51 protein-coding genes and 1 pseudogene (1 of these 52 only partly in view) are annotated in these 56,058 nt (G+C 70.3%); 22 read left to right on the top strand and 30 right to left on the bottom strand.

The annotated features are described in order from the left end of the window. On the bottom strand, positions 1 to 904 hold the 5' portion of the coding sequence (locus CIW48_RS06860) for an FAD-dependent oxidoreductase (protein ID WP_149310146.1). 338 nt of this gene lie to the left of the window's left edge; the window shows 904 of its 1,242 coding nt (coding positions 1-904); its start codon is at positions 902 to 904; its stop codon lies off the left edge, out of view. Beyond that, entirely contained in the window at positions 901 to 1,848 is a 948-nt protein-coding gene (locus tag CIW48_RS06855) for a LysR family transcriptional regulator (protein ID WP_091778472.1), read from the bottom strand. The genes CIW48_RS06860 and CIW48_RS06855 overlap by 4 nt, the downstream gene beginning before the upstream one ends. Positions 1,849 to 2,042: 194 nt before the next feature. On the opposite strand from CIW48_RS06855, the gene CIW48_RS06850 reads away from it, so the two are divergent. From CIW48_RS06850 to CIW48_RS06835, 4 genes are read left to right on the top strand one after another with little or no spacing between them, the layout of a single operon-like run. After that, a complete protein-coding gene (locus tag CIW48_RS06850; protein WP_149310145.1) occupies positions 2,043 to 3,098 on the top strand; it encodes a class 1 fructose-bisphosphatase in 1,056 nt (351 codons plus the stop codon). A gap of 24 nt (positions 3,099 to 3,122) precedes the next feature. Next, on the top strand, positions 3,123 to 3,983 hold the full coding sequence (locus tag CIW48_RS06845; protein ID WP_149310144.1) for a phosphoribulokinase: 861 nt from the start codon (positions 3,123 to 3,125) through the stop codon (positions 3,981 to 3,983). A 20-nt stretch (positions 3,984 to 4,003) separates the two neighbouring features. Further along, positions 4,004 to 4,690, top strand: a complete 687-nt coding sequence (rpe, locus tag CIW48_RS06840) for a ribulose-phosphate 3-epimerase (RefSeq protein WP_149310143.1) — start codon at positions 4,004 to 4,006, stop codon at positions 4,688 to 4,690. Next, entirely contained in the window at positions 4,684 to 5,481 is a 798-nt protein-coding gene (locus CIW48_RS06835) for an HAD-IA family hydrolase (RefSeq protein WP_149310142.1), read from the top strand. The genes rpe and CIW48_RS06835 overlap by 7 nt, the downstream gene beginning before the upstream one ends. A 295-nt stretch (positions 5,482 to 5,776) precedes the next feature. On the opposite strand, the gene CIW48_RS06830 is transcribed toward CIW48_RS06835, so the two are convergent. After that, positions 5,777 to 6,823, bottom strand: coding sequence for an SDR family oxidoreductase (locus CIW48_RS06830; RefSeq protein WP_149310141.1), 1,047 nt, complete (start codon positions 6,821 to 6,823; stop codon positions 5,777 to 5,779). Between the two features lie 228 nt (positions 6,824 to 7,051). On the opposite strand from CIW48_RS06830, the gene CIW48_RS06825 reads away from it, so the two are divergent. Next, entirely contained in the window at positions 7,052 to 7,798 is a 747-nt protein-coding gene (locus CIW48_RS06825) for a YebC/PmpR family DNA-binding transcriptional regulator (protein ID WP_091778484.1), read from the top strand. A gap of 223 nt (positions 7,799 to 8,021) precedes the next feature. Here CIW48_RS06825 and CIW48_RS06820 read toward each other — a convergent pair whose 3' ends face one another. Then, the gene (locus tag CIW48_RS06820) at positions 8,022 to 9,008 is read right to left on the bottom strand and encodes a hypothetical protein (protein WP_149310140.1); all 987 of its coding nucleotides are present in this window, start codon (positions 9,006 to 9,008) and stop codon (positions 8,022 to 8,024) included. Positions 9,009 to 9,186: 178 nt separating this feature from the next. On the opposite strand from CIW48_RS06820, the gene ada reads away from it, so the two are divergent. Next, positions 9,187 to 10,251 (top strand): bifunctional DNA-binding transcriptional regulator/O6-methylguanine-DNA methyltransferase Ada, encoded by a 1,065-nt coding sequence (gene ada / locus CIW48_RS06815; protein WP_173009207.1) that lies wholly within the window; start codon positions 9,187 to 9,189, stop codon positions 10,249 to 10,251. A 47-nt stretch (positions 10,252 to 10,298) separates the two neighbouring features. Here ada and CIW48_RS06810 read toward each other — a convergent pair whose 3' ends face one another. Together CIW48_RS06810 and CIW48_RS06805 are read right to left on the bottom strand one after the other, a co-directional pair. Next, positions 10,299 to 11,663 (bottom strand): DUF5666 domain-containing protein, encoded by a 1,365-nt coding sequence (locus CIW48_RS06810; protein ID WP_149310138.1) that lies wholly within the window; start codon positions 11,661 to 11,663, stop codon positions 10,299 to 10,301. A gap of 11 nt (positions 11,664 to 11,674) precedes the next feature. Beyond that, positions 11,675 to 12,520, bottom strand: a complete 846-nt coding sequence (locus CIW48_RS06805) for a DUF6502 family protein (RefSeq protein WP_149310137.1) — start codon at positions 12,518 to 12,520, stop codon at positions 11,675 to 11,677. A gap of 477 nt (positions 12,521 to 12,997) precedes the next feature. Here CIW48_RS06805 and CIW48_RS34470 point away from each other — a divergent pair, with 477 nt between their 5' ends. From CIW48_RS34470 to CIW48_RS06790, 3 genes are all read left to right on the top strand, one after another. Then, positions 12,998 to 13,126, top strand: coding sequence for a hypothetical protein (locus CIW48_RS34470; RefSeq protein WP_280141039.1), 129 nt, complete (start codon positions 12,998 to 13,000; stop codon positions 13,124 to 13,126). A gap of 37 nt (positions 13,127 to 13,163) precedes the next feature. Beyond that, positions 13,164 to 13,901, top strand: coding sequence for an outer membrane beta-barrel protein (locus CIW48_RS06795; RefSeq protein WP_149310136.1), 738 nt, complete (start codon positions 13,164 to 13,166; stop codon positions 13,899 to 13,901). A gap of 179 nt (positions 13,902 to 14,080) precedes the next feature. Then, the gene (locus CIW48_RS06790) at positions 14,081 to 14,458 is read left to right on the top strand and encodes a hypothetical protein (protein WP_149310135.1); all 378 of its coding nucleotides are present in this window, start codon (positions 14,081 to 14,083) and stop codon (positions 14,456 to 14,458) included. A gap of 18 nt (positions 14,459 to 14,476) precedes the next feature. On the opposite strand, the gene grpE is transcribed toward CIW48_RS06790, so the two are convergent. The 3 genes from grpE to CIW48_RS06775 form a co-directional block, all read right to left on the bottom strand. After that, positions 14,477 to 15,091, bottom strand: a complete 615-nt coding sequence (grpE, locus tag CIW48_RS06785; protein WP_091778554.1) for a nucleotide exchange factor GrpE — start codon at positions 15,089 to 15,091, stop codon at positions 14,477 to 14,479. A gap of 104 nt (positions 15,092 to 15,195) precedes the next feature. Then, on the bottom strand, positions 15,196 to 17,988 hold the full coding sequence (locus tag CIW48_RS06780; RefSeq protein ID WP_091778498.1) for a [protein-PII] uridylyltransferase: 2,793 nt from the start codon (positions 17,986 to 17,988) through the stop codon (positions 15,196 to 15,198). A 51-nt stretch (positions 17,989 to 18,039) separates the two neighbouring features. After that, entirely contained in the window at positions 18,040 to 19,458 is a 1,419-nt protein-coding gene (locus CIW48_RS06775) for a TAXI family TRAP transporter solute-binding subunit (protein WP_149310134.1), read from the bottom strand. Between the two features lie 224 nt (positions 19,459 to 19,682). Between CIW48_RS06775 and CIW48_RS06770 the strand changes: the two genes are divergently transcribed. The 7 genes from CIW48_RS06770 to CIW48_RS06730 all read left to right on the top strand — a co-directional run bounded on the left by CIW48_RS06770 (position 19,683) and on the right by CIW48_RS06730 (position 31,564). Then, positions 19,683 to 20,222: a RecX family transcriptional regulator gene (locus CIW48_RS06770; protein ID WP_149310300.1), complete on the top strand. Its 540-nt coding sequence runs from the start codon at positions 19,683 to 19,685 to the stop codon at positions 20,220 to 20,222. Positions 20,223 to 20,298: 76 nt separating this feature from the next. Beyond that, positions 20,299 to 21,510, top strand: a complete 1,212-nt coding sequence (locus CIW48_RS06765; protein ID WP_149310133.1) for a putative DNA modification/repair radical SAM protein — start codon at positions 20,299 to 20,301, stop codon at positions 21,508 to 21,510. Next, a complete protein-coding gene (locus CIW48_RS06760; protein ID WP_173009202.1) occupies positions 21,510 to 22,991 on the top strand; it encodes a UdgX family uracil-DNA binding protein in 1,482 nt (493 codons plus the stop codon). Before CIW48_RS06765 ends, CIW48_RS06760 begins: the two co-directional genes overlap by 1 nt. 212 nt (positions 22,992 to 23,203) lie before the next feature. Further along, a complete protein-coding gene (gene polA, locus CIW48_RS06750) occupies positions 23,204 to 26,350 on the top strand; it encodes a DNA polymerase I (protein WP_149310132.1) in 3,147 nt (1,048 codons plus the stop codon). 287 nt (positions 26,351 to 26,637) lie between these two features. Further along, positions 26,638 to 28,677, top strand: a complete 2,040-nt coding sequence (locus CIW48_RS06740) for a hybrid sensor histidine kinase/response regulator (RefSeq protein ID WP_246695159.1) — start codon at positions 26,638 to 26,640, stop codon at positions 28,675 to 28,677. Between the two features lie 55 nt (positions 28,678 to 28,732). Further along, positions 28,733 to 29,704 (top strand): NADPH:quinone oxidoreductase family protein, encoded by a 972-nt coding sequence (locus CIW48_RS06735; RefSeq protein ID WP_149310130.1) that lies wholly within the window; start codon positions 28,733 to 28,735, stop codon positions 29,702 to 29,704. Positions 29,705 to 29,884: 180 nt separating this feature from the next. Beyond that, on the top strand, positions 29,885 to 31,564 hold the full coding sequence (locus CIW48_RS06730) for a methyl-accepting chemotaxis protein (RefSeq protein WP_149310129.1): 1,680 nt from the start codon (positions 29,885 to 29,887) through the stop codon (positions 31,562 to 31,564). Between the two features lie 48 nt (positions 31,565 to 31,612). On the opposite strand, the gene CIW48_RS06725 is transcribed toward CIW48_RS06730, so the two are convergent. The 6 genes from CIW48_RS06725 to CIW48_RS06700 form a co-directional block, all read right to left on the bottom strand. After that, a complete protein-coding gene (locus CIW48_RS06725) occupies positions 31,613 to 32,626 on the bottom strand; it encodes an adenosine kinase (RefSeq protein ID WP_149310128.1) in 1,014 nt (337 codons plus the stop codon). 202 nt (positions 32,627 to 32,828) lie between these two features. Beyond that, positions 32,829 to 34,238: an MFS transporter gene (locus CIW48_RS06720; protein WP_149310127.1), complete on the bottom strand. Its 1,410-nt coding sequence runs from the start codon at positions 34,236 to 34,238 to the stop codon at positions 32,829 to 32,831. Between the two features lie 89 nt (positions 34,239 to 34,327). Beyond that, the gene (locus CIW48_RS06715) at positions 34,328 to 35,257 is read right to left on the bottom strand and encodes a glutaminase (protein ID WP_149310298.1); all 930 of its coding nucleotides are present in this window, start codon (positions 35,255 to 35,257) and stop codon (positions 34,328 to 34,330) included. A 293-nt stretch (positions 35,258 to 35,550) separates the two neighbouring features. Continuing rightward, positions 35,551 to 37,320 (bottom strand): ABC transporter ATP-binding protein, encoded by a 1,770-nt coding sequence (locus CIW48_RS06710; RefSeq protein WP_149310126.1) that lies wholly within the window; start codon positions 37,318 to 37,320, stop codon positions 35,551 to 35,553. Positions 37,321 to 37,526: 206 nt separating this feature from the next. Beyond that, positions 37,527 to 38,888 (bottom strand): MFS transporter, encoded by a 1,362-nt coding sequence (locus CIW48_RS06705; RefSeq protein ID WP_149310125.1) that lies wholly within the window; start codon positions 38,886 to 38,888, stop codon positions 37,527 to 37,529. Beyond that, entirely contained in the window at positions 38,885 to 39,604 is a 720-nt protein-coding gene (locus CIW48_RS06700) for a PRC-barrel domain-containing protein (RefSeq protein ID WP_149310297.1), read from the bottom strand. The genes CIW48_RS06705 and CIW48_RS06700 overlap by 4 nt, the downstream gene beginning before the upstream one ends. A 341-nt stretch (positions 39,605 to 39,945) precedes the next feature. On the opposite strand from CIW48_RS06700, the gene CIW48_RS06695 reads away from it, so the two are divergent. Beyond that, complete coding sequence (locus CIW48_RS06695; protein ID WP_091778558.1) at positions 39,946 to 40,353, top strand: hypothetical protein; 408 nt, start codon at positions 39,946 to 39,948, stop codon at positions 40,351 to 40,353. A gap of 28 nt (positions 40,354 to 40,381) precedes the next feature. On the opposite strand, the gene CIW48_RS06690 is transcribed toward CIW48_RS06695, so the two are convergent. The 3 genes from CIW48_RS06690 to CIW48_RS34465 all read right to left on the bottom strand — a co-directional run bounded on the left by CIW48_RS06690 (position 40,382) and on the right by CIW48_RS34465 (position 41,589). Continuing rightward, a complete protein-coding gene (locus CIW48_RS06690) occupies positions 40,382 to 40,816 on the bottom strand; it encodes a PRC-barrel domain-containing protein (protein WP_149310124.1) in 435 nt (144 codons plus the stop codon). A 115-nt stretch (positions 40,817 to 40,931) separates the two neighbouring features. Further along, complete coding sequence (locus CIW48_RS06685) at positions 40,932 to 41,417, bottom strand: DUF2721 domain-containing protein (protein WP_149310123.1); 486 nt, start codon at positions 41,415 to 41,417, stop codon at positions 40,932 to 40,934. A gap of 49 nt (positions 41,418 to 41,466) precedes the next feature. Beyond that, positions 41,467 to 41,589, bottom strand: coding sequence for a hypothetical protein (locus tag CIW48_RS34465; RefSeq protein WP_281407330.1), 123 nt, complete (start codon positions 41,587 to 41,589; stop codon positions 41,467 to 41,469). Positions 41,590 to 41,832: 243 nt separating this feature from the next. Here CIW48_RS34465 and CIW48_RS06680 point away from each other — a divergent pair, with 243 nt between their 5' ends. Beyond that, positions 41,833 to 42,192, top strand: coding sequence for an SWIB/MDM2 domain-containing protein (locus CIW48_RS06680; RefSeq protein ID WP_149310122.1), 360 nt, complete (start codon positions 41,833 to 41,835; stop codon positions 42,190 to 42,192). Between the two features lie 319 nt (positions 42,193 to 42,511). Here the strand turns inward: CIW48_RS06680 and CIW48_RS06675 are convergent, their stop codons facing one another. The 5 genes from CIW48_RS06675 to CIW48_RS06655 form a co-directional block, all read right to left on the bottom strand. Continuing rightward, positions 42,512 to 43,309 carry an SDR family NAD(P)-dependent oxidoreductase gene (locus CIW48_RS06675; protein WP_149310121.1) on the bottom strand — a complete coding sequence of 266 codons (798 nt, stop codon included), beginning with the start codon at positions 43,307 to 43,309 and terminating at the stop codon, positions 42,512 to 42,514. 68 nt (positions 43,310 to 43,377) lie between these two features. Then, positions 43,378 to 44,697 (bottom strand): MFS transporter, encoded by a 1,320-nt coding sequence (locus CIW48_RS06670; protein ID WP_246695154.1) that lies wholly within the window; start codon positions 44,695 to 44,697, stop codon positions 43,378 to 43,380. Between the two features lie 450 nt (positions 44,698 to 45,147). Beyond that, entirely contained in the window at positions 45,148 to 46,494 is a 1,347-nt protein-coding gene (locus CIW48_RS06665; protein WP_149310119.1) for a hybrid sensor histidine kinase/response regulator, read from the bottom strand. Beyond that, entirely contained in the window at positions 46,491 to 47,693 is a 1,203-nt protein-coding gene (locus CIW48_RS06660; protein WP_246695153.1) for an FIST N-terminal domain-containing protein, read from the bottom strand. The genes CIW48_RS06665 and CIW48_RS06660 overlap by 4 nt, the downstream gene beginning before the upstream one ends. A gap of 162 nt (positions 47,694 to 47,855) precedes the next feature. Next, positions 47,856 to 48,425 (bottom strand): c-type cytochrome, methanol metabolism-related, encoded by a 570-nt coding sequence (locus tag CIW48_RS06655; protein ID WP_149310117.1) that lies wholly within the window; start codon positions 48,423 to 48,425, stop codon positions 47,856 to 47,858. Positions 48,426 to 48,675: 250 nt separating this feature from the next. Between CIW48_RS06655 and CIW48_RS06650 the strand changes: the two genes are divergently transcribed. Next, entirely contained in the window at positions 48,676 to 49,359 is a 684-nt protein-coding gene (locus tag CIW48_RS06650; protein WP_173009201.1) for a transglutaminase-like cysteine peptidase, read from the top strand. 123 nt (positions 49,360 to 49,482) lie between these two features. After that, positions 49,483 to 49,809 (top strand): hypothetical protein, encoded by a 327-nt coding sequence (locus CIW48_RS06645; protein ID WP_149310116.1) that lies wholly within the window; start codon positions 49,483 to 49,485, stop codon positions 49,807 to 49,809. Between the two features lie 85 nt (positions 49,810 to 49,894). On the opposite strand, the gene CIW48_RS06640 is transcribed toward CIW48_RS06645, so the two are convergent. From CIW48_RS06640 to CIW48_RS06620, 5 genes are all read right to left on the bottom strand, one after another. Beyond that, positions 49,895 to 50,338, bottom strand: coding sequence for a hypothetical protein (locus CIW48_RS06640; RefSeq protein WP_149310115.1), 444 nt, complete (start codon positions 50,336 to 50,338; stop codon positions 49,895 to 49,897). 163 nt (positions 50,339 to 50,501) lie between these two features. Then, positions 50,502 to 50,984: a low molecular weight phosphatase family protein gene (locus tag CIW48_RS06635; RefSeq protein WP_149310114.1), complete on the bottom strand. Its 483-nt coding sequence runs from the start codon at positions 50,982 to 50,984 to the stop codon at positions 50,502 to 50,504. Positions 50,985 to 51,007: 23 nt separating this feature from the next. Continuing rightward, entirely contained in the window at positions 51,008 to 51,490 is a 483-nt protein-coding gene (locus CIW48_RS06630; protein WP_149310113.1) for a UPF0262 family protein, read from the bottom strand. Positions 51,491 to 51,500: 10 nt separating this feature from the next. Further along, positions 51,501 to 52,796, bottom strand: coding sequence for a histidinol dehydrogenase (gene hisD, locus CIW48_RS06625; protein WP_149310112.1), 1,296 nt, complete (start codon positions 52,794 to 52,796; stop codon positions 51,501 to 51,503). A 21-nt stretch (positions 52,797 to 52,817) separates the two neighbouring features. Continuing rightward, the gene (locus tag CIW48_RS06620; RefSeq protein WP_091789891.1) at positions 52,818 to 53,264 is read right to left on the bottom strand and encodes a DUF2948 family protein; all 447 of its coding nucleotides are present in this window, start codon (positions 53,262 to 53,264) and stop codon (positions 52,818 to 52,820) included. A gap of 187 nt (positions 53,265 to 53,451) precedes the next feature. Here CIW48_RS06620 and CIW48_RS06615 point away from each other — a divergent pair, with 187 nt between their 5' ends. Further along, positions 53,452 to 53,841 (top strand): hypothetical protein, encoded by a 390-nt coding sequence (locus CIW48_RS06615; RefSeq protein WP_149310111.1) that lies wholly within the window; start codon positions 53,452 to 53,454, stop codon positions 53,839 to 53,841. Positions 53,842 to 53,980: 139 nt separating this feature from the next. On the opposite strand, the gene murA is transcribed toward CIW48_RS06615, so the two are convergent. Both murA and CIW48_RS33835 read right to left on the bottom strand, forming a co-directional pair. Continuing rightward, complete coding sequence (gene murA / locus CIW48_RS06610) at positions 53,981 to 55,270, bottom strand: UDP-N-acetylglucosamine 1-carboxyvinyltransferase (protein WP_149310110.1); 1,290 nt, start codon at positions 55,268 to 55,270, stop codon at positions 53,981 to 53,983. 86 nt (positions 55,271 to 55,356) lie between these two features. Then, positions 55,357 to 55,536, bottom strand: a complete 180-nt coding sequence (locus tag CIW48_RS33835; RefSeq protein WP_149310109.1) for a hypothetical protein — start codon at positions 55,534 to 55,536, stop codon at positions 55,357 to 55,359. A gap of 315 nt (positions 55,537 to 55,851) precedes the next feature. Here CIW48_RS33835 and CIW48_RS06600 point away from each other — a divergent pair. After that, a pseudogene (locus CIW48_RS06600) lies at positions 55,852 to 56,058 on the top strand (5-aminolevulinate synthase); the annotation flags it as partial.

The following is a 56,058-nucleotide window of genomic DNA, read 5'->3' as shown; positions in this document are numbered from 1 at the left end:
GCACGGATTCGATCCGCACCGTTCCGTCCGGCGTCAGCCCGTGAGCGAACGGGGTGGGGAAGCGGGCACAATCGCCGATCGCCGAAATGGCGGCGTCCGGCGTGGACAGGAACGCGTCGACCTCCACGCCGCCCTCGGACGGCAGACCCGCCTCCGCGGCGAGCTCTCGGTTCGGCAGCACGCCGATCCCGACCAGGACGAGATCGGCGGCGAGTTCCCGGCCGTCCGCCAGGGCGACGCCGGCGGCATGGCCGTCGCGCCCGAGGATCGCCGTTACGGTCGCCTCGAAGGCGAAGCGCACGCCCATCGCCTCGTGGGCGCTGCGGAAAAACCGTCCCATTTCGGATGAGATGGCCCGAGCCATCGGCCGCTCGGCTGCCTCGATCACCGTCACCGGGAGGCCGCGCGCCGCCGCCACGGCGGCGAATTCCAGCCCGATGAATCCGGCACCCACGACCACGATCACCCGGGCCGTACCGATCGTCGCCTTCAGCGCATCGGCATCCGCGAGCCCGCGCAACTGCCGCACGCCCTTGAGAGCGGCGCCCGGAACGGGCAGGGGCCGGTTGCGCGCGCCGGTGGCGAGCACGAGGTGGTCGTAGGGAAGACTTGCGCCGTCTGAGAGCTGCAGGCGGCGCGCCGCCCGATCGATCGCGACGGCGCGGAGCCCCGGCCGGTGCGTGATGGCATGCTCGGCGAAGAAGCCGTGCGGGCGCAGGAACAGGCCTTCTTGGTCGGTCTTGCCGGCGAGATAGGCCTTCGACAGAGGAGGACGCTGGTAGGGCAGGACGGTCTCGTCACCGACCAGGGTGATCGGGTCCTTGAAGCCGCCCTCGCGCAGGGAGGCGGCGAGCTGGAAGCCCGCCTGGCCTGCGCCCGCGACGACGATGCCCGCGGCGCTCACGCCTTGGCTCCCGCAAGTGCCAGACCGCTCTGCGCGACTCCTGGCAGGCTGCGGGCGCCCTCCGACATCAGGTAGGACCAGACCGCGGAGGCGGCCGGACCCAGCACTTTGTCGGCGCGCCGGACCGCGTACCAGTCGCGCCGGATCGGCAGACCCTTGACGTTGAGGAGGACGAGGCGGCCGGTTTCCAACTCGGCCGCCACCGAATGCACCGAGAGAAGCGCGATGCCGAGCCCGGCCATCACCGCCTGCTTGATGGTCTCGTTCGAGCCCGTATCGATGTCGAGCGGTGCCCGCTTCACCAGCACCCCGCTCATGAACTCCTCGAACACCATGCGGGTGCCCGAGCCCTCTTCCCGCAGGAAGAACGGCTGATCGGCAAGATCCTCGCGGTTCAGCCCGGTCTTGCCCGCCAGAGGATGGGTCGGCGGGGCGATCAGTACGATCGGGTGCGGCCCGAAGGTCGCGGCCTCGATGGGAAAATCCCGGGGCGGACGGCCCATCAGCGCGAAATCGATCTCGTAGCCGCGGAGCGCCTCCACGGTCTGGCCGCGGTTGCGCACCGAAAGGCTGATCTCGACGCCTGGGTGCTTCTTGACGAAGCCCGCGATCACCTGCGGCGCGAAATATTTCGCGGTCGAGACGACGCCCAGCGCCACGCGCCCGCCCTCAGCGCCGCGCAGGGTGCGCAGGCGGTCGGTGCAGGTCTCAAGCACGGTGTTAATGCTGTCGATCGCCCAGAGCATCTCGCGTCCGGCGTCGGTCGGCTTAAGGCCACCGGGCGTCCGGTCGAACAGCAGCAGCCCGGCCTCCTCCTCCAGCTGACGGATCCGCGCGTAGAGGGCCGCCGAGGTGACGTTCAGTTCCTGCGCCGCCCGGGTCATGGTGCCGAGGCGGGCCACCGCAGCGACCGCCTGGAGCTGCTTGAGGGAGAGGTTGCGCATGGCGGATTTCTCGGCGGAGGTCTCGTTTTTTGCGTCCTATGGCACAAGATCGCACAGAAATCTTGAAGGCCCGGCCGCGGGTTCCTGTCGATCCGGAGACAGAGACCGCTATCCTGGCAGCCAAGCGGCCGCTACAGAGCCGGCGCGCAACGCGCGATCCCGGCGGGCGGGATCCGAGTAGGAGGAGTAGGCCGATGGCAATTTCAGCGGCGATCGGGACCCCCCTCGAGACCTGCCTGGCGCAGGCCGTGGACGCCAGCCCGGCCCTGAAGGATGCCGCCGCGGTGATCGCGGCGGTGGCGCGCTCGGCCGTGGAGATCAGCGAACGGATCGGGCGCGGTGCGCTCGGCGGCGACCTCGCGGCCGCGGGCGAGCACAACAGCGACGGCGACGTGCAGAAGGCCCTCGATGTCATCGCTCACGAGAGCGTGACCGCAGCCCTGCGGAGCGCTCCGGTCGCCGAGGTCGCCTCCGAGGAAGCCGAAGAGGTGATGCGGCTAAACCCGGACGCGCCGCTTGCGGTCGCCATCGACCCGCTCGACGGCTCCTCCAACATCGGCGTGAACATGGCCGTGGGCATGATCTTTGGGATCCGGCCGTCGATCAAGGATCCGGCGAACCCGCTCGCCTCGTTCACGACGCCCGGCTCGGCGCAGATTGCCGCGGGCTTCGTGACGTACGGCCCGGCCACCGCGCTGATCCTGACGCTGGGGGATGGCACCCAATCCTACGTGCTCGACCGCGCCGAGGGTCGGTTCAAGCTGACGAGTCAGGCCATGTCTGTGCCGGCCTCGACCAAGGAATTTGCCATCAACGCCTCGAATGCCCGGCACTGGGACGCCCCTGTGAAGGCCTATATCGAGGATTGCCAGCGCGGCACCGAGGGCCCGCGCGACAAGGACTACAACATGCGCTGGCTGGCCTCCCTGGTGGCCGACATCCAGCGCGTGCTGACCCGCGGCGGCGTGTTCCTCTACCCGGGCGATGCCCGGAAGAACTACGCCCGCGGCCGCCTGCGGCTGCTCTACGAGGTCGCGCCCGTGGCCATGCTGGTTGAGCAGGCGGGCGGGACCGCCACCGACGGTGAGAAGCGGATCCTCGACCTCGTGGCCACCGGCATCCACGAGCGGGCACCGCTGGTCTGCGGCTCGACCGAGGAGGTGGCTTGTGTCGCGACCTACTATGCGGGCGGCAAGCCCGATGCCGGCCGCTCGCCGCTCTTCGGCCAGCGCGGCCTGATGCGGTCCTGAGGCGCAACGCGAAGTCCGGACGGAATGTCGGCGCGGCACCCCATCATCTCGGTGACCGGCTCCTCCGGGGCCGGCACCACGTCGGTGCGCAACACCTTCGAGCAGATCTTCCGCCGCGAGGATGTGCGGGCGGTCTTCATCGAGGGTGATGGCTTCCATGCCTTCGACCGCGACACGATGCGGGCGATGATGGCGAACGAGCCGACGTTGTCCCACTTCGCCCCGCGCGCCAACCTCCTGCCCGAATTGGAGGCGGTATTCCGCAGCTATGCCGAGACCGGGACCGGCCGCACCCGCCACTACGCTCATGACCAGCACGACGCCCAGGCCTACGGCATCCCTGAGGGAAGCTTCTCGGACTGGGAGGCGTTCCCGTCCGATTCCGACCTCCTGTTCTATGAGGGCCTGCACGGCTGCGTGGCCGATCAGGATGTCGACATCGCCCGTTACGCCGACCTGAAGATCGGCGTCGTGCCGGTGATCAACCTCGAATGGATCCAGAAGCTGCACCGGGACCGCTCGTTTCGTGGCTACTCCACCGAGGCGGTGACCGACGTGATCCTGCGGCGCATGCCTGACTACGTGCAGACCATCTGCCCGCAATTCTCGTTCACCGACATCAACTTCCAACGGGTGCCGACGGTCGACACCTCGAACCCGTTCATCGCCCGCTGGATACCCACCGCCGACGAATCGATGGTGGTGATCCGCTTCAAGGACCCGAAGGGGATCGATTTCTCGTACCTCGTCTCCATGATCCATGACAGTTTCATGAGCCGGGCCAATTCCATCGTGATCCCGGGCGGAAAGCTGGATCTCGCCATGCAGCTGATCCTGACACCGATGATCATGCAGCTCGTCGAGCGCCGCCGCCGGCTGGCCTGAGCCAATCCCGAAAGCCTCCCATGCTCGCACCCGTCATCGCCCCGTCGATCTTGTCCGCCGACTTCTCGAAGCTCGCCGAGGAGACCCGCGCCGTCGACGCGGCCGGGGCCGACTGGATCCATCTCGACGTCATGGACGGCCATTTCGTGCCCAACATCACCTTCGGGCCCCCCGTCGTGAAAGCCCTGCGCCCGCACACGCAGAAGTATTTCGACGTGCACCTGATGATCGCGCCGGCCGATCCATACCTGGCGGCCTTCGCGCAGGCGGGGGCCGATGGGATCACGGTCCATGCCGAGGCCGGGCCGCATATCCACCGCTCGCTCCAGACGATCCGCGACCTCGGCAAGCGCGCCGGCGTGGCGATCAACCCGGGCACGCCGGCCGCCATGGTCGAGCCGTTGCTCGACCTCGTGGATCTCGTGCTGATCATGACGGTCAATCCCGGCTTCGGCGGCCAGAGCTTCATCAAGAGTGCGATGGAATCGGTGGCGCGGGTGCGCGCCATGGTTGCGGGTCGGGACATCCGCATCCAGGTGGATGGGGGGATCGACCCTGAGACCGTGAAGGCTGCGAGCCGCGCCGGTGCCGACACCTTCGTGGCCGGCAATGCCGTGTTCAGCGGCGGCCCGGACGCCTACGCAGAGCGCATCGCGGCAATTCGTGAAGGCGCGGAGGGGGCCTCCGGTCGCGACCTGTCGTGCTGAAGGCGCTGATCTTCGACGTCGACGGGACCCTCGCCGAGACGGAGGATCTGCACCGGCAGGCGTTCAACCGCGCCTTCGCGGAACTCGGCCTGCCCTGGCACTGGGACGAGGCGCTCTACGCCAACCTGCTCACTGTGATGGGCGGCAAGGAGCGGCTCGCCCACTACATCGACACGCAACATCCGTACGAGGCCGACGCGCTCCACGCGCTGGCCCCGGAAATCCACGCACGCAAAACCGTCGCATACGGGGCGCAGGTTGCGGAAAGCGGTCTGCCCTTGCGCCCCGGGGTCGCCCGGCTGATTGCCGAGGCCCGGGCGGCCGGACTCCGCATCGCGGTGGCCACCACAACCAGCCGACCGAACGTGGACCGGCTCCTGGCTGCCAATTTCCCGCCGGATGCCGCCCCCTTCGACGTAATCGCGGCGGGCGACGAGGCGAACCGCAAGAAGCCCGCCCCCGACGTGTTCCTCCTGGCCCTCGCCGGCCTGAACGTTGCGGCCTCGGAGGCTGTGGCCTTCGAGGATTCCACCGCCGGCATTAGCTCCGCCCGGGCCGCCGGCCTGCCGGTCCTGGCAACCCGGAGCCGCTACACCGATAGCCATCGTCTCGACGGTGCCTTCTCGGCGGTCTCGGACCTCGGCGAGCCGGGGCGTCCGCATCGGCACCTCGCCGGTCTGGAATGGCCGGGCGGGATCGTGGATCTCGCCGGCCTTCTCCGGTGGCACGACGCCCTGGAAGAGCCGGGCGGCTCGCCGAGACGCGTCGGGCCGCCCTCGACGCGCTCCTGACGGGGCGCCCTTCTTCGATCGCCGTCGCGGAATGATATGCCAAGGCCGTCATCGGCCTGACGGCCATCGCCGATGCGGCAGTCGCAGTCATCGATACCGCGATCGACCGGGCATGCGCCTCCGCGACCGGGTCCTCGTCTCGGCCTCGGACCTGTCCCGTCAGGCCGACCAACTGTCCGACGAGGTCCGGCGCGTCCTCGCCACCGTCCGCTCGGCGCGAGGGGCGCGCCCGGTCTCGAAGGCCGCGCCACCGCGCGACGCATGGACTCCGACCGCCGCCGCCCGTCCCAGCCGGTCAGCGCCGCGCCCGGTCGAGCCGGCGGTCCCGCCGCCCCGCCGCCCGGCCCTGCGCCTCGGTGGCGAACAGCATCGTGCCGGCAACGATGCCGACCGCCGCCGCGATCCCGAACTTGAGCCAGCGCGGGTCGGCCGCCGCGACGTGGCCGGTCGCGCGGGCGTCGAAGCGGCCGTGCGCCCCGGGATCGGTGTCCACCGGGTCGTAGAGGTTGTCGGGGCGGTTCTTCTGCGCCTTCACGTCGGTCATCTCCCCGCGATAGCCGTGCCGGGCGAGGTAGCCGTCGATCCAGCCCGGGATCAGCATGTTTCCGATGATCGCCTTCCAAGCCGAGGCGCCGATCCACAATTCCCGCGGCGCGACGTGGGCCGCCTGGAAGACGTGCCGGGCGATCGCCTCCGGCTGGTAGATCGGCGGAACCGGCTCGAGCTTGCGCGGCAGTCGCGAGCGCGCCCAGTCGAACTGAGGGGTGTTCACAGCCGGCAGCTGCACCATCGTCAGCCGCACCCGGCTGCCATCGTGAAGCAACTCGCTGCGCAGGGAATCGACAAAGCCGCGCACTGCGGCCTTGGCGGCGCAGTAGCTGGCTTGGAGCGGGATCGAGCGGTAGGCGAGCGCTGAGCCAATATGCACGACGGTGCCCCGGTCGCGCGGCACCATATGCCGCAGGGCGGCAAGCGTCCCGTGCACCTGACCGAGATAGGTTACCTCGGTGGCGCGGCGGAACTCCTCCGGGCTCGTCTCCTGCACGGGGGCGTAGATCGTCACCATCGCGTTGTTGACCCAGACATCTATGCCGCCGAACGTCTCGGCCAGGTCATCGGCGGCCTGCGTGACGGCGTCCGCGTCGGCGACGTCGATCGCGAAGGCCAGCGCCCGGCCGCCGACCTGCTCGACGTCGCGGATCGTGCCCCTCAGCCCAGCCTCGCCCCGGGCGATCAGCCCGACATTCCAGCCATGTCGGGCGAATTCATGCGCCACGGCGCGGCCGACACCGGCGCTCGCGCCCGTGACCATGACCGTGCTTCGTCCGTTGCGGCTCGACATCAGGCTTCCAGCTGCGCGTGAAGACCAGCGCCAACGCCCGAAGCCGCCGTTCTTTCCGGGCTCACGAGATTGGGAAGCCGGCGCCGCTATGCCCGCCTGCGCCCGCAGACTGGCGGCGGCTGCGTTGCTTCGTCGGAAGACGGCGGCCTATATACGGCGCGACCTCACAGCCGCGACGGCGGGGTCCCGGACGCCCGCCCGCGCCAACGAACAAAAGTCTGAACCGTCATGGCAGGCCATTCGCAGTTCAAGAACATCATGCACCGGAAGGGCCGGGTGGACGCGGTCCGCTCGAAGGTGTTCGGCAAGCTCGCTCGCGAGATCACCGTGGCGGCCAAGCTCGGCACGCCCGATCCGGCGATGAACCCGCGCCTGCGCGCGGCTATTCTGGCGGCTCGCGCCGAGAATATGCCCAAGGACAATATCGAGCGCGCCATCAAGAAGGCTGCCGGCGCCGACGGCGAGAACTACGAGGACATCCGCTACGAGGGCTACGGCCCCGGCGGCGCCGCGCTGATCGTCGAGGCGCAGACCGACAACCGCAACCGCACCGCCTCGGACGTGCGCTCGGCCTTCACCAAGTCGGGCGGGAGCCTCGCCGAGACCGGGGCCGTGGCGTTCATGTTCGACCGCGTCGGCGTGATCGCCTATCCCGCCTCCGTGGCCGATGCCGACACGATGCTGGAGGCTGCGATCGAGGCCGGCGCCGACGATGTCAGCTCCGGCGAGGACGGGCACGAGGTCGTCTGCGCCCAGGATTCCTATGGCGAGGTCGCCAAGGCCCTCGAGGGGCGCTTCGGCGAGCCGAGCCGCACCGGGCTGATCTGGAAGGCGCAGAACACGATCGACGTCGATGACGAGACCGGTGAGAAGCTCATCCGGCTCGTCGAGGTGATCGAGGACCAGGACGACGTCCAGCATGTCTACGTGAATTTCGCCCTGTCGGATGCACTCGTCGCCAAGCTGCAGGCGTAAGAGGCGGCCTCACAGGCGCGGACCACGCCGGCGGATGCACGCGCGCAATCTCCGGGTCTGTCATCCCGCGCGACAGCGGCCCCGTCGTTCCGGGACGCCGCGGGCGAGCCCGGAATCCGGAACGACGGACAGAGCCGGTTCGGGCATCCGTTGAGGCTCTGGATCACGGGACCCGCTGCGCGGTCCCGGCCTGCCGGGCCAGCCGCCGAGTGATCCCGAAATCTCAGGCGCCGGCGGCCGCGAGTTCGGCGCCGAACCGCTCCTGGGCGTAGCGCTCCACCGAGAAGGTGTCGTCGGGCAGCTGCACCATGAAGCGCTCGGCCACCTCGGTCAGGACGATGTCGGGCTGGACGCGCTCGATATAGGCCCAGTCGAGCGAGGTGCTCCAGATGAAGTGCACCTCGCGGAAGGTTTCCGCCAGCATGATCGTCAGCATGTACGGCATGACGTGCGCGAACGAATCGCCGAACAGCACCAGGCGGCGCGGGTCGTCGGCCTTGGCGTTGCCGTAGACCACGTGCGCGCCGACATGCAGCGTGTGCAGCAGGCCGGCCCTCTCCCGGGCCTCGACGATCGGGCTGCCATAGGTCCGCACCGCGTCCTGCTGCATCAGGACGGTGCGGGAGCGCGCCCGCCGGGGCGGATCGAAGGCGCTCCCCAGATCGCCGTCATGGTCGGTCTCGTAGGACGGCCGTTCGCGCAGATCCTGCCGCGGCGCGGCGCCCAGCGCCCGGCAGATCTCCGCGTAGGCCAGGAAGCAGCCGTCGGAGGACCAATGCGTGTCGGTCCGGCAATAGAGGTCGGCCGTGTCGCGCTGCGCCCGCATCGGCGTCACCAGGTCGATGCAGGTCTGCCGCCAGCGTTTCCGGCGGCGCCAGGCCGCGTACAGCCCGATCGGACCGAGGAGGCGGCCCGGCATGGGCTCGCTGTGGAGGAGCCGGTAGGCCGGCGACGCGCTCGGCCGGATGGTGAGCCCGTCGAGCCGGTGATCGTAGATCATCAGCTTCTCCGGGGCGACGACGTGGCGGTACAGGATACCCTGGGCGCGCAGGCGCCGCTCCCGCGTCGACACGAGGCTGCGCCACTGCCAGATCAGCTCCGTCGTCTCCTCCGGCCGCTCGTACTGGCCGAGCACGTCATTGGTCCCGGTCTTCAGGAACAGCCATCCGTCCTGGCCGACATGGATGTGGTCGGGCGTGCTCGAAGTCATGGCGCACTCGTGAGGCGGGTCGCCCGCTCCAGCCGCCGAGGATGACGGATTCGGCAGCAAGGAGCGGGATGCCGGTGCGGCGGCGGACGGGCAGAGTGCTGCACGCGTCATCCACCGCCCGGCAGGCCCCGTCATGCCCCTCCTCAACGCCCACGCCAAGCCGCATAGTGCCGCCGCCATGAGTACCGTAACAAGGACAGGGTCCGGCGATACCGAGCGCTGGGCGGCCCTCGCCGCCCGCGACGCGCGGGCGGACGGCACGTTCGTGTACGCGGTGCGCACCACCGGGGTGTATTGCCGCCCGAGCTGCGCCTCGCGGGCGGCCCGGCCCGAGAATGTCAGCTTTCACCGGACCTGCGCCGAGGCCGAGGCGGCCGGCTTCCGGCCGTGCCGTCGCTGCCGTCCGGACGAACCCGCCCTCGCCGAGCGTCGGGCCGCGGCGATCGCCCGCGCCTGCCGCCTGATCGAGGCCGCCGAGACGATGCCGTCCCTCGCCGAACTCGCCGGCGCTGCCGGCCTGAGCGCCTACCATTTCCACCGACTGTTCAAGGCTGCCACCGGCGTGACGCCCAAGGCCTACGCGGCCGCCCATCGCGCCGCGCTGGTGGCGCGGCGGCTGCCCGGCGCCGCTTCGGTGACTGAGGTGCTCTACGAGGCCGGCTACGGCGCGGCGAGCCGCTTCTACGCGGGTGGTGCGCCCCGTCTCGGCATGGCGCCCGCCGCCTACCGGACGGGCGGCGCAGGCCTGCGCATCCGGTTCGGCATCGGTGCCTGCACCCTGGGTGCGATCCTGGTCGCCGCCACCGATGCGGGCGTCTGCGCGATCCTGCTCGGGGACGCGCCCGAGCCGCTCTTGCGCGATCTCGAGGACCGCTTTCCCGCCGCGGCGATCGAGGGGGGCGACCCGGCCTTCGAGGCCTGGATGGCGCAAGTCATCGGTCTCGTGGAGGCGCCCGGGAGCGGCCTCTCTCTGCCGCTCGACATCCGCGGCACGGCCTTCCAGCAGCGGGTCTGGGAAGCGCTGCGGAAGATCCCGGTCGGATCGACGGCGACCTACGCGGAGATCGCCCGCGCCATCGGCCTGCCGACGGCGACCCGTGCGGTCGCCCAGGCCTGCGGGGCGAATCCGGTCGCGGTGGCGATCCCGTGCCACCGAGTCGTACGCTCGGACGGCGCCCTGTCGGGCTATCGCTGGGGCGTCGCGCGCAAGCGGGCGCTGCTCGACCGGGAGGCCGAGGGCTGAGGCCCGCCAGCGCGCGCTGCGGCGCGCTCGCGCGGACGGTGGTCCGTCTAGCGCCGTCCTCCGCCCGGGCCGCCCAAGCCACCTCCGCCCAAGCCACCTCCGCCCAAGCCACCTCCGCCGAAACCACCTCCGCCGAAGCCGCCGCCACCGGGACCGCCCGGGCCCGGGCCAGGGCCGCCGCTCGGACCGCCGAAGCCCCCGGGTCCGACCGGGAATGCCCCAGGCCCTGTGGGCGGGGCACCGCCGAAGCCGCCGCGGGGCGCGCCGAATCCGCCCGGCCCTTCCGTGCCGGGAAAGACCGCGCCCCCGGGGCGGGTGTCGATCGCCGGACTACGCGGCGCCCCGATGCCGCCCGGGCCGCCCTGCCGGCCGCCGGGCTCGGGGCCGAACCGGCCGGGCAGCTCGTCGGGCAGGTTGCGCAGATCCAGCCGATCGCGCTCCCGCTCGAACCGTGGGGGATCCGGTTGCGGTGCGTCGGGCGCGATGCGCTTCTCGATGCGCAGCCGCTCCACCGTGAGGTCGCCGTCCCGCGCGATCGCCGCGGTCAGCACCGCCCGCACGCTCCCGGCGCGTGGAACCTGCGCGCCCGCACGGCCCGCCACGGCGTAGCCCGCGCCGACATCGAGTCCGGAGCCGGTCCGGCCGATATAGGCCTCGATCGAGACCTGCTTCAGGCCCGGCGGGAACGGCAGGCCCACCTTCGCGGCGTTGGTCACGGTGAGGACGTCGTTCGCCGCCGAGCCCGTCACCAGGGCGCGCTTGCCCGCTGGCAGGGCATCCGCCCCCGTGAGACGCAGGCCGCCGATCCTCGGCCCGTCCGGACCGCGCCGCACCGGTCCGGCGACGCGGTCCGGCCCAGCCTCCCGCGGCTCGATCAGGCTGGCCACGATCACGCCGTCCGGCCGGCGCAGCCCGCTCACCGCGACCCGCACCCCCGGCTTCCAGACGCCCTCGAGACCCGCGGTCGAGACCCGCTGCCCGAGCACAACCAGCCGCCCCGGCGCGACGGATTCCACGGGCCCGACCACCTCGCTGGTCACGTCGATCCGCCGCGTGGCGAGGCCGGCCCCCTCGGGCCGCGCGACCACGTGGACCACCTGACCGATCTTGAGGTCGGCGGCCTTCGCGGGGGCGCCGTCAATGCGCACCTCCACCTCGGGCGGGTAGGCGATGCGCAGGTCGTTGACGATGATCGAGCCGAAGCGGCGGATCGTGCCGATCACGCCGGTCCCGCCGATGCCGCGGTCGCCCTCGCCGAGTGACCCGTCGCGGGGGTCGTCGGTCCGCATCATGCCGGTGCCGCCGATGCCCTGATCGCGCGGCGCGTCCTGCGAGCGGACGGCGCTCGGCAGCAGGGTCGCGGCCCCCGCGAGCAGGCGCAGGACGAACCGGCGGTTGGGCAAGGCGCGCACCGGCCGGCCTCTCAACGCTCGTCCGCGGGCTGCGCCGATGGCGCCGCTTCCGTGTAGATGTAGAGGCCGAAATTCCAGCGATGCGTGCCGCCGGGATCAGTCTGGCAGGCGGCGTGCGCTTCCCGGTTGGCCTGCTGCAGGGCCTCCATGGCGATCTCGCGGGCGCGCGCCTCGAGCTTGGTCGCGAGGTCCTTCGACAGTCCATCGTAATGGACCGCCCGCTCCAGGAAGCGCGGCGCATCGCCGACGATATTGGCGACGGCCGCCGCGATGTGGTCGTGCAGGTTGCGGCCGAAATAGTAGAGCTGCGGCCCCTCGGCCCCGTCGCCGCGGGGCACGTAGGCGGCCTCCGCCAGCACGATCCGGTCGTGTGGGTCGGTGAAGGCCAGCCCCCGGTCGAGCCACTCGTCGAGGACGGCGCGGGGCCGCAGATCCCGGGTCACGCCCGCGACCAGGGATTCGAACGAGGGCGCGCTGCCCTCCGCGGTGCGCGGCAGCTTCAGGGGCTGGCCCTGCGGATCGGTGAAGGCCGGGTCGGCGATCCAGCGGGCGATGATCCGGCTGGTGCGCGAGACGACGGCCGGAACGGCGCTGACAGGGGCGCCCGCGCCGCGCAGGCGCCGGACCTCCTTGCGGTGGATGCCGGTGAGCAGGGAGACGCGGCTATCCGTCTGCTCCTTGCCGGTCAGGGCGAAATCGTACTCGGCGACGTTCACGTAGAGCTCGCGCAGGAGGTCCGTAAGCGCGGGAAACGTGATGCCGCGTGCCACGAGCAGGCGGACGAGCGGGCGCAGCAGCCGCGCCAGAGGCGCGTGCAGGCTGGCGCCCTCCCGCGGTGTATCGGCGGTTTCGGACATGGCCTCATCGTGCCGCCTTGTGCCGTGGGATACAATCCCACCGCGCGCGACGGCACACACCGAAGCGCGCTTTCCGCGTTGACGTGGGATTTTTGCACACGTAGACCGAATTCGTGGTCAAATTTCCCACGCGAAGCGAGGAGCAGGGGTCATGAATGTCCGAGCACGCCCTCTGATCGCGGTGACCCTGCCGCCAATGACGACGACCACCGCCCGCGAACACCATCCGCAACGGGCTGTCTCTCTTCCGCGGCTCCGGCGCCTGATCGGCGTCATCGCCGCGCTCACGCTGCCCGTCCTCGGTGTCGCTGGTGCGGACACGGTCCACCGCGCCCTCGCACCGAAGACGACGCAGGCCGCCGCTCCCGCCAACCCCTCTGGCGGGGCGGCGGTACCCACGGGTACCGCCACGCCCAGGCGCGCCCATCGAACCATGCGGACAGCGGCGCGGATGGCCGCCAGCCGGGACATGCGGTCATGATGGTCCTGTCCGACTTCGGCAGCCGGCGTCCGGCTCCGACCTGCGGCGGAGCGGCCGTCCTCGACCTCGCGCTCTGCCTGATCCTGGCCGTGACCGTCGTCGGCCTGCTCCTCCTGGCCCTCTGATCCTTGCGGCTTCGCCGCCCTCCACAAAGAGACATCCATGACGCGATCATTCCACGCAGCCCTCGCGGGTGCCGCGGCCGGCTGCTTCGCGCTCGCCGCCGAGGCGGCGGATCTGCCCCGCCGCGCGCCGCCGCCGCCGCTCCCGTCGCTACCGGTCTTCACCTGGACCGGCTTCTATGCCGGCGTGAATGCCGGATATGCGTTCCCCACCGCGAGCGGCGGGTTCACCGACCCGACCTACGGCGCCGTCACGGGCGGCGGCCGGTCCGGCGGCTTCGCCGGCGGCGGGCAGATCGGCTACAATTATCAGGTCACACCGGGCGCCGGCGTCGTGGTCGGCTTCGAGACCGACATCCAGGGTACGGCCGTTGCCAAGGCGGATGCCGCCTATCTCGGCACCGCGCCGTATTACAGCGTCCGGCCGACCCTCGACTATTTCGGGACGGTCCGCGCGCGAGTCGGCTACGCGTTCGACCGCGTCCTCGTCTACGGCACCGGCGGCCTCGCCTATGGCGGCGGCTCGCGTTCGACCTATGCGGGATCCTACCCCTCCACCCTGCCGTCCACCGACCGGACCGGTTACGCGGCCGGCGGCGGCATCGAGTACGCATTCACCGAGAAGCTCTCCGCGAAGGTGGAGGCCCTCTACCTCCATCTGGGCCGCGGATCGGTCGCCTCCACCTACTACAACGCCAGTGTTCCGGCCTATTATGGTGCCGGCAAACAGGATTCCGGTTTCACGCTGGTTCGTGCCGGTTTGAATTACCGATTTTGAACAATACTCATGAATAGATAGCTTGACGGAGTGGGCGGGCTGGGTCGCAATGCGGGGCGTTCGGCTTCGCGAATCTGTCGGCCGCGCGAACCTGATTACGGCCGGTGAGAGTCGGAGAGTCCGAATACCGCGCGGATGCCGCCACGCGGGATCAGGGTTTCTCTCCGACAGGATCGGCCGTGCGCATTCCCAGCCCGACCTCCCTCCCGACAGCCTTGCTCGCCTTCGGGCTCGCGGCCTGTGCCGTCCCGGTGCGGGCCCAGGAGATCGTCCCGCCCGGGCCGACCGGGCGCGGCGCCATCCTGATCTACGGAAATTTCTGCGGTCCCGGCAGTCGCGGCCCCGGATACCCGCCCATCGACGCGCTGGACCGCGCCTGCGCGCATCACGATGCCTGCTCGCCGGAGCCGGCTTCGGGCCTGTTGCCGACCTGCGCCTGCAACGGCCGCCTCCGGGTCGAGGCGGGGCTGGTCGCCCACGATCCGCGCGCATCGGACCAGACCCGCCAGACGGCGCAGTTCATCTCGGATTTCGCCGCGGCGCTGCCCTGTCAGTAGGCCGCGCCGCGCGTTCGATCAGGCGGCGTCGGCCGGGTTGGCGGCCGGCTTCGGGCCGCCCTTGGCGACCCCCACGAGGGCCGGGCGCAGAACGCGCTCCCCGATGACGTAGCCCGCCTGCACGACCTGCACGACGGTGCCGGCGGGAACCTCCGCGTTCGGCACCTCGAACATCGCCTGATGGCGATTCGGGTCGAACTTCTGGCCCTGGGGCTCGACGATCTTCACGCCGTGGCGCTCGAGGGTCTTGGCGAGGTCGCGCTCGGTGAGCTCGATCCCGTCGATCAAGCCCTTCAAGGCGCCGTCGGCCGTGGCCTTCGCGTCGGCCGGGACGCTGTCGAGGGCACGACGGATGTTGTCGGCGACGTTGAGCACGTCCCGCGCGAAATTGGTCACCGCGTAGGCGCGCGCGTCGGCGACCTCGCGCTCCGTCCGCCGGCGCAGATTCTCCATCTCGGCGAGGGTGCGCAGCGTCCGGTCCTTGAGTTCGTCGCGCTCGGCCGTGAGCAGGGCCAGGGCCTCCGCGACCGGATCGACGGAGGCCGACCCGGTGCCCTGACCCGCGGGCGCGGGATCCTGGGCCGCGCCGGCACCGGCTTCGACCGTGGTCTGGCGCTGGTCATCCTGGGTCATGTCGTTGCTCGTCATCACGTTTCAGTCGTGGGCGGGATGGGATGGGGTAGGATCGGAATCGGCGCTGATATCTGGCCAAGGGGCCGCGAAATCAACCCGTACGCTCACGCCTCGCGCGGCGGCGGCGCCGCCACCAGCGCCTCCAGACCCTCGGCCTTGAGCGTGGCGACGTCGTGCGCGAACACATCCATCACGGTGCTGCGGATCGCGGCCTGCCGATCGGGCTGCGTCACCCGCGTGCCGGTAAGGTCGGTCACGTAGAAGACGTCCACGGCCCGTTCGCCGAAGGTCGCCACATGCGCCGACGTGATGTTGAGCGACAGCCGGCTGAAGGCGGTGGTCAATTCGTAGAGCAGGCCCGGCCGGTCGAGACCGGTGATCTCCACCACGGTCTCCCGGCTCGACAGGGCGTTGTCGATGATGACGTCCGGCGGCACCGGGAAGGTCTTGGCGCGGGTGCTCGTCGGCGGGTGCTTGTCGGCGACGAGGTCGGCGATGCGGATCTCGCCTTTCAGCGCCCGCTCGATCGCCGCGGTGATGCGCTTGGTCCGGCGCAGCTCGTCCTCGTCCCGCTCGAAGGCGCGGGAGATGAAGATCGTGTCGAGGGCGAACCCGTCGGTCGTGGTGAAGATCTGCGCGTCGACGATGTTGCTGCCGGCCGCCGCGCAGGCCCCGGTGACGATGGCGAGCAGGCGGGGATGGTCGGGCGAGTAGACCGTGATTTCGGTCACGCCGCGGACGGGGTCGAGCGCCACGTCGGTGGCGCTGGTCCGCCCGTCGCGCACGACGTCGCGCAGGAAGATCGCGTTCTTGAGCTGGCGCGTGCCGTCGACCTTGAGCCAGTAGGCCTGGCTGTGCCGGGCCGCGTAGGCGTCGAACTCCTCTGCGCCCCAGCCGGGCAGCTGCTCCCGCAGGCCCATCTGCACGAGGCGGACCCGGTCGGTGCGGGCGATCTCGGAATGGCCGCCCGACAGGTAGACCTCGGTCTCGTCGTACAGGGTCCGGACCAGCGTACCCTTCCAGGCGGTCCAGACCCCGGGGCCGACGGCGGTGATGTCGGCCACCGTCAGGATGGTCAGGAGCTTCAGCCGCTCCAGGCTCTGCACGCTCGCGGCGAAACGCTCGATCGTCTTGCCATCCGAGAGGTCGCGGCTCTGGGCGGTCATCGACATCAGCAGGTGGTGTTCCACGAGCCAGCGGACGGTCTCGGTCTCGGCCTGGTTCAGGCCGAAGCGCGGGCAGAGCTTCTCGGCGATGGCGGCGCCGGCGATCGAGTGATCCTCCGGGCGACCCTTGGCGATGTCGTGCAGCAGGATCGCCACGTAGAGCGCCGTGCGGTTGTGGATCGTGTGCACGAGCCGCGAGACCAGCGGGTAGGTCTCCTGGGCCCGGCCGGATTCGATATCGGCCAGCACGCCGACCGTGCGCAGCAGGTGCTCGTCCACCGTAAAGTGGTGGTACATGTTGAACTGCATCATCGCGACGATTCGGCCGAAATCCGGGATGAACCGGCCGAGCACGCCGGCCTCGTTCATCTCGCGTAGCGCCTCCTCCGGCGCGTTCCGCGAGGTGAGGATCTCGAGGAACAGGCGATTCGCCTCCGGATCCACGCGCAGCGTCGGGTTGACGAGGCGCAGGGACCGGCTGGCCAGCCGCTTGGCGTCGGGATGGATCGCGAGGTTGTGCCGGTCGGCAAGCCAGAACAGCCGGATCAGGTTGACCGGGTCGCGCTCGAACGCATCCTCGGCGCGCAGGTTCACCCGGCCGTGGTCGATCCAGAAATCCTCCGCCTCCATGGCGGTCGCCCGGAATCGGTCGCGGAACCGGCCGATCCAGCGGTCGAGCACCGGCGTGCGCTTGGCGTGGCGCGCCTCCAGCTCCGCGCAGACGATGGCGGTGAGGTCGCCGACATCCTTGGCGAACCGGAAATAGGCCTTCATGAAGCGCTCGACGCCGGAGAGGCCGCCGCGGGCCTCGTAGCCGAAGCGCTCGGCGATCCGCGGCTGCAGGCCGAAGGAGAGACGCTCCTCCGCCCGCTTCGTCACGAAGTGCATGTGGCAGCGCACCCGCCACAGGAACTCCTCGCAGCGCTCGAACAGCGCGTATTCCTCCGGGGTGAACAGGCCGGCGCTGACGAGTTCGGCCTGATCACGCACCCGGTAGGTGTATTTGGCGATCCAGAACAGCGTGTTCAGGTCGCGCAGGCCGCCCTTGCCGTCCTTGACGTTCGGCTCGACGAGATAGCGCGAGGACCCAGCCTTGGAGACGCGCAGGTCGCGCTCGCGCAGCTTCGCCTCCACGAACTCGGCGGCGGAGCCGACCACCAGCTCGGCATCGAAGCGCGTCACCAGCTCCTCGTAGAGGATGCGGGTGCCGAACAGGTAGCGCGCCTCCAGCAGGGCCGTGCGGATCGTCATGTCGGCCCGCGCCTCGCGCAGGCATTCCTCGACCGAGCGCGTGGCGTGGCCGACCTTCAGCTTCAGGTCCCACAGGACGTAGAGCATTCCCTCGACGACGCTCTCCGACCACGCGGTCTGCTTGTAGGGGAGCAGGAACAGCAGATCGATGTCCGAGCCCGGCGCCATCGTGCCCCGGCCGTAGCCGCCGGTGGCGACCACCGCGAGCTGCTCGCCGGTCGACGGGTTGTCATTGGGATAGAGCCGCCAGACGACGGCATCGTGGATCGCTCGGACCACCGCGTCGGTGAGGTTCGACAGGGTCTGTGCGCAGCGCAGCCCGTTGCGGTCTTCGAGGAGCTGCGCCTCCGCGGCGCGATGGCCTTCCTCGATCACCCGGCGCAGCTGCGGCACCAGCGCGGCCCGGAGCTTGGTAGGCTCGCGAGCTTCGCGGTCGAGGTTCTCCAGGACCGTATCGAGGGCGGCGACGGGATCGAACATGGCTCCCGTTAGCATGATATCCCTACGCCGCCAGCCATGCGGCGCCCGTCGCTATTCCGCGGCCGGCAGGTCGAGCGCGAGGAGCCGCGCCGTGCGGTTGCGGGTCGCCGTGCGGGGTTCGACTTCGTTCGCCTGCCGCCTGGCATCCGCGATGGCCGCGTGGACGCCGTCCACCGCCAGAATCAGCGCGCTGACCGTGCGGGCATCGATGCTGCGCTCGCGGGCATAGCAGACCACGTCGGCCACGAGGCCGTCGGTCTCGATCGCGATCGCGTCCAGTTCGGTCGTGCTGGTCGCCGCGCGCACCTCGCGCATGATGTCGAGCAGCCGGTCGAGGACGAAGTCGACGCGCTCCCGGCGCTTGCGGGCAAGGCGCTGGCCCAGCCAGGCCAAGCCGGAGCCGATCGTGCCGCCGAAGAAGGCGAACAGGTAGATGTAATCCTCGTAGCGATCGAGGAAGGTCTGCTGCTCGCGCTCGAAATAATCGACTGCGCCGGGATGGTTCGGCAGGCGCGCCGAGGTCGCCGCCACCGTCGTGTCGAAGTCCGGCGCCTTCATCAGCTTGGCCACCGGCGCCGCCGAGGCGAGCCGCGAGCGCCACTCGAACAGGTGCTGCGTCGCCGAGGCGACCGCGACGCGGCTGACCGTGCCCCGCGCCATCAGGCGGTACGAGGCGCCGACAGTCTTGACCTCCTCGTCTGGGCGCTTCGGGCGACCGCCGAAGGTGCCGGCCGGAATGGTCACCGATTGCAGTTCGGGAAAGCGCTGCAGGATCGCGTCGCCGTCCGGGATCGAGACGAAGCCGATCTTGCGCTCCGGCGAGCCCAGCTCGACGGCGCGGACCACCGCGGCCGCGGATTTGGAGGCGGGACTGGCGATCACCGCGACCGCGTCGACCCGCTTCTCGGTGAGCGCGGCCGTGACATCGCCGGCCTTCAGCGGCACCACCACGACATGGCCCGGCTCCGCCTCGGCGGCCTGCTCGGCCTCCGGCGCATCCTCACCGGCGCTATCCGGCACAAGGTCGTAGAAGGAGAGCAGGTTCGTGAGGAACGGCAGGTCGGCGCTGTGCCGGACGACGATGCCGAGCCGCTTGCGTGCCAGGGCGGGGATGTCGTCGATATCGGCCGCCTCGGGCGCCGCGATGACCAGCGCCTCGTCGTGCAGGATCGCCAGGGTCAGACCGTTCTCGGGCAGGAACACGTCCGGTCGCACGACGGCGAGGTCGGCCTTGTTCCGCTGGAGCGCCAGGGCGCTGTCGCGGACGTCGCCGTAGCGCACGACCTTGAGGCGAACATCCTCGCGCGCCCGGTCGAGGGCGCTGGCATAGGCTTCGATCAGCGCGGCCTCGGGCCCGTCCTGCGGGCCGACTGCCACCGTGAGCGTGTTCGGGCGTGAGAGGTAGACGATCGCGGCCGCGACCGCGGCCAGCCCCAGGGCCACGAGGACCAGGAGCCATTCGCGGCGCATCAGGACAGCCGCCGCGACATGCGGCCTCCGCCGGCTTCGAGCCTGCGGATCGCCGGACGGAGAACGGTGGTTCGGGCCATGGCCGAGCCTGTCGCGTTGCGCACGTTCCATCCCCGAGTCATGGAACGCAAACCTGTCGAGATCGTGAAGAACCTGTGAAACCTCCAATCGTTGCAGGATCCGCGCCAGAACGTCGCGACCGGGCGATCAAGCCGCCTGGGCCGGTGAGCCCGGCCTGGCTCGAGCGCGCCGCGCTTCATTATCTGGAACGCTACAGCGCCTCGACCGAGATGCTGCGCCGGACCCTCGCGCGCCGTGTCCAGAAGCGGGCCCGCGCTCGGGGCGAGGATCCGGATAGTTTCGCGGATCTCGTCACCGCGACGGTGGCGCGGGCGGTGTCGGCCGGCCTCGTGGACGATGCGCGGTTCGCCGATACCCGGCTCGCCACCCTGCGCCGCCGCGGCACGTCGAGCCGCGGCGTCTCGGCCAAACTCGCCGCCAAGGGCGTGCCGCGCGACGTGGTCGAAGCCGCGATGGTGGCCGAGCGCGAGGCCACGGCCGACGGGGAGGCGGAGGCGATCGAGGAGCAGGCCGCACAGGCCTATGCCAAGCGGCGGCGCCTCGGGCCGCATCGCCGGCCGGAACAGCGGGAAGCCTACCGCGAGCGGGACCTCGCGGCGCTGGCACGGGCGGGTTTCTCCTACGCCCTCGCGCGCCGCGTGGTCGACGCGGAGCCGGACGGGGAGCCCGACCCGCCGGCATGACGGGTGCGGCATCGCGGCCCGGGGCGAAGGGCAGAGCGGCCTTGCACCTTCGTCCGTGTTGTTCATTGTCTGTTCGATGGACGAGACCCTCGCCAAGAAGCTGCGCATCCTGGCCGATGCCGCGAAGTACGATGCCTCCTGCGCCTCCTCGGCCGCGCCGAAGCGGGCGGCCGGAAAGGAGGGTGTCGGCTCCACCACCGGCGCCGGGATCTGCCACGCCTACACGCCGGACGGGCGATGCGTCTCGCTGCTCAAGATCCTGCTGACCAACTGGTGCCTGTTCGACTGCGCCTATTGCGTGAACCGGCGCTCCTCGAACGTGCGGCGGGCGAAGTTCACCGTCGAGGAGGTCGTGAACCTCACTCTCAACTTCTACCGGCGGAACTACATCGAGGGCCTGTTCCTCTCCTCCGGAATCATCAAGTCGCCGGACCACACGATGGAGCTGCTGACCCGGGTGGCGAAGTCGCTGCGGCGCGACCACGGCTTCGCCGGCTACATCCACCTCAAGTCGATCCCGGAGGCGAGCCCCTGGCTGATCGAGGAGGCGGGCCTCTACGCCGACCGGCTCTCGATCAACGTCGAGCTGCCCACCGAGGCGAGCCTGGAGCGGCTCGCCCCCGAGAAGGACGGTGCCGCGATCCAGGGGGCCATGGCGCAGATCGGCGAGCGCATCGTGCAGGCGAAGGCCGAGAAGCGCCGCTTCTCGCCGGCCGGTCACTCGACCCAGGTGATCGTCGGGGCGGATGCCACGACCGACGAGGCGCTGATCCGCAAGAGCGCGCTCCTCTACGGCAGCGTCGGCCTGAAGCGGGTCTACTACTCCGCCTTCAGCCCGATCCCGGACGGCTCGGCGATCCTGCCGCCCAAGCCGCCGCCGCTCCAGCGCGAGCACCGGCTGTACCAGGCCGACTGGCTGCTCCGGTACTACGAATTCACCCCCGACGAGGTCGCCGACGCCTCCGAGGGCGGGATGCTGGCCCTCGACATCGACCCGAAGCTCGCCTGGGCGCTGAAGCACCGGGACAAGTTCCCCGTGGACGTGAACAAGGCCGACCGGGAATGGCTGCTGCGGGTGCCGGGGCTCGGCGCGCGGGCGGTCGACAAGATCATCAAGGCGCGCCGCCACGCGACCCTGCGCCTCGACGACGTCGCCCGGCTGACCTCGGGCCTGAAGCGGGCGCGGCCGTTCCTCGTCGTGGCGGATCACCGGCCCGTGGGGCTGACGGATCGGCTCGATCTGCGCACGCGGCTGGTGGAGCCGGCGCAGCAATTGAGCCTGTTCTGATGCGGACCGGAAGCGCGCCCCTCTCTCCCCCCTCGGAGGAGGGAGGGGACCCGCGTGGGCCGCGTGCCGTTCTCCTGCGTCCGGGCGCTGATCTCGCCGGCTTTCGCGCCGCCGTCCGAAGCCTCGTTGCGCAAAACGTCCCGCCTGAAGCGGTGACGTGGTCGGTGACGGACTCGCCCGGCCTGTTCGGAAGGGGCGCGGAGCACGCCCCCGCCGCACCGCTCGCCTTACCCAAGCCCGTCGCCGCGCTGATCCCGCAGGTGATCCCCCACCGCGATCCGGAGCGCTACGGCCTGCTCTACGCCCTGGTCTGGCGGGTCTGCCACGGCGAGCGGCACCTGATGGAGGTCGGGAGCGACCCCCTGGTTCACCGCCTCCACAGGATGGCGAAGGCGATCGGGCGCGACCTGCACAAGATGCACGCCTTCCTGCGCTTCCGTCGGGCCGAGGACAGCGGCGGCGAGCATTACGTCGCGTGGTTCGAGCCGGATCACCACATCCTGGAGGCGGCAGCTCCCTTTTTCGTCAACCGCTTCCGCGGCATGCGCTGGTCGATCCTGACGCCTGAAGGCTCGGCCCATTGGGATACCGAAACCCTGACCTTCGGGCCTCCCGGAGATCGCGCCCAGCTGCCCGAGGGCGACGGGTTCGAGGCCGGCTGGCAGACCTATTACGAGAGCACGTTCAACCCGGCCCGCACCAACCTCAAGGCCATGCGGGCGGAGATGCCCAAGAAGTACTGGCGCAACATGCCGGAGACCGCCGCAATTCCCGCCCTGGTCCGGGCCGCGGCGGGCCGCACGGAAGCGATGATCGAGAGGGAGCCGACCATGCCCACACGCCGCGACCCCGCCCGCGCCGTTGCCGCCATGGCCGACCAGGATCCCAAGACCCTGGACGAACTGAACGCCATCATCCGCCGGACCGAACCCCTGGTGCCGGGCGCCACGCAGGCGGTGCTCGGCGAGGGGCCGGTGGGCGCGACCGTCGCCTTCGTGGGCGAGCAGCCCGGCGACCAGGAGGACCGGCAGGGCCGGCCCTTCGTCGGGCCGGCGGGGCAACTCCTCTCCCGCGCCATGGCGGAGGCCGGGATCGACCGCGGCGCGAGCTACCTCACGAATGCGGTCAAGCACTTCAAGTTCGAGGAGCGTGGAAAGCGCCGCATCCACCAGAAGCCGACGGCCGGCGAGGTCAGCCATTACCGCTGGTGGCTGGACCGCGAGCTCGAGTTCGTGGGACCCAAGCTGGTCGTGGCCCTCGGCGCGACCGCCGTGCTGGCGTTGACCGGCAAGGCGATCCCGATCACCCGCGCCCGCGGCCCGTTCCGCTTCGACCGGCACGACAACCGCTTCCAGGGCTTCATCACGGTTCACCCCTCCTACCTGCTGCGTCTGCCCGACGAGGCGAAGGAGGAGGCCTACGCGGCCTTCGTGGACGATCTGCGCCGGGTGGAGGCGCTGGGGCGCGAGCTCGCCGCGTGAGCCCCGGCGTGCCGCCCATAGGCGAGGCCCATGCGGTCCGCGTCCGGCTGTTTTCTGTGTGGCTACGAACGGGTGCCGAGACCACACCGAGCGGGTAACGCTGGACATCGTCTGGCTCACCGTCCACCACGACTTGCCCGTTCTCGTCGCGGCCTGCCGCGCCGAGCTGGACCGCGCGCCCGACCCCTGATCGCCCCGAGCCGCCAGAGCCCATGACTGACGCGAGCCCCGAGACCAAGCCCGTCGGCCCCGGCGATCAGGTGATCCTGGTCGACGGCTCGTCCTTCATCTTCCGGGCCTATTTCCAGTCGATTAACCAGGATCAGAAGTACAATTCCCGGCCGTCGGACGGCCTGCCCACCGGAGCCGTGCGGCTGTTCTGCACCAAGATCGCCCAGTTCCTGCAGGAGGGCGCGGCCGGCACGATGCCGACCCATCTCGGCATCGTCTTCGACAAGTCCGAGGGCTCGTTCCGCAAGGAGATGTTCCCGGACTACAAGGGCCACCGTCCCGACGCCCCCGACGACCTCAAGCGCCAGATGCCGCTGATGCGCGACGCCGTTCGCGCCTTCGGCCTGCACGCCGTGGAACTCGAGCGCTACGAGGCCGACGATCTCATCGCCACCTACACCCGCCAGGCCGAGGCGCGGGGCGCGGGCGTGATCATCGTCTCCTCCGACAAGGACCTGATGCAGCTCGTCGGGCCGCAGGTGCGGTTCTACGATTTCGAATCCGGCGCCAAGGGCAAGGCCGGCTACCGGCCCGAGCGCAATCTCGATGTCGAGGCGATCATCGCCAAGTGGGAGGGCCTGCAGCCGAACCAGATCGGTGACGCCCTCGCGCTGATCGGCGACACGTCCGACAACGTGCCGGGCGTGCCGGGCATCGGCCTGAAGACCGCGGCGGCGCTGATCAAGGAATTCGGCAGCCTCGACGCGCTGCTGGAGCGCGCGGGCGAGATCAAGCAGCCCAAGCGCCGCGAGACCCTGCTGGCCAATGTCGATCAGGCCAAGCTGTCGCGAAAGCTCGTAGCGCTGATGGAGGACGTGCCGGTCCCGGTCGCCCTCGACGAACTCGGCGTGCCCAAGCCCGATCCGGAAAAACTCGTCGGCTTCCTGAAGGCGATGGAGTTCAACACGCTGACCCGCCGCATCGCCCAGATGCTGCACGTCGACCCGGAAGCGGTGAAGCCCGATCCGCGGCTCCTGCCCGGCGCCCGGCCGCACGGCTACGCCAACGGCGCGGGGGGCAGCGAGGCCGTGCCGTTCTTCGGCGATTCCGTGCCGCCGGATCCCGAGACCGCGGCGGCCGGGGCCGAACGCCCGCCGGGCGCCGCGCCCCCGGAGGGCGGCGAGATCGACCCCTTCGCCGATCTCGACCTTCCGGACGCCCCCGCCAAGCCCCGGGCGCCCGTCGAGGCGACCCCCGGCAACGTGGTCGCGGCCCGCGCCGCGGAGGCGGTCGCGCCCTTCGACACCGCCGCCTACGAGACGGTCGCGTCCCTGGAGCAGCTCGACGCCTGGATCGCCGAGGCCGAAGAGGCCGGGGTGATCGCGGTCGACACCGAGACCGATGCGCTCGACGCCCACAAGGCCGGCCTCGTCGGCGTCTCGCTGGCAGTGGCCACCGGCCGGGCCTGTTACATCCCGCTGGCCCACGTGCAGGCCGCCAAGGTGCAGGCCGACGCCACCGACCTGTTCGGCGAGGGCGCCGCGCCCTCCGACGTGGCCGAGCCGGTGCCGGGCCAGATCCCGCTGAAGGCGGCCATCGCCCGGCTGAAGCCGCTCCTGGAGAATCCGGGCGTCCTGAAGGTCGGCCAGAACCTGAAATACGATTGGGTCGTGCTCGCCCGCTACGGCATCGAGATCGCGCCGTTCGACGACACGATGCTGATCTCCTACGTGCTCGATGCCGGGAAGGGCGGTCACGGCATGGACGAGCTGGCCCGGCGCCATCTCGGCCACCAGCCGATCACGTTTTCCGATGTGGCCGGCACCGGCCGCAACAAGGTCAGCTTCGACCGGGTCGCCATCGACAAGGCGACCGCCTATGCGGCCGAGGACGCGGACGTCACCTTGCGCCTGTGGCGGATGATGAAGCCGCGTCTCGTGGCCGAGCACCGGGTCGCCGTCTACGAGACCCTGGAGCGGCCGCTCCTGCCGGTGATCGCCCGGATGGAGCAGCGCGGGATCCGGGTCGACCGCGAGATGCTGAGCCGGCTCTCGGGCGATTTCTCGCAGATCCTCGTCCGCCTGGAGGAGGAGATCCAGGAGGATGCCGGGGAGAAGTTTTCCGTCGGCTCGCCGAAACAGATCGGCGACATCCTCTTCGGGAAAATGGGTCTGCCGGGCGCCAAGAAGACGCCCTCCGGCCAGTGGGCGACACCGGCTACGCTTCTCGAGGAACTCGCCCAGGCCGGGCACGAACTCCCGAAAAAGATCCTGGAGTGGCGGCAGCTCTCGAAGCTGAAATCCACCTACACGGATTCGCTTCAGACCCATGCCGACCGCGAGACCGCGCGGGTCCATACCTCGTTCTCGCTGGCGGCCACCACCACGGGGCGGCTGTCCTCCTCCGAGCCGAACCTGCAGAACATCCCGATCCGCACCGAGGAGGGGCGGCGCATCCGCCGCGCCTTCGTGGCCGCGCCCGGCAACCGGCTGATCTCGGCGGATTACTCGCAGATCGAGCTGCGGCTGCTCGCCCACATGGCCGACATCCCGGAACTCCGGAAGGCGTTCGAGGACGGGATCGACATCCACGCGGCCACGGCCTCGGCCATGTTCGGCGTGCCGCTCAAGGAGATGACGCCGGATCTTCGGCGCCGGGCCAAGACCATCAATTTCGGCATCATCTACGGCATCTCGGCCTTCGGGCTCGCCGACCGGCTCGGCATCGGCCGCGAGGAGGCTTCGGCGTTCATCAAGCAGTATTTCGAGCAGTTCCCGGGGATCCGCGACTACATCGACACGACCAAGCGGAGCTGCCGCGACAAGGGCTACGTGACCACCCTGTTCGGCCGCGTCTGCCACTACCCGCAGATCCGCTCCAACAACCCGTCCGAGCGCGCCAGCGTCGAGCGGCAGGCGATCAACGCGCCGATCCAGGGCTCGGCCGCCGACATCATCCGTCGGGCCATGACCCGGATGGAGGCGGCGCTCGCGGCGAAGAAGCTCGGCGCCCGCATGCTGCTGCAGGTCCACGACGAACTGGTATTCGAGGCGTCGGAGGACGAGGTGGAGGCGGCGATTCCGATCATCCGCGGCGTGATGGAGGAGGCGCCGGCGCCGGCCCTGACGCTGAAGGTGCCGCTGGTGGTGGAGGCCAATGCCGCGGGGAATTGGCAGGAGGCGCATTGAGGGGCGGTTGTAACGGACATCCTGGCCGCACAGAACATACGTCGATCCAATCCCTCCCCCTCATCCTGAGGTGCGGCGAAGCCGCCTCGACGGAGCCCTCCGGCCGGCCGCATGATTCCTGGAGGTCTCCCTCGAGGCCTCCGCTGTGCTCCGGCACCTCAGGATGAGGATGAGGTCGGGATTTCCGCGGTATCGAGCGGCGTGTGATGACGGTTCTTCGGTCAAACAGACGCCCTGTGACTGACGACCCCCTCGCCTTCCTCGCCGGCGGCGGCGAAGCCGCACGCATGATCCGGGCGCGCGACTGGTCCGGACATCCCCTCGGCGCCCCCGAGACGTGGCAGCCGGACTTCCGCGCCGCCCTGTCGCTCGTGCTCAACTCGCCGGAATCGATGATCCTGGCCTGGGGGTCCGGCCTCCACTTCTTCTTCAACGACACCTATTTTCCGCTGCTGGGGCCGCGGCTGCCCTGGGCCATGGGCGCGCGGTTCGACGTGGTCTGGGCGGATGCCTGGGATCAGGCCAAACCGATCATCGACGCCGCCAGGGCGGGCCGCCCGGAGCGCTTCGTCGACCTGCCGTGGCAGCTCGACACCGACCGGGGCGCCCGGGAGACGTGGTGGACCTTCTCGTACTCGCGGGTCCTCGATGCCGAGGGCCGGGTCGCGGGTCTGTTCATCCTCACCAACGAGACCACGGACCGGGTCCGGGCCGACGCCGCCCTCAAGGAGAGCCAGGACCGGCTGGTGGCGGCGCTCGCGGAGCTGCGCGACCTCAACGCCACCCTGGCGCAGCAGGTCGAGGAACGCACCGTCGACCGCAACGCCCTGTGGACGCTGTCGTCCGACATGATGCTGCGCTGCCTGTTCGACGGCACGATCACGGCGGTGAACCCGGCCTGGACTGAGGTGCTGGGCTGGCGCCCGGACGAACTCGTCGGGACGAAGCTCATCACTTTCGTCCATCCGGACGATTTCGCCCGCACCGTCGCGGGCGCGCAGCAGCTCTCCGCAGGGTCGAGTCTCGCGCGGTTCGACAACCGCTATCGCCACAGGGATGGCAGCTATCGCTGGATCAACTGGGCGGCGCGGCCGGGAGAGGGCTTCATCAATGCCGTCGGCCGCGATTTCACCGCCGAGCGCGAGCGCGCCGATGCCCTCGCGGCCGCCGAGGAGGCCCTGCGGCAATCGCAGAAGATGGAAGCGGTCGGTCAGCTCACCGGCGGTATCGCCCACGATTTCAACAACCTGCTCGCCGGCATCTCCGGATCGCTGGAGCTGATCCAGACCCGCCTCAGCCAGGGCCGCGTCATGGACGTGGACCGCTACATCAATGCCGCGCAGGGGGCGTCCAAGCGGGCCGCCGCGCTGACCCACCGGCTGCTCGCCTTCTCGCGGCGCCAGACCCTCGATCCGAAGCCCACCGACGTGACCCGGCTGGCGGCCGGCATGGAGGAGCTGATCCGGCGCACCGTGGGGCCCGCCGTGGTCGTCGAGGTGGTGAGCCCCCCGGGCCTGTGGCCGGCCCTGGTCGACCCGCCGCAGCTTGAGAACGCCCTTCTCAACCTGTGCATCAACGCCCGGGACGCGATGCCCGAGGGGGGCAGGATCACCATCGAGACCGCCAATGCCTGGCTGGACGAGCGCGCCGCCCGGCGGCACGACATGCCGCCGGGCCAGTACCTGTCGCTCTGCGTGACCGATACCGGCACCGGTATGCCGCCGGAGATCGTCGGCAAGGTGTTCGAGCCGTTCTTCACCACGAAGCCGCTGGGGCAGGGCACCGGCCTCGGCCTGTCGATGATCTACGGCTTCGCGCAGCAATCGGGCGGCCAGGTGCGGATCCATTCGGAACTCGGCGAGGGCACCACGGTCTGCCTCTACCTGCCCCGCCATCGCGGCGCGGTCGCGGACGAGGAGGCGCATGCCGTCCTGGGTGCGCCGCCGCGAGCCGGCCCGGGCGAAACCGTGCTGGTGGTCGACGACGAACCGACCGTGCGCATGCTGGTCGCCGAGGTGCTGGAGGATCTCGGCTACACGGCGATCGAGGCCGCCGACAGCGCTGCCGGCCTCAAGGTCCTGCAATCCGACGTGCGCATCGACCTGCTGGTCTCCGATATCGGGCTGCCGGGCGGCATGAACGGGCGCCAGATGGCCGAAGCCGGGCGGGTCTCCCGCCCCAACCTCAAGGTCCTGTTCGTCACCGGCTACGCGGAGAACGCGGTCTTGGGCAGCGGCCAGCTCGATGCCGGGATGCAGGTCATCACCAAGCCGTTCGTGGTGGAGGTGCTGGGCGCGCGCATCCGCGAGATGATCGAGATGGCTTGACCGCACGGCCGGTTCGGGCCTCATCGGCCGAGAAACGCCGGGGAGGAGGAACGCCATGCGGGCGCTGCTGTGCACGAGGCTCGACGGGCCGGAACATCTGGCGATCGTGGAGCGCCCCGATCCGGTTCCGGGTCCCGGTCAGGCCCTGGTGCGGATGCGGCTCGCGGCCCTGAACTTCTTCGATACGCTGATCGTCGCCGGGCGCTACCAGGTGAAGCCGCCGCTGCCGTTCTCGCCCGGCGGCGAGGGCGTCGGCGTGGTCGAGGCGTTGGGGGAGGGAGCCTCCGGCGTGGCGGTGGGCGACCGGGTGATCGTCCATGCCGGGCACGGCTGCTGCGCCGAGTTGATCGCCCTCGACGCCGCCCGGCTCACGCCGGTGCCGGACGGGGTCCCGGACGAGCAGGCGGCGGGCCTGACCATCACCTACGGAACCTCGCTCCACGCCCTGGCGAACCGCGCGCGCCTGCAGCCCGGCGAGTGGCTGGCGGTGCTCGGCGCCTCCGGGGGCGTCGGGCTCGCCGCGGTCGAGCTCGGGCGTCTGATGGGCGCCCGGGTGATCGCCTGCGCCTCCTCGGAGGAGAAACTCGCCGTCGCCCGCGCCCACGGGGCCGAGGCGGGGCTGGTCTACGATCCCGCGACGCTCAAGGACGAGCTGCGCCGGATCTCGGGCGGCGCAATCGACGTGGTCTACGATGCGGTCGGCGATGCCTACGCGGAGCCGGCCCTGCGGGCGCTCGGCTGGCGCGGGCGCTTCCTCGTCATCGGTTTCGCCGCCGGCGCCATCCCGCGGCTGCCGCTGAACCTGATGCTCCTGAAGGAACTCGACGTGCAGGGCGTCCATTGGGGCGCCTTCCTGGACCGGGAGCCGGAGGCGCACCGGGCCGACCAGCGCCGGCTCCTCGGCTGGGTCGCCGAGGACAAGCTCACCGCGCAGGTGCACGGCGTCTACCCGCTGGCGGAATTCCCCGAGGCCTTCGGCCTCCTCACCCGCCGTGCGGCGATGGGGAAAGTTCTCCTTCGGCCCTGATCGCTAATCCGCGTTTCACCGGATCGGCGGCGGGCTGTCGCGCGTCGTCGCGGGAGGGCGAGTCATGCGCAGGGCGATGATCTGCGGCGCAAGGTCGTTCTGAAGAAAATCGGGCGGGATTTCCCGTCTTTCCTCCCGATGTGCCATGATACGGCGTTGTCGCCGTTCACGGTATTTGAGATGAAATTAGATAAAAGCATAGCGCTAAGACTGATATTGCCCTCTCTGATCGGCTTTGTGCTGTTTCTGATGGGTTCAGCCGTCGGGCTCCTGCAAATTCAGGCGACCAATGCGGCTGCCGTGGAGACTCGCGACATCTGGCTGCGCAAGAGTGACAGCCTCAACGCGATCCAATTCCTGGTGCTCCGCTTCCACACGACGACGATCCGCAAGGTGGTTGCCGTCGATGACGGCGAGAACAGGGATCTCGATGCCGAGTTTGTCGAGATGGGTGTGACCATCCCGGAGGCTTTCCGGCACTACCGGAGCCTCGCGGCGACGCCCCGGGAGGGGGCGTTGTGGGAGGCGTTCGAGAGTCGTTGGCAGGATTATCGCACTGCGCGCGAGGCGATCGTCGACGCCCTCAAGCGTGGCGACAGAAATGCGGCCCGCGACGCGATCGCGCCGGCGCGGCCGCCGCTGGTGGCGACCTTCGAGGCCTTGGCGGATCTGGCGAAGGTGGATGCCGAGGGCACGAACGCTTCGGTTCAGCGCGCCGAGGCGGCGTTCCGGACGGCTTGGTCCGTCACCATCGCGCTGTCGATCATCGGATCGATCCTGACCGGCGCGGCGGTCTGGTGGGTCTGGCGCCGGCTCGCCTGCCCGATCCGGTCCCTGGCCGACATCATGGGCCGGCTCGCCGCCAACGACCTCGACGTGGCGGTCAGCGGCTCTGAGCGCCGGGACGAGATCGGGGTCATGGCGGCCTCCGTCCAGGTCTTCAAGGATGGCCTGATCCGGGCGCGTACGCTCGAGGCGGAAGCCGCGCAGGCCCGCGCCGCAGCAGAGGCGCAACGCCGGAGCGGCATGCACGCGATCGCCGACGCCTTCGAGGGCACGGTCGGCGGGATCATCGGCACGGTCTCGGCCGCCGCCGCCGTGCTGCAGGACACAGCTTCGGACATGAATGAGGCGGCCTCCGCCACCGCCGACCGCTCCAGCCGGGTGGCGAGCGCGGCCGAACTGGCCGCCGCCAACGTCAACGTCGCGGCGGCGGCCGAGGAACTCGGCGTGTCCGTTCAGGAAATCGGCCGCCAGGTCTCAAGTTCGACCGCGCTGACCCAGTCGGCGGTTGCGGACGCGCAGGCCACCGCTGACTTGGTTCAGGATCTCAACGGGGCGGCTATCCAGATCGGTCATGTCGTGACTCTGATCTCGTCCATCGCCGAGCAGACGAACCTCCTGGCGCTGAACGCGACGATCGAGGCGGCGCGAGCCGGGGCGGCGGGCCGCGGCTTCGCCGTCGTGGCGGCGGAGGTGAAGGAACTGGCCGGTCAGACCGCGCGCGCAACCGACGAGATCGGCGGCCACGTCGCGCGGATCCAGGCTTCCACCGGCGACGCCGTCTCCGCGATGGCCCGCATCGGCGATCGGGTCCAGGAACTCAGCGCGGTGGCGACCCGGATCGCCGCCGCGGTCGAGCAGCAGGGCGCCGCGACGCAGGAGATCGTCCGCAACGTCTCCCAGGCCGCGCAGGGGGCGGGTGAGGTCACCAGCACCATCACGGGCGTCGCCGAGGCGGCGAAGGGGGCCGGAACGGCAGCGGATCAGGTTCTTTCGGCCGCCTCGGAGCTGTCGCTCCGGTCCGGGACGCTCAGAGACGAGGTGGCACGCTTCCTCGCGACGGTGCGCGCGGCCTGAGCGCGGGGCCGGTGCGGACGCACCATCCCCAGCGCCCGCTGCGGCGCCTCAGAGGAGCCCGCGCGCCCTCGCCAGGCCGACCAGGTCCGCCTGCGGGCGGGCGCCGATATGCTGGATCACCTCGGCGGCCGCGAGCGTGCCGAGCCGTGCGCTGGTGACATTGTCGAGCCCGCGGGCATGGCCGGCCAGGAAGCCGGCCGCGAACAGGTCTCCGGCGCCGGTCGTGTCGACCACCGTCTGAACCGGGCTCGCCTCGACGGCGCGAACCTCGCCGCCCTGCACCACCAGTGCCCCCTCGGCGGAGCGCGTGACGAGGCCGAGCAGGTGCCGGCCGCGAAGGTTGCGCTCGGCGCGCAGAGCCGCCACCGCGGCTTCGGGATCGTCGGTCTCGTAGAGGCTCTGCAGTTCGCCGATATTGGCGAACAGGATGTCGATGCTGCCGTCCCGCACGAGGCCGAGGAACTCCTCGCGGTAGCGGCCGACGCAGAACGCGTCCGAGAGTGTCAGCGCGACGGCATTGCCGGCTTGGTGGGCGATCTGAGCGGCCTTGCGGAACGCGTCCTTGGCGGCCGGCGGATCCCAGAGGTAACCCTCGAGATAGACGACACGGGCCGCGGTCACGAGCGCCTTGTCGACATCGTCGGGCGTGAGCCCCTGGCAGGCGCCGAGATAGGTGCTCATCGTGCGCTCGCCATCCGGCGTCACCAGCACGAAGCATCGTGCGGTGGCCGGCCCTTCGGCGGCGGCCGGGACGGTGAAGCCGACGCCGGTCGCCTTGAGATCGTGGCTGAACAGCCCGCCGAGTTCGTCGTTCCGGACCTTGCCGACGAAGCCGGTCTTCGCCCCGAGCAGCGCCGCACCGACCGCCGTGTTGGCACCCGAGCCGCCCGACACGATCGTGGCCGGCCCCATGGCCTGGAACAGCGCCTCGGCCCGCGGCTCGTCGATGAGCTGCATCGCGCCCTTGGTGACGCCCTGCGCCGACAGGAAGGCATCGTCCGTACGGGCGATCACGTCGACGATCGCGTTGCCGAGCACGAGGAGATCGAGGGGTGCAGTCATCCGGGCGTCCTGATTCACGTTCGCGCCGCTGTGGCATCCGCCTCGGATCGGATCAAGCTCCGCCGCCGGCGGGCGGACGGTCGGCGAGCAGCTCGGACACGCGCAGGCTGAAGCCGGGTGGCGTCGAACCCGGCGTCCCCTGGGTCGCGACGCGGATCTCGATCCGGCCGCCCTGCGCGGCGGGGATGGATGACGCGGCGCCTCACCCCGCGATCTTCTCCAGCGCGACGTCCCGCGTCCGCGGGCCGAGGAGCCCGACGAGCGAGCCTGCGGCCAGCATCGCCGCCGAGATGAACAGGAACACGCCCGGTGTCCCGGCTTCCCGCAGGACGAAGGCGATGACGAAGCCCGTGAAGATCGCCGAGAAGCGGCTCCACGAATAGACGAAGCCGACCGCCCGGGCGCGGATGCCGGTGGGGAACAGCTCGGCCTGATAGGCGTGGAAGCTGTACGACATCACGTTGGACGCCAGGGTCAGGCCGATGCCGAGCGCCACGATGAGTGTGACGTCGCGTGTCTGCGCGAAGGCCAGGCCGCAGCCGATATAGACGAGCGCGGCGGCCACGATGACGTGCTTGCGTTCGAACCGGTCGGCGATGGCAAGCCCGATCAGTGGGCCGACCGGGGCGGCCAGCGCGATCAAAGCCGTGTAGGCGAGGCTCGACGTCACCGTGATGCCCTGGGCCACCAGCAGGGTCGGCACCCAATTGGCGAAGCCGTAGAAGCCCACTGTCTGGAAGACGTTGAACCCCGCCATCATGAGGGCCCGACGCCGATAGGGCTGGACCCACAGATCGCGGAACGCGCCGCGCGGCTGCACGGGCTCCGGCGCGGCCGGTGCGGGAAGCGCGCCGCCATGCTCGGTCGCGATCCGCGCTTCGAGCTGCCGCAGGACCGCCTCGGCTTCCGCCAGGCGCCCGTGCTCGACGAGCCAGCGCGGACTCTCGGGCAGGCCCGCCCGCATCCACCAGACCACGATCGCCGCCGAGGCGCCGATCAGCACCACCCAGCGCCAGCCGTCGATGCCGAGGGGGGCGACCGGGATCAGCAGGTAGGACAGGAACGCCACGACCGGCACGGCGGTGAAGCCGATGCCCTGGCAGAGGGCGAAGGCCCGGCCGCGGATCGCCTTCGGGACCAGCTCGGAGAGGTAGCTGCCGATCGTCACCATCTCCAGGCCGAGGCCGATCCCCGCGACGAGCCGCCAGAGGTTGAGGCCGAAGGCGTCGCTCTGGCAGGCCATCACCACGTTGGCGGCCGTGTAGGCCAGGAGCGACCACGTGAAGATCGCCCGCCGTCCGAACCGGTCGGCGAGCCAGCCGCACAGAAGGGTGCCGATGAACAGGCCGGTGAAGAGCGCGGCCACGAAGCTCGCCACGCCGCTCGCCCCGAACAGGCCGGGGGTCGTCGGCGTCAGGATCCCGGCCTTGACGAGGCCCGGCGCGACATAGCCGGTGAACAGGAGATCGTAGAGTTCGAAGAAGAAGCCGAGGCCGAGCAGCGCCACCAGGCGCCATATCGTGCGCGTGGCGGGCAGACGGTCGAGGCGCGCCAGGATGGCGCCGGCGTCGAGGGCGTCATCGGCGGCCCGGGCCGCTGTCGTCGTCGCCATCATCCCGAGTCCTGCTGCGACGCTTCCGCGTCCTGCCGGCGCAGTGCCGCGGAAGCGGGCGCTGCGCAAGGGGCCGCGCGAGGGGCCGCTCACGCTCCGAAGACGGACCAGCCCATGCGCTGGGTCAACCGCTCCAGGGCGATGCGGCCGAGATGGGAATTGCCTGCCGCGTCGAGACCCGGCGACCAGACGGCGATCGAGGCCTTGCCGGGTGCGATCGCCAGGATGCTGCCGCCGACGCCGCTCTTGCCCGGCAGGCCCACGCGATAGGCGAACTCGCCCGAGCCGTCATAGTGGCCGCAGGTCAGCATGATCGCGTTGATGCGGCGCGCGCGTTCCGCCGAGACCACCGAATGGCCGGTCGAGGGGTTGACGCCATTATGCGCCAGGAACCGGCCGGCACAGGCGAGCTGGCGGCAGTTCATCGCGATGGCGCAGTGATGGAAGTAGACGCCGAGCGTGTAGTCGACCGGATTGTCGATGACGCCGAAGGACTTCATGTAGTTGGCGAGCGCGGTGTTGCGGAAGCCCGTGCGCTTCTCCGAGGCCGCCACCGTCTCGTCGATCGCGATGGTGGAATCCTGCGCGAGGAACTGCATGAATCGCAGGATCTCGCCCAGGGCCTCGCGCGGCTCGTGGCCCGAGAGGATCACGTCGGTGACCGCGATCGCGCCCGCGTTGATGAACGGGTTGCGCGGCACGCCGCGCTCCCGCTCCAACTGGACGATGGAGTTGAACGGGTTGCCCGACGGCTCGCGGCCGACCCGCTTCCAGAGCCGATCGCCGGCCATGCCGAGTGCAAGCGTGAGGGTGAACACCTTCGACACGCTCTGGATTGAGAAGGGCGTCTCGCTGTCCCCCCCGGCGAAGACGCGGCCCTCGGAATCGATTACCGCGATGCCGAACTGGTTGGGATCAACGCGGGCGAGTTCGGGGATGTAGTCCGCGACCGCCCCCCGGTCGGGGCGCTGCGCCATCTCCTCGGAGATCTCACGGATGACGAGGGCGAGGTGGGGCACGGTGTAGCTCACGCGTCGCGATGCGTCGGAACCGGGCCGGTTGGCGACGTCTCGGGCGATGCAAGCTCCGGTCCGGCCGCCGCATGATCTAGCAGCCTGGGCGGATCAAGAGAACTGGAGCGGGCGGACCCGGATGGGTCCGGTTTCGGGTCGCCCGATGCCCTTCCTGTCTGCCGCCGCCGTCTTTGCGAGCGGAGCGAAGCGATCCAGGGGCGCAACCCTCGAGACGATCACCCCGCCCCGGGTCGCTTCGCTGCGCTCGCGATGACGGGACAGGTCCTGAGGGAACCGTATCAGGCGGCGGCGAGGGCCATCGCCATGGATTCCTTCTTCATCAGTTCCCGGAAGAAACCGTCGAGATGGGTCAACTTGTCGGGCGAGCCGTCCTGCGCGATGCGGCCGCCGTCGAGCACGACGATCCGGTCGAAATCCTGCAGCGTCGAGAGGCGGTGCGCGATGGCGATGACGGTCCGGCCCTTCATCAGGTTGGCGAGGGCGTGACGGATCGCCTGCTCGGATTCCGCGTCCAGCGCCGAGGTGGCCTCGTCGAGGAGCAGGATCGGCGAGTTCTTCAGAATGGCTCGGGCGATGGCGATGCGCTGGCGCTGGCCGCCCGAGAGCTTCACGCCGCGGTCGCCCACGATCGTGTCGAAACCCTCCGGCAGCGCCTTGATGAAGTCGGTGCAATGCGCGGCCTCGGCCGCCTGCCAGACCTCCTCGTCGGTCGCATCGGGCCGGCCGTAGCGGATGTTCTCCCGCAGGGACCGGTGGAACATCGAGACGTCCTGCGGCACCACCGTGATGGCCTCGCGCAGGGATTCCTGCGTGACCCGCTCGATGTTCTGGCCGTTGATGCGGATGGCCCCGCCCTGCACGTCGTAGAAGCGCTGGATCAGCGAGAACAGGGTCGACTTGCCGCCACCGGACCGGCCCACCAGGCCGACGCGCTGGCCGGGCTCGATGACGAGGTCGAAATCCGTGAAGACGGGGCGCCCGTCCGGATAGTTGAAGGCGACGTGCTCGAACTCGATCTTGGCGCCCTGGCCGGTCAGCGGCTGCGCCTCCGGATGATCCACGAGGTCGTGGGGCTGGAGCAGGGTGTGCAGCGCCTCGGAGAGACGGGCCGTGTGCTGCGTTGCGTCGACCAGCGCGACCGCGAGGTCGCGGGTGGCGGCGAGGATGCGGATGCCGAGCGTGCAGACCAGCACGACCTGCCCATTCGTCGCCTGGCCGGCTTCCCACATCTGGATCGCCCAGTAGAGCAGGCCGAACACCGCGAGCACGGTCAGCACCGCGTGCACGATGCGCAGCTTCTCAAGATACAGCAGGGACGAGCGACGGGCGCGCATCTCGGTGGCGATGGTGCCCTCGAAGCGCTGGCCCTCACGCTTGAACGCCGAGAAGGCGCGCACGAGCGACATGTTGCCGACGAGGTCGACCATCTCGCCGTCGACGGAGGCGGCCTTGGCGGCGAAATCGTGGTGCAGCGGCTTGCCGGCCGCGGCCATCTTGAACATCAGCACGACCACGGCGGCGAACACGCCCGCCAGGATGCCCGCCATGGTGAGGTTGACGGTGGCGATGTAGGCGATCGACCCGAAGGCCGCGACGGTCGGCGGCATCACGTTGAACACGAACATGTTCTCGACCGTGAAGATCGCGTTCGAGGTCGCCGTGATGCGCGACGCCAGGGTGCCCGGCTGCCGGTCGGAGAAGAAGGTCGGGGAATGGCCGGTCAGGTGCCGGAACAGGTCGCGACGGATGTCGCCGGTGATGCCCACGAAGGTGAAGGCACCCGTCAGCGCTGCCACGCGCCACAGCATGTTGTCGGCGGCGATGAAGGCGATGAGGACCGCGAGCGCGCTCCAGATCACGGTGTTCCCCGAGCCGGGACCCTTCGTCAGCGCGTCGACGACGCCCTTGAGCGCATAATCCGTGGAGACCGAGAAGCCGACGGCGCCGAGCACCGAGACCAGGATGATCAGGTGCGGCAGCCAGCGGCGCCGGAGATACCGTCCGACGAAGGCGAAGGGCCTGTCGGCGTATCGGTGCAGCTCTTCCATCGCGGTGACCATTCCGTATTCGCGCGGCTTTGGCTTACGGGTTGAGGCGAAGTGCAGCGCGGGCGCAGTCGAACCCGCAGCGGCAACGCGAGAGCGTTGCCATATGTTTCACCGACCCGCACCTCCCGCGCGCTTTTATCCGCAGAACCTGAACGCCGCTTGAGCGGCGTGGAAACACCCTAGCGAATCCGGTGCCGCGGCCGGGGTCAGGCCGGGCGCGGCGTCTGGCGCGTCTCCGGCATGATCAGCGCGACCAGCATGAAGGCCGCGAAACCCACGATCGCGAGGCCCAGGAAGGCGCTGTGGCTCCCGAGATGGTCGGCCATGATGCCGGCGAGCGAGGTCGAGAGGGCGGCGCCCATGCCCATCGCGGTGCCGACCGCACCGAGGGCGAGGTTGAAGCGGCCGGTGCCGCGGGTGAGATCCGACACGATCAGCGGCACCATCACGCCGAGCACCGAAGCCGAGATTCCGTCGAGGACCTGGATGGCGACGAGGCCGTAGGGGTTGGTCGTGTAGGCGAGCAGCAAACCGCGGACCGGCAGGGCGCCGAACCCGAACAGCAGCACGGGGTAGCGGCCGAATCGCTCGGCCGCCCGGCCGACCGCCGGGGCGCTGACCGCCAGCACCGCCTGCGGGACCATGATGCAGGCGGCGACCAGCGCGGTGGCGGTCTCGCTCGCCCGCAGGGTCAGGACGCTGCCGACCAGGGGCAGCATCGCGGCATTGGCGAGGAAGAACAGCACCATGCAGGCCGCGAAACACAGGAGGCCGCGGTTGGTCAGCAGCGCCCGGATGCCGTCCTGCCCGGGCGACGGCGCCGCCTGGGCGGCCGCAGGCTCCTTGAGCACACTGGGATCGATGTCCTGGGCGCGGATGCGCGCCAGTGCGATCACCGTCGGGATCCCGAGCGCGGCGGTGAGGTAGAAGACGGCGCCGTTCGACAGGTAATAGCCGATGGCGCCCATCCCGGCCGCGCCGAGGGCATTGCCGAGGGCCGCGAAGCTCGCGTTGCGGCCGAGGCGCTCTCCGGCCTGCGCGCGCCCGACGAGGCCGATGCTGATCGCCGCGATGGCGGGCGTCAGCACGCAGCTCGCTGCCGAGTGCAGGGCCATGGCCAGGAGCACGACCAGGAAGCTCGGCCAGACCGCCAGCGCGAAGGCGCTGCCGGCGATCCCGATCACCGCCACGGCGGCGGCGAAGCGCTTCGAACGCGCGACGTCGACGAAGGCGCCGCCCGGCACCTGGCCCAGCAGCGCGACGAGGCTCCCCACCGTCAGGGCGAAGCCGATATCGGACTGGGTCCACTTGGCCTGCGAGAAGTACACCGCCAGGAACGGACCGAACCCGGTCTGCAGGTTGGCCACGAAGAACGCGAAGGCATCGAGGCCGTAACGGCTCGCCGCCGACATCGCGCGTCCGCCATGGGCGGCTTGAGACGCCGGCGCGCGCGCGGCCTCCGCAGCCTGATCCTTCAGGCGGACGGGACGGGAGCGGATGTCCTGCCGGGGCACGTCGCGCTCGCGGGGGGAGGCGGCGGTTCTGGCCTTCAACCGGGCCACCGTCACTTATCCGGTGCCTTCTCCACGGGAAGGGCGGGCGCGGTCGAGGCCGGAGCCGCCGCGGGCGCCGGTTGCGGCGAGGCGGACGAACCCGGCGCCGGAGCGGCAGGCGTCGGCACGGAAGGCGTGGCCGCCGGTTCGCCCTCGGCCGCGGGGGCGGCCGGGCTGGCGGGGCCGAGCACCACGATCGGCTCGCCGGCCTTGTATTCCGGCGAGACCCGGACCTGGTTGCGGGTCAGCGCGACCGACAGCTTGCGCTCCTTGGCGCCATCGGGCGTGAAGCGCAGGGCGCGCCAGTCCACGGCGATCTTGCGGGTCCCGACCCCGAGGAAGCCGCCGAAATCGATGATGGCCGCGCGCGGGTGGCCGTCCTTGTCGATGATGATGTCGATGACCCGGCCCAGTTCGTCGCCGCCGGCGCTGCGGACGCTGCGGCCGAGCAGGCTCTCGTAATCCTGGGTGTCGAGGACCGTGGCGGGCGTGCCCTGTTGCGGAGCCTGCGCCGCGGGCGCGGGCGGAGTGACGGTCGCCGGTGCGGCCGGCGCTGCAGCGGGGGGAGGATTCGCGGGAGGCAGCGCCGGAGGCACGGCCGGGGGAAGCACGGCCGGGCTTTGCGGGGCGGCTTGGCCGGACGCACCCTCGCTGCCGCTGCCGCTGCCGCCGACCTGGGCCTGCGCCGCAGCTCCCGACGCCCAGAGTGCGAGCGTCACGGCCGCGATCATCCGGTTGGTTCTGAACACGCTGCGTCCTCTGAGGAAAGGCCGGGCTGCACCGGCGCGCCGGCGCGTCCGCGACCGTATCGGCCGGTCCCGGGCCCGCCACCGGCGGGACCCTGCCTGCGGATGGCGTCGTGCCGCAGGACCTGGGCGAAGTTATGGACCGCGAGGACCGGACAGCAAGCCTCGAGCCACGCGCCCGCGCAGCGCTGTCGCGGCGGATCCCGGGACGATCCCCCGCTGCGCGAGGGCGCTGTCTGGTTTTCGCCGCATCCCCGGCGTAGACAACCGCGCATAAGCCCATGCGAGCCGCGGACGGCACCGCGGCCACTTTCGAGGACCACACGATGTCGACCCTCCCCACGTCGCGATGCGCCGCAGCGCGCGGCCTCGCGCTCGGCGCAGCCCTGGCCGGCCTCGTGTCCGGATGTCAGGCGCTCGGCGGCGGCGGCGGCGTGATGCCGGCGACGGAGGTCGGCCTCCCGCCGTCGCTGCGCGGGTCCCTGCCGAACCGTGAGCCGCGCAATGCCGCGGTTGATGCCGACGGGCAGCCGCTCCAGACCGCACCGACGAAGCAGCTCGCAATCCCCAGAACCGCCGGCGGCGCGACCCGGAGCGCCGATAGCGGCGAGCGCCGGATCCGCCGCGAGGACCTCGACGGTGGCAACGCGGCGGTCGGCGGCAGCGGCGGCAGCGGCTCGATGGGCCCGATGCTGTCGCCCGGCGGCAGCGTTGGCCTCGGCGGGAAGTTCTGAGCCGACCGGCTGAGCTCCCCGCCCCGACTCAGGCGGTGGGCGCGCGCAATCCGTAGAAGGTCTCGATCCGGGCGCGATAGCTCGGATCGGCGAAACCGTCCTCGCCGGCCCCGTGGCTCGGAGCCCCCGCGAGCAACCCGGGATCGATATCGACCACGTAGCCGCCGAGTTCCGTGCTGTAGGTCAGGGCCTTCCAGGGCAGCGGGTGATGTGTCTCGCCTAACCCGAGGAAGCCTCCGAAGGCCAGGACAGCGTAGGCGACCTGCCCGGACACCTTGTCCACCATGAAATTGTGGACGGCGCCGAGATGGCGGCCGGTGCGATCATAGACGGCGGTGCCCTCGACCTTGTTGGACGCGATCAGCCGCGGGGTCTCGTCGATGGCGACACCCTCGCCGGTGGGATCGAGTTCCAGCGTGCCGGGCTTCCTCAGGGCGCGTTCATTGGGCAGGTCCGTGGGCATGGTTTCTCCCGGTTCGCGCGGGGTCGTGCCCGCGTGGCGGTCCCTCGGCTCACTAAGCCCGTGGGCCGGGACGGGTTCCGCAGACGGGCCGGCTGTCCGGGCCCGCACCGATCGCTCAGCGGTCGGGCGGCATCCCGGCGCTTGCGCGCCTCTGGTTGATCCGGTCGCGCACCGAGCGGTTCGCCAGGAGCATCTCGAACCCGAAGGCCACCAGGGCGCATAGCGTGCATAGGATCGCGGCGCCGAACAGGCCGAACAGCAGGCTCGCGACCGTGCTGTCGCGCAGGGCTCCGACGAACAGGGTCAGCACCGAGCCGCAGGTCGCCACACCGCCGAGCGCGGCCAGGAACACCGCCGCATCCAGCGCCAGCGAACGCCGGTGAAGCCGGTCCAGGCGCCGCCCGAGGTGGATGCGCTCCGCATCGCCGGCACCGGCCAGCAATCCGGAGACATGGTCGGCCTGATCGGCCACCCGCGCGAGCCGGGCGCCGAAGACGTTAAGCAGCGTCGCGATGCCCGACAGGAGGAAGACCGGGCTCAGCGCCACCTGAACCACGTGGGCGGTGCTCTCCAGGCTTGCGAGGGAGATAGGGTCGATCATGCGGTCGGGCTGATGCACCCGGCGGCCCGGCGCGGCAATCCCGGTCCGCTCAGACCAGGCCGCGGCCCGACGCGATGCCGGGGGCGGCCGTCTCGGCCCGGATCACGAGCCCGAGGCCCGTGATCAGTCCGGTGGCGAGCAGGAGCGCGAGCGTGAGGGCCGGGGCGAACATGTCTGTACATCGCGCGCAGGATTGTTAAGAGCAGGTTTCGCGCCCAGCATCCGGGTGAATAATCTTCACGGCGGCGTCAATTCGGCGATCCCACAGGGGATTTCCGTGCGTGCCTTGTGGATGAGGGGGCCGCAAAGGCAATTTCCCCTTGGAACGGCGGCAGCACCGCTTAGTTGCTGCTATGCTGGCTCGGCCGTGGGGCGATCACGCCCCGGCCTGCGGCCCGAGAACCGGAGGAAGTTTATGGCCACAAAGACCGAGAAGGCTGCGCCGAAGGCGGCCAAGACCACCAAGACTGCGGAGAAGGCTGCTCCGGCCAAGGCTGCGAAGCCTGCCGCCGCGAAGGCGGCCGGCACCAAGCCGAATGCTCTGCAGCAGCCGCTGAAGCCGTCGGCTGAGCTCGGCGCCATCGTCGGGACCAGCCCGCTGCCGCGTGGCGAAGTGGTCAGCAAGGTTTGGGACTACATCAAGAAGAACAACCTTCAGAACCCGGAGAACAAGCGCGAGATCGTTGCCGACGACAAGCTCAAGAAGGTCTTCGGCAAGGACAAGTGCTCGATGTTCGAAATGAACAAGCATCTCGCTGCCCACCTGAAGGCTTGATCGCGTCCTAGAGCCAAGTCCGGCATTTCGTCCGGGCCGACGGCTCTAGGAGCCATCGTGACGCTCCCGTCGTGCCGGAAGACCGGCCGACACGGCGTGGCACGCCGCGGGCGAGGGCCCGGAATCCAGAGCCGCAGATCTATCCGGCTGCTTCGGGCGATCCGCCTGTGCCGGGCAAGGTCCGGCGGGTCTGGATTCCGGGCTTCCCCGTGCGTTGCAGCCCGGAGAGCACACCCTCGTGATCGCGAGTTTTCAGGCCGAACGACCGCGTAACGACCGCGTCTGAAACCGTCCGGCTGCACCCGCACCCGCTCGGGTACTAGGCCAAGCCCTGCAGGACACCGCCGTCGACACGTAGGGCGGCGCCGGTGGTGGCGCTTGCGGCCGGACTGCAGAGATAGGCCACGAGATTGGCCACCTCCTCCACCCGCGCCAGGCGCTGGATCAGCGAGGAGGGCCGGTGCTCCGCGACGAACTTGCGGCCCATCGCCTCCAGATCGGCATCGGCCGCACCGCCGGCCATCTGCTTCATGAACTCGCCGACGCCTTCCGAGAGGGTCGGGCCGGGCAGGACGCTGTTGACCGTCACGCCGCTGCCCGCCACCGTCTGCGCCAGCCCGCGGGAGATGGCGAGCTGCGCGGTCTTGGTCATCCCGTAATGGACCATCTCGGTCGGCGTGTTGATGCCGGACTCGCTGGAGATGAAGATCACCCGCCCCCAGCCCCGCTCCGCCATGCCGGGTGTGTAGGATCGGGACAGGCGCACGCCGCTCATCACGTTGACGTCGAAGAAGCGCTGCCAGTCGGAATCCGGGATCTCGAAGAACGGCTTCGGCTCGAAGATCCCGGTGTTGTTCACCAAGATGTCCACGGCGGGCAGCGCCTCGACCAGGGCGGCAACGCCTTCGGCTGTGGCGACATCGCCGGGCGCCGCGAAGGCGCCGCCGGCTTTTGCCTCGCCCCGCAGCTTCGTGATGGCCGCCTCGACCCGCTCGGGCGTGCGGCCGTTGATGCCGACCTCCGCGCCGAGGTCGCAGAGTTCCCTGGCAATGGCGAAGCCGATGCCGCCGGTCGAGCCGGTGACCAGGGCTTTCCGGCCGGTGAGATCGAGATCCATGGAGCGCTCCAGCACGGTAATCTGAGCATCAACGCGGGCCGGTGTCCCGGGTGGCATTCGGGATCCGTCTAGCCGCTCCGACTCCGGCGCAGGACGCTGGCGCAGCCGCCGATCACCGAGAGCGCCACCGCGCAGGAAAGCGACAGGGTTACGGCCCGCTCGGCCCCCAGGCCGTGCGTCAGGCCGAAGACCACCGCCACCAGGGCCGCGCCCAGCGACTGCCCGGTGAGCCGCGCCGTCGACTGCATCCCGCTCGCCCCTCCAGCCCGTTCGCGCGGTGCCGAGGTGACGATGACCTTGTTGTTGGGCGACTGGAACAGGCCGAAGCCGAGGCCGCACAGGGTCAGCCGCCAGACGATGTCGAAGGTGGCGGGAGAAGCGGGCAGGAGGGTCACGCTGACGAGGCCGGCGGCCATCATCGCGAGCCCGATCCCGCCGAGGATGCCGGGCGGATAGCGGTCGGCGAGGCGGCCGGAGATCGGCGCCATCGCGGCGACCGCGATCGGCCACGGCGTGAGCAGGAAGCCGGTCTGAGTGCTGGTGAGGTGCAGCACGTCCTGGAAGTAGAAGGGTAGCGCCACGTAGGAGACCATCTGGGCGCAGAACGACGCGACGGAGGTGGCCATCGACAAGGCGAAGGCGGGGATCCGCAGCAGGTCCACCGGGAGGAGCGGGGCGGCCAGCCGGATCTGGCGCCGAACGAACACCGCACCGATCAAGAGGGCGGCCGCGAGTTCGATGACGGCGGTGTCCCGCGCCTCCGGATCGCCGAGGCCGTCGATCCCGATGATCAGCAGGCCGAAGGTCAGGGCGTTGAGCACCGCGCTCACGAGATCGAAGGGGCGCCCGCTCGCCGGCGTCACCGGCAGGGTCCGGGACGCCACCGCCAGGGCCAGCAGGCCTACGGGGATGTTGACGAGGAACAGCCACGGCCAGGTCGCCGCCGACAGGATCGCCGCCGCGACGGTCGGGCCGGCGGCCGAGGCCACCGCCACCACCAGCGCGACATTGGCGACGCCCTGGCCGATCATCCGGTGCGGGTAGATGAAGCGCACGAAGCCGATATTGACGCTCATGATCGCCGCGGCGCCGAGTCCCTGGACGATCCGGGCCGCGATCAGCAGCGGCAGGCTCGGCGCCAGCGCGCAGGCCAGGGAGGCGGCCACGAAGACCGCCAACCCCGGCAGGTAGACTTTGCGGAAGCCGAAGATGTCGCCAAGGGCCGCGAAGGGCAGGAGGCTCGCCGTGACGGCGATCTGATAGGCGTTGACCACGAAGATCGCGTCGGCCGGCCGGACCGCCAGATCCTTCGCCACGATCGGCAGCGCGACGTTGACGATGGCCCCGTCCAGGACCGCCATGGTCATGGCAAGCCCGATCGCCGCCATGGCAAGGACCCGCTCGCGCGGCGGCAGGCCGTCCTGAGAGGGTCCTCGTGGGACAGGTCCTCGTGGAACGCCTTGGGGGGTGCCTTGGGGGAGGCCTGGCGTTGCGCCTGGGCCGTGCGGGATCTGCGCCATTCTCGCGCGCTCCTGCGGCGTCCCGGCGGGCCCGTGACGTCGATGGGTGGGAAAATCCGACCGCGGGACGCGCTGCGGATGCCGTTCCCTCTCGCCCAGGCGGCGAGGCCCGTCGAGGGGCGCGGTGTGTCCTATGTCACGACGCGGGCGGGTTTGTTCGCGTCCGATCGCTGCGGTGTTGGGGGAGGGGGCGTGCCGCTCTGTAGCGGATCCCGTGCCCGGCGCAGGATCGCGTTCCGCCGGAGCTCCGGCGATCCGGAAACGGCGCAAGCCTCGCAGGCCGTCAAAACTCAGGATCGCCGGAACCCCGCATGCCGCTCAGGCCAGCATGTAGGTGAGCAGGGAGCGGAGCTGGGCCGGCTTGATCGGCTTGTGCACGAGTTCCGCGCCGGCTGCCGTGACCCGGTCCTCGACCGCCGCCGAATGGTCGGCGGTGGTGACGATGACCGGGAGCGGATCGGGCCGCAGCGCCCGGAGATAGGCGGCCACGTCGAGGCCGCAGGCGCCGTCGTCGAGATGGTAATCGAGCACCAGGATGTCCGGCCGCGCGGCGCCGGCTTCGACGGCGGCCCGCACCCCCGCGAGGTCGCGGAAGGTCGAGACCCGGGCATCCCAGTTGTGAAGCAGGCGCGCGAGGGCATCGGCCGTGGAGACGTCGTTCTCCACGACGAGGACGTGCGCGCCCGAGAGCCGGGTCGCCACCGGGGCCGGGGGGGCGACGGCGGCCGGGATCGTGCTCAAGGGCAGCGTCAGGGCGACCCGGGTCCCGTGGCCGATCCGGGAGCGCAGCCGCAGGGGATGGTCGAGGGCCTGGGCCATGCGGCGGACGATCGACAGGCCGAGGCCGAGGCCCGGATCCTCGCCGCTTCCGGTCCGGGCTCCGCCGCGGAAGAACTCGTCGAAGACGAGGTCGCATTCCTCCGCGGCGATGCCGCAGCCGGTATCGGTCACCTCGATCCGGATGCCGCCGGACCGCCGCCGGGCCGCCAGGACGATCCCGCCGGCATGCGTGTAGCGGACGGCGTTGGAGACGAGGTTCTGGAGAATCCGCTGCAGGAGCACGACGTCGCTCGCGACGGTGACGTCCGGGCAGCGCAGCGACAGCCGCAGGCCCTTGCGCTGCGCGAAGGGCTTGAAGCTCTCCGCCAGCTCCGCCAGCAGGTCGGGCAGAAATACCGGCTGGATCTGCGGCCGGACGATCCCGGCATCGAGCTTGGAGATGTCGAGCAGCGTCTTGATCAGATCCTCGATGGTCTGCAGGCCGCGTTCCACCTGGCCCGCGATGGCGCGCGCCTCCGGCGGCACGTCGAGATCGGCCAGCGCCGAGATCGACAGGCGGGCGGCGTTGACCGGCTGAAGCAGGTCGTGGCTCGCTGCCGCGAGGAACCGGGTCTTGGACCGGTTGGCGGTCTCGGCCTCCTCCTTGGCGGCGGCCAGCGCCTCGTTGGAGCGCTCCAGGCGGTGCATCAGCCCGGTCAGTTCCTCGGTGCGGGTGCGGACCCGGCCCTCGAGCATGATCGCCGTCTGGAACAGCGAGTAGGCACTGCCCCGCTGGTCCATGGAGCGCTCGACATGGGACATCAGCGCGGCGTTGATGCGCTCGAGCTTCTCGATCCGCCGGTGCAGGGAGGCGTCGGTCCCGAGGCCGTTCGGGTGCAGGGTCACGACGCGACCGGGGTCGGGTCGGCACCGGGCGCACCGTCGGCCAGGGCCTTGCCGATGGCGATGCCCGTGAAGGTCTGGTTCAGGTGCATCGCCCGGTACTGCTCGCCGAAGGTCTCGAAGCCGACGACGTTGTAGCTGCGATAGAGGTCGACGATGCCGTGGCGCACCTGCCGGCTCTCGGCGTCGAGGCGACGGAGCACGCATTCGAAGCCGATGATCAGGTCGACGCCGCCGAGCACCGCGTCGAGGCGCGCGAGTTCCGCCCGGGTCGAGGCGACGATGTCGCGCGGCTCGGCGAGCGTGAGCACCACGCCCTCATCGACCGCGCAGAAGAAGCTGAGCGATCCGTCCTCGTTCACCCGCCGGATCGAGCGGCAGAAATACTCGCCGCCGACCTTCACGGCGAGCGGGTAGGCGGCGAAGCTCATCGGCGACAGACCCTCGGGGTCGAGGCCGATCGCCGTCGCGTATTCCCGGGCCGCCGGCTCGGCGTTGAGTTCCTGCACGGTGCGGCGCTCGCCGTCCGAGGCGGTGACCACGAACTTCGTTCGGGTCGGCTCGAAATTGTCGCTCTTGAAGATCTCCACCGAGAAGTCGGTCTCGACGAGGATCAGGACCGCCGCCTTGCGGTGGATCCTCCCGCCGTGGAGGAGGACGGCGTCGCGGAAGCGCAGATCGTCGCCGGCCGAGCCGCCGACGATCGGGATGCCGTCGAGCGCCCAGGCGATCGCCGAGACGACCGTCTCCTCGGCATTGGCAAGCCCGTCGATCAGCGACAGGGCGAAGCGGTGTCCGGAGGCAGCCGCGTCGACCTCGCGGCCTCGGTCCAGCGGGTCGAGGGTCCGGCGCAGCGCCCGGACCGCGGAGGCGGTCCGCTCCACGTCGAGGTGGTCGATGGCGTCGAGGATCGTGGAGACGATCCGGAAACGCTCGGCCGGGAACGCGATGACGACGAGCCCGCGGTCCAGGCCGCCGGCCGGCGCGATGCCGCCGGACATCGAGCAGCCCGCCACCGGCACGCCGGGGAACCGGGTCTCCAGCGCGCGGGCCAGGATCTCGGCATCATAATCCGCGGAGAAGAACGCGACGATCTGGGACAGGGCGGAGTCGCCGACCGCGCGGGCGACCTCAGCGGCCGCGTCGGTGGCCCCGGCCGCGTCCGTCCAGGCCGTCCAGATGCCGCACAGATGGCGGCGCACTCCCGATCCTTGAGCCACGTTCCACCCCCTGCGACCCCCTCGGCAGGCTTGGTGCCCGCTCTTCAGCGTCTTGCGCGGAGTATGTCGTGCGCAACCAAGCGGTGCAACGGGGCGTGTTACCCCGGCCTGGTTCACTCGCGACGCCGACCGGAGGGTGAGCGCTCACTTCATGCAGGCATCCTCGGCCTTCTCGAAGGCCGCGGGCTTGGGCTCGTGCTCGGGCGGCCGGTTGCGGCCGAGCGCCCCGTCCGAGCGGGCGCGGAGATACGTGTATATGTCCGGCAGGTAGCACATGACGTTCTTGTTATCGCCGAAGGCGGGCATGACCAGCTCCTGCGAGGCGTTCACGTCCTTCTTGCCGCCCACGACGATGCCGGCGAAGTGCGCGTAGTCCATGCCCTTGAGGGCGTCGACCAGCGACGGCGCGTAGGTCGAGCCCATCCCGTCCGGGCCGTGGCACACGATGCAGTTCGAATTGTACCGTACGTAGCCGGACATGGTGTACCAGTCGACCTTCTTGCCGCCCTCCGTGACGTGGTAGGTCGGATCGCCGTTCTTGTCGGTGTACTGGCCGTCCTTGAGCTGGGCCGGTTGCGTCGGGCCCTCGCTCTTCAGGTCGGCCGCGGGCGCGCCGGCCGTCGGGGCCGCGGCGGAGGCCGGGAGCATCCCGAGGGTTTCCGCTGCAAGTCCGACCAGGATGATACCGGCAGCCCGGTTCGCGAAGCACCGCATGCGTCGTCCTCCTGCCGCCCACAGGCTTCTTCTTGCTGGCGCGGTGCGGGGATAACGACGAAGCGCGGCGGAGAACGCCTTGCTGCGCCTTCACGTTTTCGCGCATGGCCGATGAGTGCCGCGAGAACCCGACAGAAGGACGCTTATCCGCGTTGCGCACAGCATTAACCTTTTGTTAATCGGCGCATTGCCGCCGGCCCTCCGGCGTGAGAGCTTTCGTTAACGAGAGCTTAACGGTTGGGTCCCGGCGATGCGGTTCGCGGTTTCCATGATGCAGAGACTGGTCAAGGGACCCGCCTCGCGTCGGCTCGCCCGGAGCCGTCTCGCGGCCCTCGCCGCCTTCGCAGCCCTAGGCATCGCGGGCGTCGCCGCCCCGGTTCAGGCGCAGACGCTGGCGAGCCTGCCCACCGAGGCCGGCGCCCGGGTGCAGGGCGACGCGAAGCCGATCGTCGCCTGGGTGACGTTCTGCCAGAGCTACGCGGCCGAGTGCGCGGTCGACCGGAGCGAGCCGGCCCGGATCAGCCTGACGCCCGCCACCTGGGCCACGATCGTGTCGGTCAACCGCCGGGTCAACAAGGCGGTCGAGCCGATGACCGATCAGGACCACCTGCACGTGGCCGATCGCTGGGATCTGGCCGAGGACGGCATCGGCGATTGCGAGGACTTCCAGCTTCTCAAGCGCCACCTGCTGGCCGAGGCCGGCCTGCCGCGGCGGGCGATGCGCATGACCGTGGTGATCGACGAGAAGGGCGAGGGCCACGCGGTGCTGACGCTCGTCACCGACCGGGGCGACCTGGTCCTGGACAACAAGACCAACGCGATCCTGCCCTGGCACAAGACCGGCTACGTCTACATCAAGCGCGAGAGCCAGGACGCGGTCGCCTGGGTCTCGCTCGGCGGCGTCACCTCCCCGGTCACCACCGCCAACCGCTGAAACCCCTCACGCGACCCGGCTCACCGATCCCCGGCAGCCGCCGTTTCGAGACCTGGGCCCTTGATCTTAACCGAGCGCTAACCCTGTTGGCGCCACTCTGTGCCGGGACGGAGTGCCTGATCGATGTCGCGAGCCCGCCAGCTGTCGCCGGCCCTGTTTCTCGGGACAATGCTGATCGTGGGGGCGGCTGGCCGGGCGCAGGCGGCCGACGCCACTGCAATGCGGCATGAGATCTGGCGGGACTGCCTCAGCCGCAATTTCCGGATCCAGGCCGTGCTGACGGAGCGGGACCTCGCTGCCGACGCGGCCTTCCTGGCGTGCCGGGGTTCCGAGGAAGCCTATCTCACGGCCCTGGCAGGCTCGCCGCTCCTCGACGAGACGGATATTGCCCGCGCGCGGCCGCTCGTGGCCGGGCGCTTCCGGGCGTGGCTTGTTGGGCGCAGCGGGTGAACCGTCCCGACAGACCAGCGACCACGACAGGGAGGCTTTCGGGCCAGGCGTCGCCGGCGCCGCGCCTGCTCCGCTTGGCAACCGCTCAGGCGCCGCAGGCACAGCAGCTGCGGACGTTCGAGATCCGTTCTTCAGCGGTTCCGTAGGCCGCATCCGCGGTCCCGTAGGTCCGCCAGTGCTTGATCCATTGCCTGATGTAATGGGACCCCTTCGGGGCGGATGCCAGCTTATGAGCCGCCCAGCAATCGGCGAGCTTCGTCGAGGTCGTGTGGATGGCCAGATGGCCATATTCGTGAACGACGTAAAAATGGCTGGCGTCAGAAACCTGTGCATCGACTTCTGCGGCCCGCGCAGGACAGAAATACAGGATGCCATCGTTAATTGCCGCAACCCTGCCGGCAGTTCTTTCACATCTGTTTTTTGAAGAAAAGGTGAGTAGCTCGCCAGTCGGTCGCCATTGGGATAATGATGGTGATATAGAAATCGCGTAGAGAATTGCGGAGGCAATAAGACTTCTGCAGATGGCCATGATGTTTCTGCCGAATCGAATGCTGCAGAAGATCTTATAGCAGGATCGGCGGGATCTGACGCTTCCGGCTCGGATTCTCATGACTCGGGCGGCAAGCCTTGGCCCGGGACAGCCGCGGCTCCTGACCATTCAGAATATGGAAGCCGGCTGCGACTCGGGCGGCTCAACCCTTCAGGCGGGCCTTGATCCGCCTGGTGAGCCCGTCGCGAACGTCGCGGTAGGCGTCCAGGCGCTGCTCCCGAGAGGCGTCCTGAACCAGAGTCGGATCGGGGGTCGGCCAGTACTCGACATCGGCCGCGAGCGTGTGCGTCAGGTCCAGTGCGCGGTGATGCGCCTCGGGTGCGAGGGTGATGATCAGGTCGAAGTTCAGCCCCTCCCAGTCCTCGAGCTCCTCGATGGTGCGGGGCCGATGTCGGCTCGCGTCGATCCCGACCTCGTCGAGCGCCGCGATCATGAACGGGTCGGTGGGCTCGCCGGAGCGTACCCCGGCCGACTGCACGTAGGTGGACTTGCCGAAATAGGCGCGCGCGATCGCCTCCGCCGCCACCGAGCGTACGGCGTTGTAGTTGCACATGAACAGGACGGACTGCACCCGCCGCTTCTTCGGAGGGGCGTCGGGGGCAGGCTCGGGAACGGGCTCAGCCATCGCCGGTCGGCGCGGAGGGCGCCCTAGCCCTTCCAGTGCAGCGCGAAGATCAGGGTGAACAGGCGGCGGGCCGTATCATGGTCGAGGTCGACCTTGCCCTCCAGGCGCTGCTTCAGCGTGTCGGATGCCTCGTTGTGTAGACCGCGCCTGCCCATGTCGATCGCCTCAATCTGCGACGGCGAGGCGGTGCGGATCGCGTTGTAGTAACTTTCGCAGATCATCTCGTAGTCGCGGATCACCCGTCGGAACGGGGTCAGCGACAGGAGGTGCGTCATCACCGGCTCGCCGCCCACCGTGGTGATGGCGAAGGAGAGCTTGTTCTCGACGAGGCCGAGCGTCAGCGCGTAGGGGCCCTCGCGACCCGGGATCGTGAAGGAATTGTCCTCCAGAATGTCGAACAGCGCGATCGCCCGCTCGTGCTCCTGATCCGGGTTGCCGCGGGCGATGGACGCCTCGTCCAGGCTCACCTTCGCGAGGCGGTTCGGCCCGCGCTGCTTCTCCGCCATCCCCAAAGCCTCACAGGTTCAACCGGATCGCGACGGAGCGGGCATGCCCCTCCAGGCCCTCGGACCGGCCGAGGTTTATCGCTGCCGGGCCGAGCGCCCGCAAGCTCTCCGGCGTGCAGGCGAGGATCGTCGTCCGCTTCATGAAGTCGAGCACCCCGAGTCCGGAGGAGAACCGCGCGGAGCGGGCGGTCGGCAGGACGTGGTTGGGGCCGCCGACATAGTCGCCGATCGCCTCCGGCGTGTGCGAGCCGAGAAAGATCGCGCCGGCATTGCGCACTTTGCCGGCGAGCGCCTCCGCGTCCTGGGTCTCGATCTCCAGATGCTCCGGGGCGAGTCGGTCGACGAGGGGCACGGCCTCGTCGAAGGTCCGCACCCGCACGATGGCACCATAATCGCGCCAGCTCGCCCGGGCGATCTCCTGGCGGGGCAGGGTGGTGAGGGCGCGCTCCACCGCACCGTCGACGGCGTCGGCCAGTTCGGCGCTGTCGGTGATTAGGATCGCCTGGGCCGCGACGTCGTGCTCGGCCTGCGCCAGCAGGTCGGCGGCGATCCAGTCCGGGTTGGCGTGGCCGTCGGCCAGGATCAGCACCTCGGAGGGGCCGGCGATCATGTCGATCCCGACCTGGCCGAAGACCCGGCGCTTGGCCGCCGCAACCCAGGCATTGCCCGGCCCGACGACCTTGGCCACGGGGGCGATGGTGGCGGTGCCGTAGGCGAGCGCCGCCACGGCCTGGGCACCGCCCACCCGGTAGATTTCGTGGACGCCGGCGAGCTGCGCGGCGGCGAGGACCAGCGGATTCATCTGGCCATCCGGAGTCGGCACGACCATGACGAGCCGCGGCACCCCGGCGACGCGGGCGGGAAGCGCGTTCATCAGCACCGAGGAGGGATAGCTCGCGGTCCCGCCCGGGACGTAGAGCCCCACCGATTCCAGCGCCGTCCAGCGCCAGCCGGCTGTGACGCCGAGAGCGTCAGTGGCCCGGTGATCCTCGGGTCGCTGGGCCCGGTGGAAGCTCTCGATCCGCTCGGCCGCGAGGCGCAGGGCTTCCAGGGAATCCGGCGGACAGGCCGCGACCGCCGCGACGATCTCCGCCTCCGTGACCCGCAGGTGCTCGGCCGTGAAATCATCGCCGAGGCGGTCGAAGCGCCGGGTGAAATCGACCAGGGCCGCGTCGCCGCGGGCGACGACGTCGGCGATGATGCCGCGCACCGCCTCGTCCACGTCCTCGGCGATCTCGCGCTTCACCGTCAGGAGGTGCGCGAAGGCGGCGGCAAAATTCGGATCGCTGCTGTCGAGCCGGACCATCGGAAAGCCTTCTGTCTCGCGTCAGGCCGCCGGACCGGCGGCCGTGTCGGTGTCGATGTTGTGGCCGGGACGGGTGGCCGATTCCCAGACCGGGCCGAGATCCTTCATCCGGACCTCGATGCACTCGACCGCAAGCCGGAGGGCTGCGCCGCCGGAGAAGACGAGGTCGATATGCCCGGAGGGCGCATCCGTCGGCTCGAAGGTCAGGGCGAGCAGGCTCATGGGCGTGGTGTCGCCCGGCATCAGCCCGCGACTCTTCACGCCCTGAACGCGCTCGATGTGCAGGCCGGTGAGGCGACGGCGGGGCGGGGCGTCCGGCGTCCAGTCGAAGCGCCGCGCGACCATGAGGAAGCGCTGCTCGCCGGCGAGATAGGTCAGATCCTCCGGCCGCAAAATCGCGTCCTGCAGGTGGGCCGAGATCACGGTCAGGTCCTCGGTGTCGAGGGCGGCGAGCCTGAGCAGCTCCATGCAGAGGGTCCTCGGGGAATACGGGGCGCGGGTCGGAAGGTGGGGGCCGGCCTGCGGCACGGCGTAGGTAGCGGCGCGACCCCGTTCGGGCAACGGCTGGGCTGGGGATCACGATCCCGGGCGGGTCCAGGCTCGGCCCAGCGCCACCGCTTAGAAGCGGCGGCGGACGAGCCCAGGCAGGGAGCGGATGGCCAAGCTCACGACGCACGCGGTTCTGGCGGTGGTGACGATTGGAATGCAGGCGGTCGGTCCCGCGGGCGCGCAGGTCGGCCCGGACGCGCGGCCCTATATCTACGGCCGTCCGGGGCCGGATCGCGACGCCTATGCTCCGCCGCCCGGAGGGCGCCCGCCGCCGCCTGCCGATGACGGCTACGGCTGGCGTCCGCCTCCACCGCCATTCGAGGACGAATACGACCGGCCCCGCCTGCGCTGGCCCGCCGGCCCCGGGCGCCGGTGGGACGACAGCGTCTGCGTGACCGCCCGCGGCACGTGCCTGACGCGACCGGCACCGCCCGATGCGCCCTGCGGCTGCGACATGCCCGGCTTCGGCTACAAGCGCGGGAGGATCGCGGACTGAGCGCACCGGCTGTCGCGCAGGGTCCGTAGGGAATGGGCCGCCGAGATGCCGGGCCGGGGGCGAGACGGGGCACCTGCGCGACCTTCGGACTGATCCGGTGGCCTGGTTTCCCCGGTCTTCCGGGCGGTCGACGGGCGTGTCAGGCCCTCACGCGCTCGATCTGCGCGCCGCAGCGGGCGAGCTTGGCCTCCAGAGCCTCGAAGCCGCGGTCGAGATGGTAGACCCGGTTGATCTGGGTCTCGCCCTCGGCGGCAAGGCCCGCGATGACCAGGGAGACCGAGGCGCGCAGGTCGGTGGCCATGACGGGGGCGCCCCTCAGCCGCTCCACGCCCTCGACGATGGCGAGGTCGCCCTCGAGGCGGATCTTCGCGCCGAGGCGGGCCAGTTCCTGCACGTGCATGAACCGGTTCTCGAAAATGGTCTCGCGGATGTGCGACTGGCCCTTGGCGAGGGTCATCAGCGCCATGAACTGCGCCTGCAGATCCGTGGGGAAGCCCGGAAACGGGTCCGTGGTGACGTCGACCGCCGCGATGCCGGCGCTGTTGCGGCGCACGCGGATACCGCCTTCGACCTGGGTGATCTCCGCCCCCGTGGTCGACAGGACGTCGAGGGCCGCGTGCAGAAGCTCGGCCCGGGTGTCCTTGAGGACGACGTCGCCGCCGGTCATCGCCACCGCCATGGCGTAGGTTCCCGTCTCGATCCGGTCGGGCAGGACCTCGTGGCGGGCGCCGTTCAGGCGCGCCACGCCCTCGATCTCGATGCGCGGCGTGCCGGCGCCGCGGATCTTGGCGCCCATCTTGTTCAGGCATTCCGCGAGATCGACCACCTCCGGCTCGCGGGCGGCGTTCTCGATCACCGTCGTCCCGTAGGCGAGGGCGGCGGCCATCAGCGCGACATGCGTTCCGCCGACCGTGACCTTGGGGAAGGCGACCTCGGCGCCGCGCAGGCCGTTCTTCGTGCGGGCGACCACGTAGCCGGCGTCGATCTCGATCTCGGCCCCGAGCTTCTCCAGTGCCATGATCAGCAGGTCGACCGGCCGGGTGCCGATGGCGCAGCCGCCGGGCAGCGACACCTTGGCCTCGCCGAACCGGGCGAGCAGCGGCGCGATCACCCAGAAGCTCGCCCGCATCGTTGAGACGAGGTCGTAGGGCGCGGTGGTGTCGATGACGTTGGAGGCGGTGAGCCGGATGGTCTGACCCGTCTCGGTGGTCTGACCGGGGCGCTTGCCGACGACCATGTGGTCCACGCCATGGTTGCCGAGGATCCGCGTCAGCGCCGCGATGTCGGCGAGCCGTGGCACGTTGATCAGCTCCAGCGTCTCGCCCGTGAGCAGGCTGGCGATCATCAGCGGCAGCGCCGCGTTCTTGGCGCCCGAGATCGGGATCACGCCGTTGAGCGGCGCGCCGCCGGTGATGTGGATGCGGTCCATCGTTTGTCCTCGGGCGGCGCACCCTCGATGGCGCGCGGCCGGCCGTGCTGCTCGCGGGCGCGGCAGCGCCCAGGCTTGGCCGTGCCCTATAGACCGGATTTGTCGGAATCAGGACCTCTTCCGTCAGGTTCGTGCGCGCAGGACGGGTCCGCGTCCGGAGAGGGCCTCGCCTCCGCCCTGCCGCGGTCCTGCGCCTTCCGACGGCGCAAATTCTGTCGCAGCGCCGCCTTCAGACGTTCCGCGCGCTCGTCCTTCGCCTTTGTCATGGCGCGACCCTTGGTCGCCGCAAGGTTGGGGCGCGCACGTTCTTGCCGGGTGAGCCATCTGCGGGTGGAAACATGGGCTGATACAGGGCGCTGGAGCCAAGTTCGGACGGGAAGATCCTGCCGGACGCTAGCCGGTTCGCGAGGGCCTCTCAACGGATGCAAGGCAGCGATGTCGGAACCTTACCTTGAACCAGTTCCAGATCCGCGCGTATCTTCCGGCCCTCACGCGAATGACTGACCGAGGCCGGACCTCGATCGCGGGACCCGGGCGCTCGAAGGCGCCACCCGCGCGGCCGAACACGCGAAGGACGCTCGATGACCGTCACCCGGATGCCCAGCACGATGCTCGCCGCAGCGGGATCGACGCGTGCCGGTTCCGGCTACGAGCGATACTTCCGCGGCGCCCTGGATCAGTTGCACGGCGAGCGGCGCTACCGTGTGTTTGCGGATATCGAGCGGATTTCGGGGCGGTTTCCGACGGCCAAGTGGCGCCAGCCCGACGGCAAGACGGCCGAGATCACG

It is taken from the genome of Methylobacterium sp. P1-11 (genome assembly GCF_008329595.1).
Taxonomy (GTDB): domain Bacteria; phylum Pseudomonadota; class Alphaproteobacteria; order Rhizobiales; family Beijerinckiaceae; genus Methylobacterium.
The sequence above is the reverse complement of the archived record's forward strand: the minus strand, read 5'-3'. Positions and strand labels throughout refer to the sequence as shown.

Bases quoted from the DNA above. Each gene is read 5' to 3' on its own strand.
- CIW48_RS06855 (WP_091778472.1), bottom strand. From the start codon at position 1,848: ATGCGCAACCTCTCCCTCAAGCAGCTCCAGGCGGTCGCTGCGGTGGCC.
- CIW48_RS06850 (WP_149310145.1), top strand. From the start codon at position 2,043: ATGGCAATTTCAGCGGCGATCGGGACCCCCCTCGAGACCTGCCTGGCG.
- CIW48_RS06845 (WP_149310144.1), top strand. From the start codon at position 3,123: ATGTCGGCGCGGCACCCCATCATCTCGGTGACCGGCTCCTCCGGGGCC.
- rpe (WP_149310143.1), top strand. From the start codon at position 4,004: ATGCTCGCACCCGTCATCGCCCCGTCGATCTTGTCCGCCGACTTCTCG.
- CIW48_RS06830 (WP_149310141.1), bottom strand. From the start codon at position 6,823: ATGTCGAGCCGCAACGGACGAAGCACGGTCATGGTCACGGGCGCGAGC.
- CIW48_RS06825 (WP_091778484.1), top strand. From the start codon at position 7,052: ATGGCAGGCCATTCGCAGTTCAAGAACATCATGCACCGGAAGGGCCGG.
- CIW48_RS06820 (WP_149310140.1), bottom strand. From the start codon at position 9,008: ATGACTTCGAGCACGCCCGACCACATCCATGTCGGCCAGGACGGATGG.
- ada (WP_173009207.1), top strand. From the start codon at position 9,187: ATGAGTACCGTAACAAGGACAGGGTCCGGCGATACCGAGCGCTGGGCG.
- CIW48_RS06805 (WP_149310137.1), bottom strand. From the start codon at position 12,520: ATGTCCGAAACCGCCGATACACCGCGGGAGGGCGCCAGCCTGCACGCG.
- CIW48_RS34470 (WP_280141039.1), top strand. From the start codon at position 12,998: ATGATGGTCCTGTCCGACTTCGGCAGCCGGCGTCCGGCTCCGACCTGC.
- CIW48_RS06795 (WP_149310136.1), top strand. From the start codon at position 13,164: ATGACGCGATCATTCCACGCAGCCCTCGCGGGTGCCGCGGCCGGCTGC.
- grpE (WP_091778554.1), bottom strand. From the start codon at position 15,091: ATGACCCAGGATGACCAGCGCCAGACCACGGTCGAAGCCGGTGCCGGC.
- CIW48_RS06780 (WP_091778498.1), bottom strand. From the start codon at position 17,988: ATGTTCGATCCCGTCGCCGCCCTCGATACGGTCCTGGAGAACCTCGAC.
- CIW48_RS06775 (WP_149310134.1), bottom strand. From the start codon at position 19,458: ATGCGCCGCGAATGGCTCCTGGTCCTCGTGGCCCTGGGGCTGGCCGCG.
- CIW48_RS06765 (WP_149310133.1), top strand. From the start codon at position 20,299: ATGGACGAGACCCTCGCCAAGAAGCTGCGCATCCTGGCCGATGCCGCG.
- CIW48_RS06760 (WP_173009202.1), top strand. From the start codon at position 21,510: ATGCGGACCGGAAGCGCGCCCCTCTCTCCCCCCTCGGAGGAGGGAGGG.
- polA (WP_149310132.1), top strand. From the start codon at position 23,204: ATGACTGACGCGAGCCCCGAGACCAAGCCCGTCGGCCCCGGCGATCAG.
- CIW48_RS06740 (WP_246695159.1), top strand. From the start codon at position 26,638: ATGATCCGGGCGCGCGACTGGTCCGGACATCCCCTCGGCGCCCCCGAG.
- CIW48_RS06735 (WP_149310130.1), top strand. From the start codon at position 28,733: ATGCGGGCGCTGCTGTGCACGAGGCTCGACGGGCCGGAACATCTGGCG.
- CIW48_RS06730 (WP_149310129.1), top strand. From the start codon at position 29,885: ATGAAATTAGATAAAAGCATAGCGCTAAGACTGATATTGCCCTCTCTG.
- CIW48_RS06725 (WP_149310128.1), bottom strand. From the start codon at position 32,626: ATGACTGCACCCCTCGATCTCCTCGTGCTCGGCAACGCGATCGTCGAC.
- CIW48_RS06720 (WP_149310127.1), bottom strand. From the start codon at position 34,238: ATGGCGACGACGACAGCGGCCCGGGCCGCCGATGACGCCCTCGACGCC.
- CIW48_RS06710 (WP_149310126.1), bottom strand. From the start codon at position 37,320: ATGGAAGAGCTGCACCGATACGCCGACAGGCCCTTCGCCTTCGTCGGA.
- CIW48_RS06700 (WP_149310297.1), bottom strand. From the start codon at position 39,604: ATGATCGCGGCCGTGACGCTCGCACTCTGGGCGTCGGGAGCTGCGGCG.
- CIW48_RS06695 (WP_091778558.1), top strand. From the start codon at position 39,946: ATGTCGACCCTCCCCACGTCGCGATGCGCCGCAGCGCGCGGCCTCGCG.
- CIW48_RS06690 (WP_149310124.1), bottom strand. From the start codon at position 40,816: ATGCCCACGGACCTGCCCAATGAACGCGCCCTGAGGAAGCCCGGCACG.
- CIW48_RS06685 (WP_149310123.1), bottom strand. From the start codon at position 41,417: ATGATCGACCCTATCTCCCTCGCAAGCCTGGAGAGCACCGCCCACGTG.
- CIW48_RS34465 (WP_281407330.1), bottom strand. From the start codon at position 41,589: ATGTTCGCCCCGGCCCTCACGCTCGCGCTCCTGCTCGCCACCGGACTG.
- CIW48_RS06680 (WP_149310122.1), top strand. From the start codon at position 41,833: ATGGCCACAAAGACCGAGAAGGCTGCGCCGAAGGCGGCCAAGACCACC.
- CIW48_RS06675 (WP_149310121.1), bottom strand. From the start codon at position 43,309: ATGGATCTCGATCTCACCGGCCGGAAAGCCCTGGTCACCGGCTCGACC.
- CIW48_RS06670 (WP_246695154.1), bottom strand. From the start codon at position 44,697: ATGGCGGCGATCGGGCTTGCCATGACCATGGCGGTCCTGGACGGGGCC.
- CIW48_RS06655 (WP_149310117.1), bottom strand. From the start codon at position 48,425: ATGCGGTGCTTCGCGAACCGGGCTGCCGGTATCATCCTGGTCGGACTT.
- CIW48_RS06650 (WP_173009201.1), top strand. From the start codon at position 48,676: ATGCGGTTCGCGGTTTCCATGATGCAGAGACTGGTCAAGGGACCCGCC.
- CIW48_RS06645 (WP_149310116.1), top strand. From the start codon at position 49,483: ATGTCGCGAGCCCGCCAGCTGTCGCCGGCCCTGTTTCTCGGGACAATG.
- CIW48_RS06640 (WP_149310115.1), bottom strand. From the start codon at position 50,338: ATGGCCATCTGCAGAAGTCTTATTGCCTCCGCAATTCTCTACGCGATT.
- CIW48_RS06635 (WP_149310114.1), bottom strand. From the start codon at position 50,984: ATGGCTGAGCCCGTTCCCGAGCCTGCCCCCGACGCCCCTCCGAAGAAG.
- CIW48_RS06630 (WP_149310113.1), bottom strand. From the start codon at position 51,490: ATGGCGGAGAAGCAGCGCGGGCCGAACCGCCTCGCGAAGGTGAGCCTG.
- hisD (WP_149310112.1), bottom strand. From the start codon at position 52,796: ATGGTCCGGCTCGACAGCAGCGATCCGAATTTTGCCGCCGCCTTCGCG.
- CIW48_RS06620 (WP_091789891.1), bottom strand. From the start codon at position 53,264: ATGGAGCTGCTCAGGCTCGCCGCCCTCGACACCGAGGACCTGACCGTG.
- CIW48_RS06615 (WP_149310111.1), top strand. From the start codon at position 53,452: ATGGCCAAGCTCACGACGCACGCGGTTCTGGCGGTGGTGACGATTGGA.
- murA (WP_149310110.1), bottom strand. From the start codon at position 55,270: ATGGACCGCATCCACATCACCGGCGGCGCGCCGCTCAACGGCGTGATC.
- CIW48_RS33835 (WP_149310109.1), bottom strand. From the start codon at position 55,536: ATGACAAAGGCGAAGGACGAGCGCGCGGAACGTCTGAAGGCGGCGCTG.